The following is a 46,128-nucleotide window of genomic DNA, read 5'->3' as shown; positions in this document are numbered from 1 at the left end:
CCCCCCCCCCCCCCCCCCCCCCCCCCCCCCCCCCCCCCCCCCCCCCCCCCCCCCCCCCCCCCCCCCCCCCCCCCCCCCCCCCCCCCCCCCCCCCCCCCCCCCCCCCCCCCCCCCCCCCCGGTCGGATCGCACCAGCGATCCGAAACCACATGCTCCGGGCAGTTCAGGCGCGCTTGTCCAGAACCTCGACACCCAGCACCGAAAGAACCTTGGCCTCGATATGCTCGGCATTCATCGCAGCCACGTCATACATGTCTCGCGGATTGGCCTGATCGATAAAGACATCCGGCAGAACCATCGATCGGAACTTCAGCCCGTCGTCGAACACGGCTTCATCGGCCAACAGTTGCGCCACATGGCTGCCAAAGCCGCCGACAGCCCCTTCTTCAATGGTAATCAAGGCTTCGTGGTCCGCCGCCAACGACAAGATCATCTCCCTGTCCAGAGGTTTGGCAAAGCGCGCATCCGCGACCGTTGGTGTGATCCCACGCGCGTTCAGCGCCTCGCAGGCTCTGAGAACTTCGCCCAGTCTGGTCCCAAACGACAGGATCGCCACACGGCTCCCTTGCTGAATCATCCGGCCCTTGCCGATTTCAAGCACCTCTCCGCGCTCGGGCATTTCGACGCCTTCGCCCTCACCGCGCGGATATCGAAAGGCAATCGGCCCCGCGTCATGCGCAGCAGCGGTGGCAACCATATGCTTCAACTCTGCTTCATCCGCAGCGGCCATGACCACAAAGCCAGGCAGATTGGCCAGATAAGCCACATCGAAGCTGCCGGCGTGGGTTGCACCATCCGCTCCAACCAATCCCGCCCGATCAATCGCAAAGCGCACGGGCAAGCGTTGAATGGCCACGTCATGCACGACCTGATCATACCCGCGCTGCAAGAAGGTCGAATACATCGCGCAGAAAGGCCGCATTCCGCCCGCCGCAAGCCCCGCAGAAAAGGTCACACCATGTTGCTCGGCAATGCCGACATCAAAGCAGCGACTGGGGTAGCGTTCAGCAAACAGATCCAGCCCGGTTCCATCCGGCATAGCCGCCGTTACCGCACAAACCCGCGGATCAACGGCCGCTTCTTCCAGCAGGGCCTCGGCAAAAACCTTGGTATAGCTGGGCGCATTGGACGGCGCTTTTTTGACTTCGCCGGTTACCATGTCGAACTTGCCACGCGCATGACCACGGTCGGCTGAATGCTCAGCCGGAGCATAACCTTTGCCCTTTTTGGTGATGACATGGATCAGGATCGGGCCGGTGGCGCGCGCTTTTACGGTGCGCAGCACAGGCAGCAACTGGTCCAGATCATGCCCATCAATGGGCCCGAGATAGCTGAACCCCAACTCTTCGAAGAGCGTGCCGCCTACGGCCATACCTTTGAGCATTTCCTTGGCGCGCTTGGCCCCCTCACGAAACGGCTCAGGCAACAGACTAACCGCACCTTTGGCCGCAGCCTTGAGATCCTGAAACGGAGCCTCGGCATAAAGCCGGGACAGGTAGGATGACATCGCACCCGTCGGTGGCGCGATCGACATTTCATTGTCGTTCAGAATAACGATCAGCCGTTTCTTCAGATGGCCCGCGTTGTTCAAGGCCTCATAGGCCATGCCCGCGCTGATTGATCCATCACCGATCACCGCAATGGCATCGCCATGGCCCGTGTCGCAGGCTCCGCCCAGATCACGCGCAACGGCAAATCCCAGAGCTGCGGAAATTGACGTGGAACTATGCGCCGCGCCGAACGGATCGTAGGGCGACTCCGAGCGTTTGGTAAAACCGCTCAAACCGTCTTTTTGGCGCAAGGTTCCCATGCGGTCACGCCGGCCGGTCAGTATCTTGTGCGGATAACACTGGTGGGAAACATCCCAGATGATCTTGTCCCGGGGCGCGTCAAAAACGGCATGAAGCGCCACGGTCAGTTCCACGACACCCAGACCTGCGCCCAGATGGCCACCGGTCTTGGATACCGCTGCAACCGTATCCGCGCGCAATTCATGCGCCAGCCGCTCCAGATCGCTATCCGACAGCGCCTTGAGATCAGCCGGGCTGGAAATCCTGTCCAGCAGGGGTGTTTCGAGATGAGTGTCTTCGGGGCTCATGGACATGGCCGCCTCCGGTGTTCAGTTGCGGCGCGAAATAACGAACTGCGCCGCCTGCCGCAAGGTTTCGGCGCTGTCACCGTATACAGATATGCTGTCACAGGCCTCTGTCACGAGGGAAACTGCGCGGCTTTTTGCCCCGTCCAAGCCGAGCAGAGACACGAATGTGGCCTTGCCGCGTCCCGCATCCTTGCCCACGGCTTTGCCCATGGCCTCGGCGTCGCCTTCCACATCCAGCACATCATCCGCAATTTGAAAGGCCAGCCCAAGGCATTCGCCATAGCGCGCCAGAGCTGTCTGATCGGCGCCGGCCATGACTGCCCCGGCCCGTGCGGACCATTCAATCAACGCTCCGGTCTTGCCCCGCTGCAGATCAATAATCTGCTCAAGCGTCAGCGGCTCTTCGGCGCTCTCTGCGGCAATGTCCTTGGCCTGCCCGCCGACCATGCCGAATAGCCCCGCCGCCCGTGCCAAACTTGTCGACAGGGCCAGCTTGCGGCCATCCGGCAATCCGCCCTGTCCAAGCAGGTCAAAAGCCATCGCCTGAAGCGCATCTCCGACCAGCAAGGCAGTGCCTTCATCCCAAGCTTTGTGGACAGTGGGTTTGCCCCGGCGCAGATCATCATCATCCATACAGGGCATATCATCATGCACCAGGCTGTAGGCGTGGATGCATTCCACAGCCGCTGCGCCCGGTGCCGCATCTTCGACCGCTACGCCGTGAATGCGCGCGCCTTCCAAGGCCAAAAAGGCCCGCAGTGCCTTGCCGCCCATGGCCGCATAAAGCATCGCATTGGCCACGGGCCCACCGTCCGCGGGAACCGCACTGCGCAGGATCGCGTCTACTTCGCCGCTGGCACTACGCAGCGCAGCCTTCAGTTCAGCCTGCATCGAGGGGCTTTGTCCCGGCTGCATTGCCGTCAGCATCCAGCGTGATCGCTGCCACTTTTTCCTCGGCTTCCTTCAGCTTGGTCTCGCAACGCGCCTTCAGGGCCGCACCGCGATCATAAAGCGTAATGCTCTCTTCCAGCGCGACATCGCCGCGCTCCAATTGGCCCACGACACGTTCCAGCTCGGCCATGGCCTGCTCAAAACTCATTTCTTCGATCGGGGTGTCGCTCATTGAGCAGCCTCCATAAGTTCTTCCACATGGGCACGCGCCGAAGCGCTGAGTGCAGCCAGATCATACCCGCCTTCCAAAGTCGAGACGACCCGTCCCTCTGCGGCGCAGGCTTTTGCGATGGCACAGAGTTCTGCGGTCAGCCAGCGAAAATCCTCGGTCGTCCAGTTCAGTTGCGCCAATGGGTCATCCTGATGGGCGTCAAAACCAGCGGAGATGATCAGCAACTCGGGGTCAAACTCTCGCAAGCGCGGGAACACACGGCTCTCATAGACCGCGCGCATCTCGGTGCCCGTGCTGGCTGGTGGCAGAGGCAGGTTCAGGATGTTGCCATGCGCACCGCGTTCGGTTGGCTCCCCGGTTCCGGGCCACAGCGGCATCTGTTGCGAGGTGATCACCAGCGCGCGCGCTTCATCCCACAGCAGATCCTGGGTGCCATTGCCGTGATGCACGTCGAAATCGACGACCGCCACGCGAGACAAACCATGCACCTCCAAAGCGGTCTTGGCCGCAAGCGCTGCATTCCCAAACAGACAGAACCCCATGGGCGTGGTCTTTTCGGCATGGTGTCCCGGCGGGCGGATTGCGGCAAAGGCATTCCCAACCGTTCCTGACATGACCATCTCAACCGCCTGCAAAACGGCCCCCGCAGCCAGGTATCCGGCGCGCAATGAGCCGGGGCTCATCCATGTGTCTCCGTCAATCTGGTGATACCCTTCCGAAGGCGCCGCAGCCTTCAGTGCATCCATATGCGACGCCGGGTGAACCAGCCCCAACGCGTCGTCGGTTGCCTCACGTGCCGTGACACGCTCCAGATCCAGTCCCGCAAGTGCATGCAGAACATGCTCCAACCGGGCGACCTGTTCGGGATGGCCCTGCGGCGTGACGTGGTTCAGGCAATCGGCGTGGGTGATCAAAGCCGTGGCCATGGGCCCCCCTTCTTTTTTCTTCTCTGTTCAAATACTCAAAACGGCACAACCGGAAGCAACCGCGCAAGAATGCAGTAAAAGCCTAGTCAGGCGCCAGCATATACCCCGCGCCCCGTACCGTTTGCAGGTAGCGCGGTTGTTTGGGGTCCGCTTCCAGCTTGCGCCGCAAACGGGTGATCTGGACGTCTACGGCGCGTTCCTGTGCCTGCCCCTTGTCGCGCCCCAGCTCTTCCACCAGTGTCGCCCGGCTCAGCGCTTCGCCGGGCCGCGCGGAAAAGATCCGCATCAATTGGCTTTCCGTGGCCGTCAAACGCACCAGATCCTCGCCACACCACATCTCCCCGCGTTCGATGTCATAGCGGAAATCGCCCATTGTCAGCAATTTTGGCGCGGTTTCTTCGGGGCGCGCTTCGGGCATCCGGCGCAGGATCGCGTTGATGCGCAGCAACAATTCCTTGGGCTCAAACGGCTTGGCCAGATAGTCGTCGGCGCCAGCCTCCAATCCTGCGATGCGATCTTCTGTTTCGGATTTCGCAGTCAGCAAGAGGATCGGCGTCGCAGAGGTTTCGCGAATTCCGCGCGTCAGGCTTACCCCGTCTTCGCCCGGCATCATCACATCCAGAACGATCAGGTCAAAATCCAAACCAGCCAGAATTCGTCGGGCATGCGCAGCATCCCGCGCGGCGCTGACCAGAAAACCGTTTCGGATCAGGAATTTCTGCAAAAGGGTCCGGATGCGTTCGTCGTCATCAACGATCAGCAGGTGGGCGTCTGGTTCACTCATCCTCGTCCTTCCTGCAAATCACGGTATTGGCGGCGCATATCCGGATCCATCATCGCTTCGAGTACACGGCGGAAACCCAAAACCGCTTCGGGCCCGGCTTGTTTGTAGGCTGCCCTCATACGCGCGCGCTGCGCCTCGGACAACTCACGTTCCAGTGCTGCACCGTCCTCTGTCAGGAACAGATGCCGTTCGCGTTTGTCGACCCGGCCTACCCGGCTTTCGACCAGACCGTCTTCGATCAGGGTTCTGAGTACCCGGTTCAAAGACTGTTTGGTCACGCCCAGAATGGATAGCAGGTTGTTCACCGTTGTACCCGGGGCCGCATTGATAAAATGCAACGCCCTGTGATGGGCACGGCCGTAGTTCTTGTTGGCAAGAATTCGATCCGGATCAGCGGTGAATCCCCGGTATGCAAAAAACATGGCCTCGGCGCCGCGCCGCAGTTGTTCGTCGGTCAGATAGAGCAGCATATCGCCACCCGCCGGACCCCTCCCCTGCATCTCAGCCATCAGTTTCGGCCTTGTTTTGTTGCCTTTCCCTCATATTAAGTCAGCCTTGTTGACATTCCAAGCTCGAATTGGTACCGAATCTCAGTTTTCACGCAACTTTATGTCCGAACCGGACGTAATTAGCGCAACATTCGCAAATCGCACACGAGGAGCAAGGCGATGGCTGGAACTGGATACGACGACCGCGACGGCAAAATCTGGCTGGACGGCCAGATGGTGGATTGGCGCTCGGCCAACGTACATGTCCTGAGCCATGCTTTGCATTATGCCAGCTCTGTCTTTGAAGGCGAACGCGCGTACAACGGCAACATCTTTTTGTCGCGTCAACACAGTGAACGTTTGCATTTTTCGGCCGGTGAGCTGGATTTCCAGATCCCCTACACGGTGGACGAGCTGGAGATCGCCAAGGCAGCGGTGCTCAAGGAAAACGGCCTGACCGACGCCTATGTGCGGGCCGTTGCATGGCGCGGCGCCGGCGAAGATATGGGTGTCGCTTCGGCCCGCAATCCTGTCCGCGTTGCCATCGCGGCATGGGAATGGGGCAGCTACTATGGTGACGCCAAGTTCAAAGGTGCGAAAATCGATATCGCAAAATGGAAACGCCCATCGCCGGAAACCATTCCAGTTCATGCCAAGGCAGCGGGTCTCTACATGATCTGCACCACATCCAAGCACGCGGCAGAAGCCAAAGGTTGCTCGGACGCCCTGTTCATGGACTACCGCGGCTACGTTGCGGAATGCACCGGCGCGAACATCTTTTTCGTCAAGGACGGCGAAGTGCATACGCCCAAGGCTGATGTCTTTCTCAATGGACTGACCCGTCAGACCGTGATCGGCATGCTGCAGGAAAAGCAGATCAAGGTTCATGAACGTGTGATCATGCCGGAAGAGCTGGAAAGCTTTGAGCAATGCTGGCTGACCGGGACCGCCGCAGAGGTTACGCCAGTTGGTCAGATTGGCGACTACAACTTCGAAGTTGGCGCGCTGACCCGTTCGGTTTCAGACGACTATGAGGCACTGGTGCGCCGCTAGGCCCAAAGGCTCACAATCAAGGAGGGACAGATGTCCCCGCACTCTCAGGCCCGGCCAGCGAACAGCGGCTGGGCCATTTTCATCATGGTGGGTGCCGCGGCGCTGGTGGCCGTGACATCGCTGATCGCCAAAGCCCTAGGCGTCGGCGGCGGCGCCAGCGGTCTGCATCCATTGCAAGTCAGCATGGGCCGGTTCTGGTTTGCGCTTGCTGCGCTTGGCCTTTTCGTTGCTCTACGCCCGAGCCTGCGACCCGCCTTTGATGTCTCGCGCTGGCGACTTCATCTGGCGCGATCCATCTGCGGATGGATCGGCGTCACGGCCATGTTCGCGGCGGTCGCACAGATGCCCATGGCCGAGGCGACAGCCATCAGTTTTCTAAACCCTGTCGTGACAGTCGTTCTGGCCGCTTTGATGCTGTCTGAGCGACTGGGCGTGCGCAAGCTGGCAGCGATGGGCCTGGCTCTTGCCGGTGCCGCGCTAATCCTGCGCCCCGGCAGCGCTGCCTTTCAGATCGCCGGTGTCTACGCCCTCATCGCCGCACTTATTCTTGGGCTTGAAACCATCTTCATCAAACGCCTGACCAATGCTGAACCACCACTTCGGATCTTGCTTTTCAACAACGCCATCGGTGCGGTTCTCTCAGGCGTCGCAGCATTCTTTGTCTGGACCGCGCCCACTGCCGAACAATGGCTGCTTCTGATCTGTCTTGGGGGTGTCATGATCTGCGCTCAGGGCCTGTTTTTGCAAGCCATGAAACGCGGCGAGGCCAGCTATGTCATTCCGGCCTTCTACAGCGTTCTTGTGTTTGCCGCGCTCTACGACTGGGGGCTTTACGGGGTTATTCCCGACGCCTTTGCCTTCGCAGGTTCCGCGCTTATCATGACCGGGGTGATCCTGCTCAGTCGCGTCAAAGCCTAGAACAAAGAAAAAGGCCGGGCACATCGTGGCCCGGCCTTTTGCGTCGCATTCCGTATCTCTATCAGCCCGGCGACAAGCCGCGCAGGCGTTCCGACCGGCGGCGCAGCACTTCGACTGCGCTCAGCAACAGGATCGAGATTGCAACGAGGATCGTGGCCGCTGCCAGAATGGTCGGGCTGATCTGCTCACGCAGACCCGTGAACATCTGCCAAGGCAGCGTCTGCAATTCGGCCGAGCCGATAAAGAGCACAACAACCACCTCGTCGAAGGACGTGATGAAGGCGAACAGGCCACCTGAAATCACACCCGGCAGGATCAGTGGCATCTGCACGCGGAAGAAGGTGGTCACAGGGTTTGCCCCCATGTTCGCCGCCGCCCGTGTCAGAGACCGGTCAAAGCCGACCAGAGTCGCTGTAACGGTGATGATGACAAAGGGAATGCCCAGTACCGCATGGGCCAGAACCACACCCCAGTATGTGCCAACGATACCGATCTTTGAATAGAAGAAGTACATGCCCGTGGCCGAGATGATCAGTGGTACGATCATTGGAGAGATCAGGATCGCCATGATCGCCTGACGTCCGGGAACGTGGCTTTGCGACAGGCCAATGGCCGCCAAGGTCCCCAGTGAGACCGACAGGAAGGTCGCGACAGGCGCGATGCGCAGGCTGTTCCAGACTGCGTTTGTCCATTCAGTGTTTGTCAGGAAGTCGCGGTAATGCTTGAGGCTGTAGCCCGCAGGGTCAAACCGCAGCATTTCCGGCGTGAAGGTAAAGAAGTCCTGCGCGTTGAAGCTGAGCGGCATAACCACGAGGATCGGTGTGATCAAGAACACAAAGATCGCGCCACACAGAACCCGGAAGCTATAGTGCCACAATACCTGTCCCGGTGTCAGATAGGGTGCGACCGTCGCACGGTAGCGGCCTTCGCCGATCCAGTAGATGAACCAGCCGAACAGCCAGCCAAAGATTGCGCCCAGCACGATCCCAGGCGTTCCGCCCAGGAGATAGCCCGCCACAATCATCAGAACCACGATGCCCCAGCGCACGGGTTTTTCCAGAGCCGAAGGCAGCAATCCCTGCGCCACAAAGGCAAGCATTGCCAGTATAGCAAACCCGATCACGATGCCCAGCAAAGCCGAACCGTTCGCGGTGCCGACAAACAAACCCAGCGCCGCGCCTGCCAATCCGGCCATCGGGACGCTGAAGGACAGGGGCTTTTTCGAAATAGGTGTCAGTGCAGCCATGGTCTCAGCCCCCCAATTTCACGTTGTCGATGCCGACGATGCGGTCGTAGAGCCAGTAGAGCACCAGAACCACTACCAGCAGGATAGAGCCAAGCGCCGCCGCCAGACCCCAGTTGAGGCTCGACGAGATGTGATAGGCAATCCGGTTGGAAATGAATGTACCCGTGGTACCGCCCACGATTTCCGGCGTGATGTAGTAACCGATCGCCAAAATGAACACGAGGATACTGCCAGCGCCGATCCCCGGCACCGATTGTGGGAAATAAACCCGCCAAAAGGTCGTCCAGTTGGTCGCGCCAAGGCTCTTGGCGGCTCTGACATAGGACGGTGGGATCGTGCTCATGACCGAATACATCGGCAGGATCATAAAGGGCAGCAGAATATGGGTCATCGCGACGATCGTGCCAAACTGGTTGTTGATCATCACCAGACGATCCGCGTCATTCACCAGTCCGAGCCAGACCAGCACATCGTTGATCACCCCCTGTTGTTGCAACATCACCTTCCATGCCGAGGTCCTGACCAGCAGTGAGGTCCAGAACGGCAGAAGAACGAGGATCATCAACAGGTTTGCTGTGCGCATGGGCAGGTTCGACAGCAGGTAGGCCACCGGATAGGCCAACAGAATACAGCTGAAGGTGATAACCAGCGACATGAACAACGTCCGCTTGAAGAGCAGACCGTAGATGCGTTCGTCTTCGTCGCGCATCTCTGGCCCGGTCGGGCTCTTTTGCATATCGACCGCGTTCAGGAAGTAGCCCGAGGTATAGGGCGGGCTATAGGTCTTGATCGTGCGCCAAACCTCGACATCAGCCCAGTCCTCATCAAACTCGACAAAGGCATCCTGAATAGCAATGGTTTCGAAATCGGGCGTGTCGACCAGAGCATCGGCTTCGGCCAGCATCTCTGCGCCGGGCCCGGTATAACCGGATACATCACCGGCTTTCAGATCCTTGTAGAGTGCCCAGTGCACAAGCGTCCAAGGCTCTTCCTTATGAAGGCTCTTTTCTTCTTCGGTCAGCTGGAAACGTGCGAACCAGTCATAGGCCGCGGCGGTTTCTGGCAGGACTTCAGCGATACCTGCCCGCGCCTCGAACTGTGGCAGGGGATCTCCCTTTTTCCAGTTCGACATTGCATCGTTAAAGGCATCCGAGCCCATCATGCTGGCCCAGGGTTCGCCCTTGTCCCAGCTTTTGTCGAGATCCTTGAACTGGTCCTGATAGACTTCACCGATATCATCCAATCCGCGGCCAGACTTGCGGAACAGCGACGAAATCCCGGTTTGTTCATAGTTCAGACGCGTGCCCAAACGTGTGTGCAATTTGCGCTCGGCGGCGTAGAAGATATCCTTGTAAGCCGCTTCCCAAGCGACTTGGTCCGGCAAGTTCCCGGTTTCCTCATCCCATTCGCGCAGCTCGACCACTGTCCGTGGGAGCGTTTCAGATACGATCTGGTTTTCAACGGACCGGAACAGCATGTCCAGGATCGGGGCAATAAAGGTCACCACGACAAATATCAGCAATGGCGCGATCAGCAGCAGGGCGCGCATCTTCTGCGTCCGCAGCGCGCGGCGCAGGGATTTCTTCAGCGGTGTGCCGTCGGCGGCAAGAACCTTGCCAGCCTCGTTTTGTGCGTCAGCGGTAGCGTCGCTCATGGCTCAGGTGCCCTCGACAAGGATAATGGTGGAAGTGGCCGTACGATGCCGGATCGCGGCAACTTCTTGGTATTCGGGATCGTGGTAGGCGCGCTTTGCAGCTTCGTAGTCCGGAAACTCGATGACCACGTGGCGGTTTTCGGCCTGACCTTCGACAGTTTCGGATGCTCCGCCGCGTACAACGAATGTGCCGCCCAGCCGTTCAAGGATCGGCGTGTCTCGCTCGATATATTCCTTGTAGGCTTCGGGATCGTTCACGGTGATGTGGCCGATGATGTAACCCTTCGGCATGTGGCGTGCCCCCCGCGTTTGGTGGGGCAAGGCGGCGTTGCCGCCCTGCCCTTTGTCATGATGGGACGGCGGTTACCCCGCCGTTCCGATCTTATTGAGCCAACCAGGCCTGGAACTTCGCGTCGATGTCGTCGCGGTAGTCAGCCCAGAACTCGTAGTTGTACAGGAACGTGTTCTTTGCGTTCTCAGGATCGGTTGGCATGTGTGGTGCCATTTCGATACCCAGATCGGCGTGCTGACCAACCAGCGGAGCGGACGACAGGCGTGCCGGACCGTAGGAGATGTACTTGGACTGATCCGCCAGACGCTGTGTGTCTGTTGCGAACTTTACGAAGTCCTTCGCACGGGCCAGACGGTCGTCGCTCAGACCGGCAGGAATGATCCAGCCGTCGAGATCGAACACCTGCGCGTCCCACATCATGCCAACAGGCTGCTTCTGCTCTTCGATGACCGAGAACAGACGACCGTTGTAGGTCGAGCCCATGAAGATTTCGCCGTCAGCCAGCAGCTGTGGCGTGTCGGCGCCAGCGGACCACCAGATCACGCTGTCCTTGATGGTGCCCAGCTTTGCGAGCGCCTGATCCTGACCTTCTTCGGTCTCAAGAACGTCGTACACATCTTCCTTGGCAACACCGTCACAGAGCAGAGCCCATTCCATGTTGTTGATCGGACGCTTTTCCAGCGCGCGCTTGCCTGGGTACTTTTCCAGGTCGAAGACGTCACAGATCTGGCTTGGTGCTTCCATACCGGCAGGCACCATGTCTGTGCGGTAGCCGAAGGTTGTGGAGTACACGATCTGTGGGATGAAGCAGTCGGAGACCAGCAGGTCACCGAAGTCATCTTCTGCCGATGTACCATCGGGTGCAGCAGCGAGATCTTCGTCCGGATCGATTTCCAGCGCGAGGCCTTCGTCGCACAGGCGGATGGCGTCAGCGGCCACAACGTCGACCAGATCCCAGGTCACGTTACCTGCTTCGTTCATCGCGCGCAGCTTTGCCACCGCTTCTGCCGAGCTTTCGTCCCAAGTGGCCGAAACGCCTTCGTTCATGGCGATATAGGGCTCAACATAGGCCTTCTGCTGCGACGACTGGTATGCGCCGCCCCAGGAAACCAGCGTCATGCTGTCGGACATGCCGTGGCCTGCGGCGAATGCGCCGGCTGCCGCGACGGTCAGGGCCGAAGTGGCCATGAGGGTCTTGGTGAGTTTCATACTATACTCCCTAGTTTGCCCGTTTGGTTGAAAGGGGGTGGGTCACGGGCAGACTTCCGCCCCCTCGAATGGACCGCGCGCCCCTCATCCCGAAAGACACGCGGTGTCCGATGAATTACTAGCTCGCGTCCAGTGCGCGACAATCCTCAGGCAACCAACCGATCTCGATCTGGGTGCCGGGTTCGAGCCGAACCTGGTCGGGCGCATTTCGCGTCTTGATGACAAACTCGTCGTTTCCGGCCACACGAAGACGTGTGCGGAAGATGTCACCCATGTAGATGAACTCCAGCACCTCGGCTTTGACCGTATGGGCGTCCGGGCTCAGACGTTCCTTGTTGAATTCAACGCGCTCAGGGCGGATCGAAACGCGGGTGCGCTCACCTTCCTTGGTAACGTTGATCGGAACGGCGTCGATAACCTGACCGTCATCCAGCTTCACTTCGCAGGTTTCACCCTTGATCGACGTGATGACACCTTCAAGCGTGTTATTTTCGCCGATGAACTGAGCAACAAAACTGTTTTGCGGCTTTTCATACAGGATATCTGGTGGATCGAGCTGCTGAATGCGCCCGTCATCAAAGACCGCAACACGGTCTGACATGGTCAGCGCTTCGGTCTGATCGTGGGTCACGTAAACCACGGTAATCCCCAGCCGGTGCGCCAGATCCGTAATCTCGAACTGCATCTTTTCACGCAGCTGTTTGTCCAAAGCGCCCAGCGGTTCATCCATGAGAACAAGCTCGGGTTCAAACACCAACGCACGCGCCAAGGCGATCCGCTGTTGCTGACCACCGGACAACTGCGCGGGACGGCGGCCGCCAAAGGCACCCATTTCGACCATGTCCAACGCTCGCTTAACCTTCGCTTCGCGATCCGATTTGCCCATCTTGCGCACCTCAAGCGGGAAGCTGAGGTTCTCGGCAATCGTCATGTGCGGGAACAGGGCGTAGTTTTGGAAAACCATGCCAATGCCGCGCTTGTGCGGCGGGATGTTGTTGATGCTCACGCCATCAAGCTTGATTTCGCCGTGTGTCGCCGTCTCAAAGCCGGCCAGCATCATCAGGCAAGTGGTCTTGCCGGAACCCGACGGTCCAAGCATCGTGAGGAATTCGCCCTTCGGCATCGTCAGATTGAGATCTTTGACCACGAGCGTCTCGCCGTCATAGCTCTTCTGAACACGTTCAAATGCGACGAATGCGTCGCCATTCACTTGGTCGGCCAAGAGTGGCTCCCTGTTGTGTTTCGCGCGGATTGGCTCCGCTGTCTTCTCACGGAACTAAAGCCTGTCATGCAGTAGGTTGCAACCAACTTGGACACGCCAAGGCAAACCAACGGACAATTCAAGCCATTTGGCCAAAAATTAACGCTAACGACGGGACGATTGCCTGCAGATCGGGCCGATACAGACAAAATGCCGCCCGATATCATAGGCGTGCAAGCCGGCTGGATCGTGAACCGAGGAGAATCGATTATCCAAAAGAGCGGGATGGTTCAGGCTGGATCCGCTTCGATCATATCGACCCGGATCGCATGTCTGCCACCATCAAACGGAGCATCGAGAAAGGCGTCCACGATATCGAGCGCCAGTCCCTCGGCAATCACACGGGCCCCCATGGACAGCATATTTGCATTGTTATGCTGCCGGATCATCCGTGCCGAAAACGTATCCGAACAGACGCCACAGCGAATCCCCGGCACTTTGTTGGCCGCCATCATGATACCCTGACCGGTCCCACAAATGATGATCCCGAATGCACAATCGCCCGAGGCCACCCGTTCGGCAGCTGCGCGTCCATGCAGCGGATAATGTGTGCTTTCTGTTGTTACCGGCCCAATGTCTTCCACATCATACCCTTTGGCGGCGATGTGTTTCGCAACAGCCTGACGCAAATCGATGGCAGAGTGATCACTGGAAAGAACGATGCGTTTGTTCGCGCTCATTGGGACAGGTCCTTGTGTGACAGGCCGGGCAGATCGGGTGTCTTTGCTTTGAGTTGGTCTTTAAACGTGGGTTCCTCTGACGTCCAGCCGCGCATTTTGGCCGGGGCGGCGTCGTTTTTGGAAAGACCGCGGGCAGATTAGCGGGCAGACTGGCCGCATCACGACAAAGGAGCCGCCCAATGCCTGACCATCGTTTCCCAAAGGACCTGCCCTTTTCCAGCGCCGAGTACAGCCGCCGCCTCAGCCTGACACGGGCCGCGATGGACCGCGCCGGGCTGGACGCCTTACTGGTGACGGACCCGTCGAACATGGCATGGCTAACCGGATATGATGGCTGGTCCTTTTACGTGCATCAGGGCGTACTGGTCTTCCATGATGCTGACCCGGTCTGGTGGGGACGCAATCAAGATAGCAACGGCGCATTGCGCACAGTCTGGATGGCTGACGAGCGGGTGCACGGCTACGATGACACCTTTGTTCAGAACCCAACCAAACACCCGATGCAGGATTTGGCGGCCCGTCTCGACGATCTCGGGCACAAAACGTCACGTCTTGGCGTCGAGATGGACAACTACTATTTTTCCGCGGCTGCCTTTGTTGCACTGACCAAGGCGCTGTCCGGCGCTGAAATCGCAGATGCGACCGCCTTGGTGAACTGGGAACGCGGGATCAAATCAGCCGAAGAGATCGGCTTTATGCGGCGGGCTGCAAAAATCTCGGAGAAAATCATTGATGGCCTGCTGGAACGTGTCGAACCCGGCGTGCCCAAGAACCAGGTGGTCGCCGAGGCCCAGCGCGATGCCATCATGGGCGTGGGCGACGATTGGGGCGACTATGCCGCCATCGTACCGCTGCTGCCTTCCGGCTCGGACGCGGCCGCTCCGCATCTGACATGGGATGGCCGCCCCTTCCAAAAAGGCGAAGCGACTTTTTTCGAGATATCCGGCTGTTATAGACGCTATCACGCGCCTTTGTGCCGAACCATCTATCTTGGCACCCCAACTGACACGTTTCGCCGCGCCGAGGCGGCTTTGACCGAAGGACTGGAGGCTGGGCTGGATGCCGCCCGCGCCGGCAATCGCGCCTGCGACATTGCCAATGCGCTGGCTGTTCCGTTGGAAAAGGCAGGGATCGAACGCGGTGCACGGTGCGGCTATCCGATTGGCCTGAGCTATCCACCCGACTGGGGCGAACGCACGGTCAGCCTGCGCACCGAAGATGAAACGGTCCTGCAACCGGGCATGACGTTTCACTTTATGCCCGGTCTTTGGATGGACGACTGGGGCATGGAAATCACCGAGTCGATCCTGATCACCGAGAATGGGGCCGCGGAGCCGTTTTGCGATCGCCCCCGCAAACTTTTCGTCAAACCATAGTGGGCGGCACGATCAGGCGTGTTTCAAAGCGGATGAGGCGGCAAATGCGACGCAGATGATCCGGACGAAAGGCAACGCAGCCTTCGGTCGGGTATCCTGCGCGGCGCCAACGATGCAGAAAAATCGCTGATCCGTGGCCCCGGCGGGCATGGGGCCAGTTCCAGTCAGTCAGCAGCACGATGTCATAAAGAGGGTCCGCCCGGCGCAGGCTTTCGTGACTGTGCGGGTACGGCGCGCGCACCATCTGATTGTAGTCTTCGTGCTGCGCATCGTCCGACCATAAATCACCCGGCCGGATAGGAACGGCCCAATCCGCCGGTTTCGCGAGACGGTCGGGACGATACAGCATTCCAACGATGCGGTGCGCACCCACCGGTGTTGCGCCATCACCTTCCCGCTTTGCGGCCAGAACACCGCCTTTGCCGATTGTACAAGGCCACAACCGGCCGCAAAATCGCAACCCTTGCCGGGTCAGAACCATGTCCGTCGCCTGCATATCACTCTCCATCGTCGTATGCGGCCCGCTATCTCCCGGATCGCCGGGCTACAGAAGATGCCCTGACTTCTCGGCTTTGACCGCAAGGTAGCGTTCGTTCTGCGGCGTATGACCAACCTTCAACGGAACACGTTCTGTCACCTGAATGCCGCAACGCTCCATCATGGCGATCTTGGCGGGGTTGTTCGTCAGCAATCGAACAGCGTTAAAGCCGAGCCGTTCGAGGATCTGCGCCCCCAGTCGGAAATCGCGCTCGTCGTCCTCAAAACCGAGCCGGTGGTTGGCCTCAACCGTATCAAAGCCCTGATCCTGCAACGCATAGGCCCGCATCTTGTTCGCCAGACCGATGCCGCGGCCTTCTTGGTTGAGATAGAGCAACACCCCTGCCCCTTCTTGCCCCATCTGTCCCAGCGCGGCGTTGAGCTGTGGACCGCAGTCACACTTCAGGCTGCCCAAAAGATCACCCGTGAAACAGGCCGAATGCAATCGCGACAGAACCGGCGCTTCCCGATCCGGTCGGCCGATTTCGATGGCATAGTGTTCTTCGCTGCCGTCTTCTGGCCGAAAGATATGCAGGCGTGCGGCTTCTGATGCCCGCAAGGGGACCTTTGCAGAAACCACATGATCCAGCACACTCAGCGCTTCCAGAGCGTGAGCCGATTCAACCGCATCCAGCCGCGTCAATCCATGGGTTGCGGCAAATCCAACACCGACTTCCACACACAGCCCCGCAGGCAGCAAACGGGCAGACTTGATCAGTGTGAGACCCAAACGTTGCAACGAGGCGTCGCCGCCTCTGAGGCTGACAAGCGGGCCTTTCATGGGACGGGCCAGATCGTCAGCGGGGTCGGCCAGATCCTGAACCCACCCCCAATCCGCGTCGTCGGGCAGCACGAGGCGGGCCAGATCACCGTCATAGGCGCGCGCCTTGAGCGTCTCGGCCCGTCGCGCCGTCAGCGCCAGATGCGCCCGTCCCAAATCGCGCATCGCGCCCAGCCGATCCGCCGACAGCGTTTCAGCCGCCGCCAAAAGAAGGGCCCCGTCTGCATTTTCCAACACGACAGGCAGGCCCATTCGCAGGTCACTGCGGGCCCGCGCAAGCCGTTCATTCAAGTCGGGAGACAGGGACATCATCGCTCCTATAGCGCTCCGCCTGTTACAAGTGCGGGCAATTTTTGTAACAAAACCCCGTTTCTGGCCACTACCGGACACGAGGGCGTGAGTCTCTTGCAGCATATCTTGCCGGGCTGCCAAGATGTCCACATCTGTCCTGAAACGCAAGGAGGACGCCACCATGGCACAGCTGAAAAATATTCTGCTCGTCGATGACGATGACGATTTGCGCGAGGCGCTGGCCGAGCAACTGATCATGACCGAGGATTTCGAGGTTTTCGAAGCAGAAAATGGCGCGGGTGCCATGGCTCGCATCAAGGAACAGATTTACGATCTGATTATTCTCGACGTTGGTTTGCCGGACACGGATGGACGTGAACTGTGCCGGCTGATGCGCAAACAGGGTGTCAAATCCCCGGTTGTCATGCTGACCGGTCACGACAGCGACGCCGATACAATCCTCGGTTTGGACGCAGGCGCGAACGACTATGTGTCCAAGCCCTTTAAATTCCCGGTTCTTCTTGCCCGTATCCGCGCACAGCTGCGCCAACACGAACAAAGCGAAGACGCGGTTTTCTCAGTTGGCCCATACACCTTCAAACCGGCGGTCAAACTGCTGGTCACCGAAGATGACCGCAAAATCCGCCTGACCGAGAAAGAAACCAACATCCTCAAATTCCTGTACCGGTCTTCTGAAGGCGTTGTTCCACGCGACGTACTGCTGCACGAAGTCTGGGGCTACAACGCCGGCGTGACGACACATACGTTGGAGACTCACATCTACCGTCTGCGTCAAAAGATCGAACCCGATCCGGGCAATGCCCGCCTGCTTGTTACCGAATCCGGTGGGTATCGCCTGGTTTCATGATTTCCGACCCGACCCCGCGCGGTATATCGCGGGACCTCCCTGTTGGACTGCCCGGGCCTTGTGCCCGGGTTTTTTTGTGCATTTCGTGCTATTCTTTGCCCTTCATTGATCCGGAGGTCGCGATGGAAAAGGTTTTGGGGTTTGGCGGTTTCTTCTTTCGCGCCAAAAATCCGGCTGCGCTGGCGGCATGGTATGAAACCCATCTTGGGATCAATCCAGCGCCGCGAGACATGGAAATGCAGCCTTGGGTCACGAACGAAGGTGTCGCCGTCTTTGCGCCCTTCCCCGCTGACAGTGACTACTTTGAACAATCCAAGACGTTCATGCTCAATTTTCGCGTGGCCGATCTGGACAGGATGGTCACGCAATTGAAAGACGCCGGAATTGATGTCGAGGTCATGCAAACCATCGAGGGACTGGGCCGCTTTGCCCGAATTCATGACCCCGAAGGCACCCCGATCGAGCTTTGGGAGCCCTTTGGCGGCTAAAGCGTTTTGTCTTGCGGTGTTTCGCGCAAATTCTACCGCGAAACGACCCAGCCTTATCGCCGATCCATGGGTGCGGTTTTCCAGACCTGCGCCAGGTCAGCGTATTTGATACAAATCAAAGAAGCACAGCACGTGTATGTTTACACAGCTACTCAACAGTTCCCGTCGCATGTGCGGGTCATCACATGCACCTCCCTGTTGGACTTGGCCCGGGCGCATCCGCCCGGGTCTTTTTTTTCGTCAGCCATATTATTCGGCGTCAGCGTCCAGCAGACCGGACTTGAACAGCAAGCCAGCTGCAACACCGCCGATGATTGGCGCCAGAATGAACAGCCACAGCTGGGACAAGGCATGCGCGCCAGCAAACAAGGCCGGTCCGATGGACCGTGCAGGGTTCACCGAAACACCGGTGACGTTGATGCCCACAAGGTGGATCACCACCAGTGTCAGACCAATCGCAAGACCGGCCATCGCTGTCGGTGCGCCTGCGCCGGTGGCGCCAAGGATCACAACAACGAACAGGAATGTTGCAACAACTTCAAAGATGAAGGCGGCCGCCATTGTGTATTCACCAAGGTAGCCAGCACCCCAGCCGTTTTGGCCCAAACCCATGCTGGCGACATCATAACCGGCCTTGCCTGAAGCAATGACCAGCAGAACAACTGCCGCAGCGATCGCGCCCAAAACCTGCGCCACCATGTAAGGGATCGCCTCACCCGCGCTCATACGGCCCGAGGCAACAACACCGAGGGTAACTGCCGGGTTGATGTGACAGCCGGAAACGCCACCGATGCCATAGGCCATACCGATCAATGCAAGACCAAACGCGAAACTGATACCCGTCAAACCGATGTCAGCCCCTGCGATCACAGCAGAGCCGCACCCAAACAAAACCAACGTGAAAGTTCCGATAAACTCAGCCAAGGGTTTCTTCATGGCTATTCTCCCTTTTCGCTCAGGCACCCCATGAGCGTTACTCGTTACACGCCACCGCCTGCGCGGCGGTGCCCCCGGCACGAAATCCGGATGCGCCTACCTAACCGGGCACGTGCCGGTACGAAAAAGGGAAAAAGTTCAGGGATTTCCCGCGCCGGGCGACGCCAACGCATTAAGGTAGAGCCGAACCGCGTCCTGAACGTGCCGAAACCGATCGCCACCCAGATGCTTGCCGCCGTACCAACGGGTGACCACGATGATATGGTTTTGCAGCTCTTCGCGTTCCAGCATGCGCAAAATCACCATGCCCGCGCCCGACTCTCCATCGTCGTTCTTGATTGGCACTCCGTTCACGACACAGGCATAGGTATTATGCGTCGCACGCGCGAACTTCTTTTTGCGCTTCAGTTCTTTGACAAAGGCTTTGATCTCGGCCTCAGACGTACAGGGACCACCCGACACGGCATAGCGGGATCCCCTGTCTGATATAATGTTGTCCAACACGAGCATGGTTTCGGGCTATCTTGGGCACCGCTCTCAATCAAGAGCTTCCTCTTCTCTCACCGCTGGGGCCGACGGCGCCGAGCCAAATATTGCAGCCATCTAAGCCGCAATCAGCGGCGCCGCGAATTAACTTCACGCACGCCGGCAGCGCTGAGCTATTGACGAAAAAGTAAGGGCCCCGGCATCCCCGCCGAGGCCCAGCATTCGCATCCCGTGAGTGTTTCGAAGGGCCGAAGTTGCGTATCTGCCTTCTGACAGAAACACGTTAAGCGCGAACGGGTAAAAAATCGGTTCACTTCCCAGTACGTTTTTCCATACCCGGTGCCGAAGTCGCCCGGCGGGCCACAAACAGAAAATCGGCGCGCCGTTTCCAGCGCGCCGATCCATAATTTCAAAAGAAAAGACCGGTTGGCCTTAGTCCTCTTTTTCTTCTTTCTTCTCAGGCGCGACTTCTTCGCCGCTTTCCTGATCGACCATCTTCATGGCCAGACGCACCTTGCCGCGATCATCAAAGCCTAGCAGCTTGACGAACACTTCCTGACCTTCTTTGAGAACGTCCGAAGGATGGTTCAGGCGGCGGTTTTCGATCTGGGACACGTGAACCAGACCATCGCGCTTGCCAAAGAAGTTCACGAAGGCACCAAAATCGACGATCTTCACGACTTTGCCTTTGTAGATCATGCCCTCTTCCGGCTCGGCCACGATCGAGTGGATCATGTCATAAGCTTTCTGGATGGCCTCGCCATTCGGCGATGCGATCTTGATGATGCCATCGTCGTTGATATCGACCTTGGCACCGGAGACTTCTACGATCTCACGGATGACCTTACCGCCCGAGCCGATCACTTCACGGATCTTGTCGGTTGGGATCTGCATGGTTTCGATGCGTGGTGCGTGAACCGAGAACTCGGAGGTTTCGGACAGCGCCTTGTTCATCTCACCCAGAATGTGCAGACGGCCAGCCTTGGCCTGAGCCAGAGCAGTCTTCATGATTTCAGGCGTGATGCCTGCAACCTTGATGTCCATCTGCAGCGATGTGATGCCGTTTTCCGTACCGGCCACTTTGAAGTCCATGTCGCCGAGGTGATCTTCGTCACCAAGGATGTCGGACAGAACCGCGTAGTCACCATCATCTTCCAGCACGAGGCCCATGGCCACACCAGCAACCGGCGCCTTGAGCGGCACACCTGCGTCCATCATGGACAGCGAACCACCACAGACCGACGCCATCGAGGACGAGCCGTTGGATTCAGTAATCTCGGACACCAGACGCAGCGTGTACGGGAAGTCGGTTGCCGATGGCAGAACCGCCTGCAACGCACGCCACGCCAGCTTGCCGTGACCGATTTCACGGCGGCCCGGGCCACCGACACGGCCCACTTCACCAACCGAATAGGGTGGGAAGTTGTAGTGCAGCATGAAGTTGGACTTGAAGTTGCCATGCAGCGCGTCGATGAACTGCTCATCGTCGCCTGTGCCCAGCGTGGTCACGACCAGCGCCTGCGTTTCACCACGGGTGAACAGTGCCGAACCATGGGTCCGTGGCAGCATGCCGGTTTCGCCCACGATGTCGCGGATTTCGTCAAGCGCACGACCGTCGATGCGGCGCTTGTTCTTGACCACGTCCGAACGCAGGATCACCGACTCGAGCTTTTTCAGGGCCGAGCCAAGGTTCGCATCGGCCAATTGCTCTTCGCTCAGAGCGGCCTTGATGTCTTCCTTTGCAGCAGCAACAGCGGCGGTGCGCTCTTGCTTGTCGGACACGGCGTAAGCCGCTTTCATCTGCGCTTCGCCTGCCGCTTTGACAGCCTCGTAGAGGTCAGAATAGTCCGGCGCCTGGAAATCAAACGGCTCTTTTGCGGTCTCTTCGGCCAGATCGATGATCAGGTCGATGACCGGCTGGATCTGCTCATGTGCAAACATGACAGCGCCCAGCATTTCTTCTTCGGTCAGCTCGTAGGCTTCGGATTCCACCATCATGACGGCATCCTTGGTGCCCGCCACAACCAGATCGAGCCGCTGCTCGGGGTTGTCGCGCAGCTGGTGCATGTCGTCGACCGTTGGATTCAGAACGTATTCACCGTCTTCAAAACCAACGCGTGCACCCGCGATCGGGCCACGGAACGGTGCGCCAGAGATGGTAAGAGCCGCCGACGCGGCGATCATCGCCACGATGTCTGGGTCATTGACCAGATCGTGCGACAGCACGGTGCACATGACCAGAACTTCGTTCTTGAAGCCGGGCACGAACAGCGGGCGGATCGGACGGTCGATCAGACGCGCGGTCAGTGTTTCTTTTTCGGTGGGGCGTGCTTCACGCTTGAAAAAACCGCCCGGCACTTTGCCCGCGGCATAATACTTTTCCTGATAGTGCACTGTGAGAGGGAAGAAATCCTGTCCCTCTTTTTGCTGCTTGGCAAAGGTCACGTTTGCCATAACGCTGGTTTCGCCCAGCGTGGCAATCACGGTGCCGTCTGCCTGACGGGCAACCTTGCCCGTTTCCAGTGTGAGCGTTTCTTCGCCCCACTGCATTGTCTTCTTCGTCTCTTTGAACATACGTCTATCCTATGTGGGGCACTCCCAGGCGTATCCCGGGTCCCCGATTGATTGGCGGCCCCATTGCCGCCGGCCTTTTCATCCTGTCATGCGCCAAGGCCAAAGCGTCACGTCTCAGATGCGCGCGGCATATATGTTTTTGCGTGATTTGGAAAGTGCGCAGATTTGTGGGGGCAATTCGTCTCGGTGCACCAAGGTGGCTGATACCCGGCCCCTGTTCAACCGAGGTGACGCAAGGCGCGTGTACACCCTTCATTTCTGGGGCCAGCATTGCCCGTTCACATCGCTTCGGGGCCGCCTCCACCGATGCTTTCGGGCGCAATTTTTCACGGCGCTGGCGGTCAATCTGGCAGTGCCTCCAGGGGGCGGCCGATCTGGCGGGCTTGCACCCCGTGCTTCGTCGGCCTACCTGTTGCCCATCTCAATAGGAGCTGACCGCGCATGTCTGAAACCCCTCAGGAATTGACACAAGCCCTGCTGGACGCCGCCCGTAAGGCAGGCGCAGACAGCGCTGACGCGATCGCGATCACCGGAACTGCCCTGTCGATCGATGTGCGGGACGGCACCTTGGAGCAAGCCGAACGCGCCGAGGGCAGCGATATTGGTCTGCGGGTCTTCATGGGCCAACGCAGCGCGATCGTCTCTGCCTCGGATACCCGCCGCGAAACGATGCTGGCCATGGCAGAGCGGGCCGTGGCCATGGCGCTTGAAGCGCCTGAGGATCCGAATGCGGGTCTGGCCGACCCGGCCCAAATCACCAACCAGACCGATAGCCGTTTTCTCGAACTGGCAGACCCGGCGTCCGAACCGGCCCCGGCCGCACTCGAAGAGGATGCCCGCCGCGCCGAGGCCGCTGCCCTCTCCGTGCAAGGCGTGACCCAGGTTCAGTCCGCATCCGCAAGCTACAGCGCCCGCGACGTTCATCTGGCCGCCTCCAACGGGTTTTCCGGCGGCTACCAACGCACATCGCGCAGCGCGTCCTGCGTGGCCATTGCCGGCAGCGGTTTGGGCATGGAGCGCGATTACGATGGCGACAGCCGCACTTACCAATCTGATTTGCGCGCTCCCGAAGAGATCGGACAAAGCGCCGCCGAACGCGCCATTGCACGGCTGGACCCCAAACGCCCCAAGACTGGCGCATATCCGGTGCTGTTTGATGAACGGATTTCGGGATCGCTGATCGGGCACCTGATGGCAGCCGCTTCAGGCTCTGCGATTGCCCGCGGCGCTTCATGGCTGCTGGACGCCATGGACACGCAGGTTTTGCCCGGCACAATGTCATTGGTCGAAGACCCCCATCGCCCCCGCGCCGCAGGCTCACGCCTGTTTGACGCCGAAGGGCTGGCAACCGCAACCCGCACCATCGTCAAGGATGGTGTATTGCAAAGCTGGACGCTTGATCTGGCAAATGCGCGCAAACTTGGCCTTCCAAGCACGGCCAATGCGGCACGGTCTGTTTCCGGAGGTGTCGGCCCGACGGTCTGGAACCTGGAACTGACCCAAGGCGACAAAAGCCGCGATGCACTGATCGCGGAAATGGGCACCGGGCTGCTGGTGACCTCCATGATCGGCGCAACGATCAATCCCAACACCGGAGACTACTCGCGCGGCGCCGCCGGCATGTGGATCGAGAACGGCGAGATCGCCTATCCTGTGTCCGGCGTCACTATTGCAGGCAATTTGCGCGAAATGCTCACATCCATGACACCGGCCAACGATGCGCGGCGCTACCTGTCGCGGGTGATCCCGTCACTGCTGGTTGAAGGACTGACCCTTGCAGGGGAGTGATCTAGAACTGCTGATTGACGCCGCTCAGGCGGCAGGATGCGTGGCCACCGGCTTTGTCGGTGGCGCGCTTGATGTGCAATACAAGAATGGCGATCAAAGCCCGGTGACAGCCGCCGATTTCGCGGTAAATGCCCTGCTCGAAGACAAACTCCGCAACGCGCGCCCGGACTACGGCTGGCTGTCCGAAGAAAGCCCTGACGGGACTGACCGTCTGGGAGCAGAGCGGGTCTTTATCATCGATCCGATCGACGGCACCCGGTCGTTCATCGAAGGCAGCAACACCTGGGCCCATTCCATCGCGATTGCCCGGAACGGCGCAATCGAAGCGGCCGTGGTTTTTCTGCCGATGCGCGACAAGCTGTATTCGGCCAGCCTCGGCAGCGGCGCCCGCCTGAATGGTCGCAGTATCAATGTCGGCAATCAAACCACGCTGGAAAGCGGCTCGATGCTGGCGGTCAAACGCGCGTTTGAGCCTGATCTCTGGCCCGGCGGCGTGCCCGCCATGCAGCGCAGTCACCGCCCGTCTCTGGCCTATCGACTCAGTCTGGTCGCCGAGGGCCGCTATGATGCCATGTTCACTCCGCGTGCCGCCTGGGAATGGGACATCGCCGCCGGCGCTCTGATCCTAGCCGAAGCAGGCGCCCAAGTTACGGATCGGCGCGGCGGTCCGCTGCGTTTCAACAACGCCCACCCGCAAACCGATGGTGTACTGACGGCAAATCCGAACCTGCACGCCAGTCTGCTGGATAGGTTGCTCTGACCAACCCGCATTAGACCGCGCCCAGTGTTTCTTTGTGCCTGAAATATCCCGGGGGGTCTGGGGGGCTGGCCCCCCAAGCCACAACAGCCAGATGCGCTCAGCTGGCCAGCATCCGCAGCCCTTGCGTGACATCCGAGCGAACGGCCAGTCTCAATCCCGGCTCATCTCCGGCTTTCAGTGCGGCAATAATCAAACGGTGGTATTGCGGCGCCTCGGTGCGCCTCAAACGACCGTAAAGCGCACGCATCGTCGGCCCGAGCTGTAGCCAGACCGTTTCGCACATGGCAAGCATTGCCGGTGCCTGCGCCCGCAAATACAGCGTGCGATGAAATTCGAGATTGGTGCGAATATAGCCAACGGCATCACGGTTCGACACAACGTCCGCGATTGTGCCGTTTATGCTCTGAAGCCGGTCGATCAAGGCGATATGCGCCCGAGGCAATGCACGGCTGGCCAGCTCGACCTCGATCAAGGCGCGCAGGGCCGCCAATTCCTCGATGCGTTCGTTGGTCAACTCCGGTGTGGAGACCCGGCCAGAGGCTGACATGGACAGCGCACCTTCCGCAACGAGCCGCTGAACCGCTTCACGCGCCGGGGTCATTGAAACATCGAATTCCCGTGCAAGGCCCCGCAGGGTCAGAGCTTTGCCCGGCGCAATCTCGCCATAGAGAATACGGCTGCGCAAACCGCGATATACGCGATCATGTGCCGAAGGCGTGACTTCGGGGTTCTTGCTTTCAGATATTCGGGGCAAGGGCGGCTGCATGCCCCTTTGTGATCACAAAAACCAGCACAGTCAATCGCCCCAAGTTTTCTACGCAACGTGGCCCCTGCGCACGCAACCGATCCAGCGAAAGGATCAGAACTTGTAACGATGGAGCCCTGCCCCGTTGGTCCGCAGCCAGTTACGGGCAGGCCGCCAATCGCCATACAGGCGTTCAACTACGGCCCAAAAGGCATCCGAGTGGTTCATCTGCTCAAGATGAGCCACCTCATGAGCGGCCACATAGTCCAATATCTCGGGCGGCGTCATGATCAGGCGCCAGCTGTACATCAACCCGCCGTCAGACGTGCAGGACCCCCAGCGCGATCGGGTATCGCGCAGGGTCAGCCGTGCATAGGGTTTTCCCAGGGCCTGCGCGTAGCGATCCGAAGCAACGGCCAAACGGTCGCGTGCCTGCGCCTTCAACCAGGCCTGCAACCGGCGACTGGCCGTATCTTCGCCCCCCCCCACATGCAACGTCTCATCCGATCGCGCTATGCCCCGGCCCGTCCCCTTCTGGATGGTGTGCAGAGCCCCGCGAAATGGCAGCGATGCGCCAATGCCGACGATCACATCATCAACACGCGCCGCGACATGTTTGCGAAGCCAGTCTTCTTTAGACTGCAGGAAAGCAAGCCCTTCGTCTTCGGGGACACCGCGTGGCAGGGTCAGTGTAACCCGCCCGTCCAGTTGTGACATTCGCAGCGACAACCGGCGTGCCCGCGCCGAGCGCCGGACAGTCACGGTAATCGAAGGGTTGCCCGCAAGCTCGATCTGCCCCATATGCCCCCGTATCAGTTGCCTGCCGGGCTTTGCCCCGGACCTCAGCGTCAAAGCCTTTGACATGCTTGGGCCGTTATGGCAGGTGCCACGGATTGTCCGCAAGACCGCGTAACACTACGATTCACAAGGGGATCACCATGCCCAAGGAAGAATGGGGCACAAAGCGCCTATGCCCGACCACAGGAAAGCGATTCTACGACCTGAACCGCGACCCGATTGTCAGCCCCTACACCGGTGAGGTCGTGAACCTCGAAACCGGCAAGCGCAGCAGCATTGCCGCCGACGCCGCCGACAAGGCTTCGGCCAAGGCCAAGGAAGATGATGCGGAAGAAGTGCTGCTCGACGATGATGATGTCGATGTAGATCTTGGCGATGATGATGTGCTCGAGGACGAAGACGATGATAACGTCTCGCTCGACGAAATCGCAGACGTCGCAAGCGAAGACGACGACAGCTGATCGCATCCGGCACGCCGGAAAAGAAAACCAGCCACGGGCGGATTTTTCCGCTTGATCCCGCCCGCGGCATTGCGTAATCACCCGCGAACACGGCGTTTCCACGCCACCTGAATGGGGCCTTAGCTCAGCTGGGAGAGCGCTTGCATGGCATGCAAGAGGTCAGGGGTTCGATCCCCCTAGGCTCCACCATTCCTCTCAAAAATCTGCGGTTTGTCCCTTTTGCCCCGGCACAAATTTTGTCTGTGGCTTTCGAAGATTGCTGTTCAAATGTCTTGGTAGACTGACCCGCCGCGCAATCGCGTCAAAATAGGCTGGTCCCACGTGCAAAAACTGGGCAGCATGGCGTGTGAAACGTCCCGCAGGAGCCAACATGCCGAACCTGACAAAGACCGCGTCCCAGATGGTTGCCGAAGCCCGCGCACGGATCGACGAAGTCGAAACCTCGGATCTCATCGCCATGCTGGATGACCCGGATACAGTGGTGGTCGACATTCGCGACATCCGCGAACGCCAGCGCACGGGTTTTATCCCCGGCTCGGTCCACGCCCCGCGCGGGATGATCGAATTCTGGGTCGATCCGGACAGCCCTTATTTCAAAGAGGTCTTTGGGCAGGACGACAAACGCTATGTGTTTCACTGTGCATCCGGATGGCGCTCTGCGCTGACCGTCGCCACGCTGCAAGACATGGGGTTTGCCGCCGCGCATCTTCGTGAAGGGTTCAGCACCTGGGAACAACAAGGCGGCCCGGTCGAGCGCGATAGCTAGACCGCGCTGAACACCGCAATGGCCGGTCCATGAACGCCAATGTCCAGCGGTCCGAAATCAGAATCCACGCAAAGCGAAAAATACCCTGCTGTTGGCAGATAAAGAACGCTGTAGGCACCATTGGACCGGGTCACGGACCAGCAGGTCTGCGTTATCCCGCCACTGAAATTCACCGTGATTGGACGAGGCCGCCGGACCCGCATTCTTGAAAAGTCAGCCAAAGTCGCCGCCCGTGTCGCCGTATCGGGCAGAAATTGGCGCATTTCAGCCTCAACCAAAGCCTCGACATGGGCCGCCATCTGCTCTGGCGCGGGGATATGCGGTGCGTCCTGCATAGGCAAAACATGTGGCACGCAGCGTCATTAAAGCAAGCTCTTGCCTGAACCACATTGATTTGGCCACAACGGATCGGTGCAGGCGGTCAAATGCGGTATACTAACCGAAATAGGCCGAAAGGTGGTCTTGACTTGCTGCAGCGCCGAATTAGTGCGCGCAATTTTTGAACAAAACGCCGCAACCAATAGTATTTTTGTTGCGCTGCAACTGCAAAATAGCTATCCCGACCGGGACAGATAGAGAGGACCCATATCATGGCCCATGACGGACAAGACCTGAGCCTTGGCAGCGTGATCCTGCCCGACCTTCTTTCCCTGACCGGCGCGGCGGTAGCCCCAGTCGAGGAAGTCTTTGAAATTGCGCGAACTCGTGTCCGCGACATGGTCAGCGTAGATGGCCGGGTGTCCGGCGCTGCGATCGAAGCGAACCAAACTGCGGCCCACGGGCTGGCATGGTTCGCCACCTATCTCGAATCGCTGCGCCAGATGCAGGGCTGGGCCGAACGCATGCAGGCCGACGGCACCTTTGGCGAAGTCGAGCAACTGCTGCACCAGATCGCCTTTGGCGAATACCTCTGGCAGATCTACGGCGGCATCCAGATGAACCAGGGCGAAATGGTTCGTCTGCAGGATCTGGGCCTGTCACAGGACGATATGCGCGGTTTGATGTCTGACGCGGTCATGACTCTGACCCAAGGCGCCAACACGCAGGCGGCGCGCACGCGGCTGGTCGAACTGATGGAAGAACGCTCGGCTGAAATCACCGTGGGTCGGTGTGGCTTGGACGATGAACTGGAAATGATCCGGGAACAGTTCCGCCGCTACGCGGTCGACAAGGTGCTGCCACATGCCCACGAATGGCACCTCAAGGATGAGCTGATCCCGATGGAGGTGATCGAAGAGCTGGCCGAAATGGGTGTCTTTGGTCTGACCATCCCAGAAGAGTTCGGTGGGTTTGGCCTGTCCAAGAATTCCATGTGCGTCGTTTCCGAAGAACTGTCGCGCGCCTACATCGGCGTTGGCTCGCTCGGCACCCGGTCCGAGATTGCCGCAGAACTGATCATTGCTGGCGGCACGCCAGAGCAAAAGGAAAAGTGGCTGCCCGGCCTTGCCTCGGGTGAGATCCTGCCAACCGCCGTGTTTACCGAGCCGAACACCGGCTCTGACCTGGGCAGCCTGCGTACCAAGGCCGTCAAGGATGAGAACGGCGACTGGATCGTCAACGGCAACAAGACATGGATCACCCATGCGGCGCGAACCCATGTGATGACCGTTCTGGCCCGCACCGTGCCGGACACCGACAACTACAAGGGTTTGTCGATGTTCCTCGCTGAAAAGACGCCGGGCACCGACGAACAGCCTTGGCAGGATCCCGGCATCTCTGGTGGCGAGATTGAAGTGCTCGGTTATCGCGGCATGAAGGAATACACCGTTAACTTTGATGATTTCAAAGTGAAGGGTGAAAACCTGCTGGGCGGCGAAGAAGGCAAAGGTTTCAAGCAACTGATGGAAACCTTTGAATCCGCCCGCATTCAAACCGCGGCGCGCGCCATCGGCGTTGCCCAGTCGGCACTGGATGTCGGAATGCAATACGCACAGGACCGCAAACAATTCGGCAAATCGCTGATCGCCTTCCCGCGTGTGTCTGGCAAGCTGGCCATGATGGCCGTGGAAATCATGATCGCGCGACAGCTGACCTACTTCAGCGCCCGCGAAAAAGACGAAGGCCGCCGCTGCGATCTTGAGGCCGGCATGGCCAAACTGCTCGGCGCCCGCGTGGCCTGGGCTGCAGCGGATAACGCCCTGCAGATCCACGGTGGCAACGGCTTTGCCTTGGAATACAGCGTCAGCCGCATTCTGTGCGACGCACGCATTCTGAATATCTTTGAAGGTGCCGCTGAAATCCAAGCACAGGTCATCGCACGACGCCTGCTGGGCTGACAGCCCGCGCAAGCACACAAAATCTTTCAGACAGGCCGGTGACTTACAACGTCGCCGGCCTGTTTCTATTTGAGCAAGCCGCGGGTCGATAACCTGATCTACCTCAAAGACCCTCGCGCCAAAACTTGTGATGAATGCGCAAACATATCGCAAGGAAACGACATGAGCTGGAAAGACAGACTGGATGACACAAAAGGCCAACTGAAAAGCCTGAACAAGATCATCCCCGACACCACCGCCGCCTTTGGCGCCCTTGGCAAAACCGTCAAGCAAGATGGCGCGCTCAGCTTCAAGGAAAAGGAATATGTGGCGCTTGGGATCGCCGTGGCAACGCGCTGCGAGCCGTGCATCCTGTTCCACACCGAAGCACTGATCCGCCTTGGGGCCACCCGTGAAGAGGTGGCCGAGGTGCTTGCGACCTGTATTCAGATGGGTGGCGGTCCCGGGCTGATGTATGCTGCCAAGGCGCTGGATGTGTATGACGATCTTAGCGACTGACCCAAACAATCAGTCAGCCTGACGATCAAAGAAAAAGGGCGGGTCCTATGGCCCGCCCTTCGCTGTTCTTGGGATAGTGCCGATTACTTCACAGTGATCCGGCCATCGGTGTACGGCGTGTAAGGCGCGTTGGCTGCGATGTATTCAGCCGTCACGTCTGCCAGATCGGGGCCGTAGTCATAGGCGTTTTCAGCGTCACGGAACATCTTGTAACCGTCGCCGCCGTTGCGGACGTAGTTGTTACTGACAACGCCATAGACCTTGTCCATCTCAATCGGCGCGCCACCAACCATAACGCCCGAGATACGGCTGCCTGCCTCGGCAGCAGGATCAACGGTGTAGGACATACCCGCCACCTGCGGGAAGCGGCCTGCGCCCTCTTCCATCTGGCTGACGCCATTTTCCAGCGCGGCCACGATCGTGGCGCCAGTCACCTGGAAAGTGGAAAGCGTGTTCTGGAACGGCAGAACCGTCAGCACTTCGCCCATGGTCACTTCGCCCGCATCGATGGATGCCCGCAGACCGCCGCCGTTCTGGATGGCAATCTCGACGCCCTGATCCTTCACACGGTCCAGCATGGCGTCTGCAACAAGGTTGCCCATTGCGCATTCCATCGCGCGGCAAACCGAACGGTCGCCCTCAATCGCTGCACCCGCCTCAGCGACAACGCGCGTTTTCATCTCTTCGATCGGACCGGCCAGCTCTGCGACCCGTGCAACGATGCCTTCGTCTTCTGCAACCGAAGCGTCCAGCAGGATGGTGTCGCCAGAGGCTTCTGTGACGTTGCCCGCATCGTCAAATGTCAGCGTCAGATGACCCACATATTTCGAATAAGCGTAGGCCTGAACCACCGGCACACCGTCGACCATTGTCGGATAGGCCATGGCGCCTTCTTCGGTGTTCGAAAACTTGGTGTGCGAATGCCCACCCACCACAGCGTCGAGGCCGTCAACCGCGGCCGCAATGGCCATATCTTTGCCCACACCCACGTGGTTCAGCGCGATGATCTTGGTCACGCCCTGTTCGGTCAAAACCGCAACATCCTGTTGCAGACTTTCGATTTCGTCGGAAAAGATCACGGCTTCGGACGGGCTGGATGTTTCCACGGTGTCCACGGCAAGCGCCGAAACGATACCAATCTTTTCGCCGCCGACCTCAAGTACGAGGTGGTCATCGATCTTGCCCGCCAGAACATTGGATCCCGAAACATTGATGTTGCCGGAAATCACCGGGAACGACACACCGTCTGCCAGTTTGGCCAGACCTTCGTCACCATCGTCAAATTCGTGGTTGCCCACGGCCATGGCGTCAAAGCCGATTTGTTGCATGAACTCGATTTCGGCATCACCCTTGTAGGTCGTATACATCAATGAGCCCTGATACTGGTCACCGGCATCCAGAACGAGAACGTTCTGTCCGGCCAGTTCGGCGCGCAGTTCGGCAATTTTGGTCGCAACACGAGCAACCCCACCAAAGCATTTGCCCTCGGCATTGTCTTCGGCTTTGCAGGTCGAGTCATATTTATTGATGGGTTCGATCCGGCTGTGCAGATCGTTTACGTGAATAATGTGCAACGTGTAATCAGCGCTGGCGGCACCGGCCGTCAGGGCTAGGGCAGCAGCTCCGGAAAGAAGGCGAGCAGACATCGGGAATCCTCTCTGTCATGTGATTTATGTGCCGATGGTGACTCGGCCCAGCGTCCGAGTCAAAGGCTACGCTGGGGCAAATACACTGTCGCGCGTAACAGAGCGATGACAGCCCGAAACACAGGCAACATGGCCAGAGCCCTTGGTCAGAATGCGCCGCGTTCCTAAATCGTGTGCATGAGACGCGTTTTGTCCTTGTCTTTGCTGGCGTTAATCGGCCTTGCCGCGCTTGCGGCGGCAGTTTTACCCGGACCGCAACACGCCCTCTGGCCCCGTTGGGCCGGTCTGCACAATGTCGCGCCGGGCATCTGGACAGATGATCAGACGCGGCAGGCTGATCTGCACCGAATTGTAGAGACCGCTGCGCAACGCGCAGAAGCGTTTCACGGCGCGTTCCGGCACCCGCGCATCATATTTTGCCACCATCAGGCCTGCGCGGATCGGTTTGGTCTCTATCCGGCTGGGTTGGCCTATGGTCGCCATCTCGTTCTGCTGGGGCCGGAAGGTGTGAACGCGGACGTGCTGGGGCATGAATTCAGCCACATTGCGCTCCATCAGAACTATGCGATTTCCGATCTTTGGAACCCCCGCTTTCCGCATTGGTTTGATGAAGGACTGGCCGTGCATTTATCGCCAGATTCCCGTTATCGCACGCCCGGCACATTGGCAGACGCACAATGGGTGCTGAAGGCCAAAACACTGTATGACTGGAAGTCACTGGTGACGCAGGAAAACTGGCGCGAGGCCTATGGCTCTGCCGGTTTTCTGGCCTCGCATATTGAAACGACATACGGGCAGGACGCCTTGCAGGCCTTGGTGTCTGATGTGCGGGCCGGGGCCGACTTTGACCAAGCAATGGCGCGCCAGAACATCTCGGTCGCGCCTTAGATGTCTTGACCCTCGTGCGGGGGCGTTGCAAACCACGCGGCATGGAAATCTACAAAATTCTGCGGGCCGACGAATGGGCCGAATTGCGCGCCAAAGGGGAAACCACGGGCGCACCGATTGATGTGGCTGACGGCTATATCCATTTTTCGACCGCTGATCAGGCGCGCGAAACAGCGGCCAAGCATTTTGCAGGGGCCGAGGGCCTGATGCTTGCCGCGTTGGAAACCGACCGGATGGGTGACGGCCTGAAATGGGAAGAAAGCCGTGGCGGTCAGTTGTTCCCGCACTTGTATGGTCCGCTGCGTCTGGCTGACGTGACTTGGGCCCAGCCCCTGCCTTTGGGGCCGGACGGCGAGCATAGCTTTCCTGAAAACATCGCATGACCGAAGCCTTCGTCGATCCAACCCGCGTGCAGTTTGACCTGTTCAAGGGCCTGGACCGTAATGAGCCTTGCGAAATGCTAAACCTTGTCCGCCTGCGTGACCGTGCCGCCTATCCAGCAGAGCACGCCCTTGCCAATGCGGGACTGACGGGCGAGCAGGCCTATGCAAACTACGGCACGCACAGCGGCCCGGTTCTGCGGCGGGTTGGCGGCTCGATCCTGTGGCGGGGCAACTGGCGATGCGGGCTGATTGGCCCTGCGGACGAAGCCTGGGACCATGTATTTATCGCCCGCTATCCTTCGGCGCATGCCTTCATGGCGATGGTCAAGGATCCTGACTATGCAATTGCCGTGGTGCACCGTCAGGCCGCGGTTGAAACATCGCGCCTGATCCGCTGCGCGCCCACCGATGCAGGAGATGTCTTCGGATGAAGCTCATTGAACGCGCAGGTCTTGCCCTGCTGCAAAAAACTGATCCCGAACAAGCCCACGGCCTTGCTCTGCGCGCACTGCGGCTGGGACTGTCCCCCAGCGCAGGCACAATGACATCCGATCGGTTGCGCTGTCAGATCGCTGGACTGGAGCTGCCCAACCCTGTGGGTCTGGCCGCCGGTTTCGACAAAAACGCCGAGGCACTGGATGGATTGTCCAGATCGGGTTTCGGCTTTGTCGAGGTGGGGGCAGCAACACCCTATCCGCAGCCGGGCAACCCAAAGCCGCGTTTGTTCCGGCTCACCGAAGACAAGGCCGCCATCAATCGCTTTGGCTTTAACAATGAGGGCATGGTTGCCATTGGCGACCGGCTGGCCAAACGGCCGGCAAACATGATCCTTGGACTGAACCTCGGGGCAAACAAGACATCAGATGACCGCGCCCGCGACTTTGCGCAAGTGTTGGCACATTGCGGCGCGCATCTGGATTTTGCCACGGTCAATGTCAGTTCACCCAACACCGAAAAACTGCGTGACTTGCAGGGCAAAGACGCACTATCGGCCTTGCTGGCTGGGGTCATGGACGCGAACAGCGGCCTTGCGAAACCGATCCCGGTTTTTCTGAAAATCGCCCCGGATCTGGACGCCGCTGGCCTGGCGGACGTGGCAGAGGTCGCACTCAGCTCAGGCGTGGCCGGCGTGATCGCGACCAACACAACCCTGTCCCGCGATGGCCTGCACAGCAAACACAAAGGGCAGGCAGGCGGGCTTTCGGGCCAGCCATTGTTTGAACGCTCAACCCGCGTTCTGGCGCACTTGTCCGATCTGACCAATGGCGACCTGCCCCTGATCGGGGTCGGCGGCGTGGGTTCAGCCGAACAGGCCTATCAGAAAATTCGCGCAGGCGCGTCGGTCGTTCAGCTTTATACCGCGCTTGTTTACGGGGGCATCTCCTTGGTGAAAGAGATCACCGGTGGACTGGACGCACTGCTGGCTCGCGATGGGTTTCAGTCGGTTGCAGATGCTGTCGGCAGTGGACGAAAGGACTGGCTATGATCCTGTGGCACAACCCACGATGCACCAAATCCCGGCAGGCTTTAGCTCTGCTCGAAGAGCAAGGGGTGGAATTTTCAGTTCGGCGCTATCTGGACGATGCTCCGGACCAAGAGGAGCTGCGCGCCCTGCATGCCAAGCTGGGAGGGCCCGTTATCGCGATGATGCGCCCGAAAGAGGCCGTGTTCAAAGAGATGGGACTGACCCGCGACATGCCCGACGACGCACTGTTCGCTGCCATGGCCAAAGCGCCCAAATTGATCGAACGGCCGGTGCTGATTGCCGGTGACAAGGCCGCAATCGGGCGTCCACCGGAACGCATTCTGGACATCATGGCCTGAACCGATTTGCCCCGGGTCGTATCGGTACCCTTTTTGAGGCTAATCCAAAAATCAGAACTCTGGCCGCCCCTGATCGCCGGGGCTTTGCTTGACGCCGCACCGCCATAAGGTAGGCTCCGGCTCAAACGGCTTCTATTAAAGGAATATGCCATGCAACGGCTTCATCTGGTCTTTGGCGGCGAGCTGGAAGACCCCACCAAAACTGTCTTTCGCGACGTGGACGACATCCACGTTGTCGGCATCTTCCCGGACTATGAATCGGCCTTCAACGCATGGAAGGCCGAAGCCCAGCGCACGGTCGACAACGCCCATATGCGGTATTTCATCGCCCATCTGCATCGCCTGCGCGACGAAGAGGCCGCCGCGTCCTCGACCGAGGAACTGGGCTAATATCATGAGCCGCCGCGCGCTGAGCCTGTCAGCCTACCTGACCTTTGCGCGTGGCGCCCAAGCGCCGGCTGAACACCCTCCATTGCTGCCGGATCGTGGATCGGGGCCAGTGGTCATGGCCTATGGCGAAACGCCGTCGCAGGGTCATGCGCTTGCGGCGCTTTGCTCGCGGCTTTTGTACCAACGGCCAGAAATCCAGGTAATCCTTTTCGGCAGTGCCGCCGCCCATGCCGCAGACACTGCCATGACTGGCGCAGATCTGCCGCCCGAGCGGGCCAGCGCCTGCGAAGAATTCGCCGCCGCGCTGCGCCCGGACATCGTGCTGTGGGTCGGCCAGAAATCACTGCGCCCGGCGCTCCTGCACAGCCTGCGGGAACAGGGTGCGCAATTGGTTGCACTGGATGCGGAAAATGCACCTTGGTCCAGCCCTGCCCCACGTTGGTTGCCTGATCCGGCTCCGGCAACGCTTGCCTTGTTCCACAAAATTCACGCAACGACACCGCAGGCAGGCCGCGACCTGCGCCGCTTGGGTGTCGCGCCCAATCATTTGCGCATATCCGGGCCATTGCTGGACACAGGCGTGCCTTTGGGCTGCGACGAAGACAGCCGCGAGGAATTGGCCGGCCTTTTGGGCGGCCGCCCGGTGTGGCTGGCTGCACGCCTGCGCGCTGCCGAAGTGAACGACATTCTAAGAGCCCACAGACGCGCCGTACGCATGGCCCATCGATTGCTGCTGATCATCGTGCCGCATGACGAGGCAGAGGCACCAGCAATCGCCCGGGCTGTCGAAGCCGAGCAGATGCGCTGCGCGAACTGGGATGCAGGCGAAACGCTTGACGACAACACCATGGTTCTGATGGCAGAAGGGCCCGAAGAACTGGGGATGTGGTACCGTCTGGCGCCTTTGGCTTTTCTTGGTGGATCTCTTGTGGCCGGTCACGGCGGTCACGACCCTATGGAAGCCGCTGCTCTGGGCACTGCGATTTTGTACGGGCCAAACGTCGGCGGACATCTTGCGGGATACACCAGACTTGTCGAGGCAGGCGCCGCCCGAATTGTCCGTGACGCAGATTCTCTGGCCAGCGCGCTGACCAATCTGACAGCACCGGATCAGGCCGCGGCCATGGCCCATGCGGGGTGGGATGTGGCAACCGCCAGCGCAGCGCTGGTGGATCAGGTTGTGAACGAAATCTGCGAAGAGCTTGATCGGAAGGAGCGCGTCTGATGCGGCCACCTCGGTTCTGGTCAAATGCCCCTGATCAACCCGGCCTTCGGGCCCGACTTCTCAGCCCATTGGCGGCGCTGACAGCTGCCGCGACAGCCCGCCGTGCAAACCGCGCGGCGGCGCATCGCGCCTCGGTCCCGGTGATCTGCGTGGGCAATATCAACGCGGGTGGAACCGGAAAGACGCCAACCGTCATCGCATTGGTCCAACACCTGGCCGACCGCGGTATCACGGCGCATGTGGTCTCACGCGGGTATGGCGGGCGCCTGTCCGGCCCGGTGCGTGTTGATCCGGCAGTGCACAGTGCCGAAGACGTTGGCGACGAACCGCTGCTGATCGCGGCCTTTACGGCGGCGTGGGTCGCCAAGGACCGAGCCGCAGGCGCAAAAGCCGCAGAAGCCGCCGGAGCGCAGGCTATCATTCTGGACGACGGCTTTCAGAATCCGAGTGTTTTCAAGGATCTGTCTATCATTGTCGTGGATGCCGTCGCCGGGTTCGGAAACGGTCGCTGCATGCCATCAGGCCCTCTGCGCGAGCCGGTTTCAGCCGGGATGGCGCGCGGCGATCTGGTACTTTCCATCGGATCACAAGGCGCGCAAACCCGGTTCTCTGAGACGTGGAAGGACCAGATTTCGCTACCGCATTTGACCGGGTCGCTGGAGCCTTTGCAAACCGGAATGGACTGGGATGGTCTGCCAGCACTTGCCTTCGCGGGCATAGGCCATCCGGAAAAGTTCTTTGCCACGCTCCGCGCGCTCGGGGCCAACATAAAGCGTGCAGAGGCGCTGGAGGATCACCAGCTCCTGACCGCAGCCCTGATGACCCGCTTGGAAAAGGAAGCGCAAATGATCGGCGCTCAGCTCGTCACCACTGAAAAGGATGCGGTGCGTCTGCCTGACGAGTTCCGCCAGAAAGTGCTGACTCTGCCAGTTCGGCTGACCCTGCACCAAAAGGCGAAGCTGGATGAAATGTTGGACCCGATCCTGCCAAGCAAGACCGGGTCCTAGAAAACGACGATTCGTCGGTTTGCCGACGGTTGACGATCAGCGGTTTCCGACACCGCCCGCCAACAGGCGAATGATGGTTTCTTCATCCAGATAACCGGTCGCCCGGATACCCCGTGCCTGCTGATACTTTTGGATTGCACGGCGCGTGTTCTGGTCGAAATTGCCATCTACCACGCCGGGCTTGAGACCCAGCTGGGTCAGGCGGGCCTCAACCAAACGCTTGGCAACCGGGTTAAGGTTCAAAGCACGCTCGGCCTGACTTGCACGCGATGCATTCTGTTCCTGCTCAGCCGCACGCTCCAATTCGCGAATGCGTGCTTTGGCCTCGGCCTGAAACGCCCCGCCCGGACGCTTTTCCAGATAGCTGCGGTAGGCACTGATGGTGTCGGCCTCGCGTGCTGCACGCCAATCGTTGCGATCAGCACGGGCCGCGCGTTCGGCGCGGCGGGCTTCGATCTGCTCCAACAAGCTACGGGCTTCTTGCGCATAAATTCCCTCGGGGTAGCGCTCCAGATACTCGCGCAGAGCGGCCTCTTCAGGATCGGCCTGAACCTGCCGCCACAAGGCACGGTCCTGACGTTCCTGTTCTTCGCGGCGCAGGCGTGCTTCTTCTTCCAGCTCGGCCGCACGCGCCGTTGCCGCGCGATCCAGCCGGTTGATTTGAGGCGCGGTCAGATATCCCGTCGCCCGGACCGATATCGCGCGCTGCCAATTCTGGATGGCACCCCGTGTGCCCCGGCCAAAGATCCCGTCAATTCCACGTGTGTTGTAGCCCAGAATCGTGAGATCGCGTTGAATGTCGCGCCGGGCATCTCGAGACAGCTCCAGACGTTCTTCGGTGCGGCGGTCCTGATAGAATGGCTCGTCATCGATCGCCTTGATCCGTTGGCGTGCAGCAGCCGCGTGCTGTCCTTGCGGATGTCCCTGCAGATAAGTCTGATACCCAACGAGGGTGTCGGCCTGCTGGGCCAGCCGCCACGCGGCATTGTCCGCCGCTTCGGCTGCCCGGGCCGCAGCCGCCAAGTCGTCTGCATCGGGCTGTTGTTCTCCGGCGTCAGCATCCACCTGCCCCGTTGCAGCGGCGTCATCGCGCGCGGGGACAATGGTGATATCCTTTGGTGCATATCCAAGTAGATCGATTTCGTAGCGCCGCACCGTGCTGCTGAGGGGGCGTCCCCGTGACAGCATATCCGTCGCGGCAAACCGCATCACATCTGCCCCCGGACCGCGCACCACGGTCACACCCTGAGGGATATCCAGATCGCCCAACCCGGCCTCAAGAAAAGCGCCGTAGTCGGCGTCTTGCGCCTCTTCACCCAAAACCAGAAAGGCCCGGCCCGGATATGCCGCCAGAACGGTCATGACAGAATCCAGCGACAGCGAGCTTGTCAGAATACGCCCCGGGTTCTCCGGAATATCCTGTTCAACCGGCAACAGATACGCATCAGAAGCGCCATGCACAAAGGCCCCTCTGAGAACGACCACGAGGCTTTCGGTATCCGCGTCGATCCCTTCAACGAACTTGAGGAAAGAAACCCGCATGTCTCGGGAATTGCCGTCCCGTGCGACCTCGGTCTCAAAGCCGCGGTTATCCAGCCTCTCCAAGGTGCGCTCAATCTGGAAGGCACCGGTCAGCAGCTGAAGCCCTTCGTAGCCTGAATTCCCGATAACCAGTGCATCGCCCTCGGCCAAAGCTGCAGTCGCACCGCCCAAGCCCAGCGCAAGACTGACCCCGGCCAGTCCGCGTATGGCGCCAGCGCGCCCGGATTTCGCATAAAACATCCTGTTCCTCCCAAGTCCGTCAGCAAACAACGGCAAACGCCCGCCAACAGGCAGGACACAGCCAACTGTCACATCACCAGCCTAGCCAAGAGCGACGCTGGCCCATAGGGAGAAAATCAGTCGTAGTTGCGCAGATCTTCAATAACCAGCCCGTCGCGCGGCAATCCGCCGACCGGCAGCACCTCAACCGTGCCACGCAGTTTCAACACTTCCGCCACAGAGGCCTCGAAGGCCGACAGATCGCCGCCTTCGGCTTCGAGCCGGACAGTCATCACATCCATCTCGCCTTCACGACTGGCCACGACGCGGGCGCGGGTAATCTCGGGGTGGCGCTCTACCAACTGCGCGACCTGCTCCGGACGCACGAACATACCCTTGATCTTGGTTGTCTGATCGGCGCGCCCCATCCATCCTTTGATCCGGCCGTTGGTGCGACCGCATGGACTGATACCCGGCAGCATGGCCGACAGATCACCCGTCGCAAAGCGCACCAGTGGGTAATCAGGATTCAGCGTGGTGACGACAACTTCGCCAACCTCGCCTTCTTCAACCGGATCGCCGGTTCCGGGCGTGACGATCTCGACAATGCCATGTTCGTCAATGATCATCCCTTCCATGGCCGGGCTTTCGTATGCCACGTTTCCAAGGTCGGCTGTAGCATAGCACTGAAGGCAGGTTATGCCGCGATCTGCATACCAGTCGCGCAGCGACGGGAACAACGCACCACCGCCGACGGCCGCACGCGTGATCCCGAGCTTCAATCCCATTTCATCCGCCTTCTCGAGGATAACCTTGAGATAATCCGGCGTGCCAGCGTAGGCCGTGATGCCAATGTCGTGGGCCGCCTGCGCCTGCAGTTCGGTCTGCCCCGTCCCTGCAGGCAAGACCGCCGCCCCGACCGCGCGGGCGCCGGATTCGAAAATCGTGCCAGCCGGGGTCAGGTGATAACCGAAACAGTTTTGCACAATGTCGCCGGCTCCGATCCCCACTGCATGCAAAAACCGGCCCATGCGCCACCAGTCATGGCTCGCGCCACCGGGCTCGTAGATTGGGCCGGGGCTTTGAAAAACATGTGACAGGTTGGAAACCGGCAAACCACCAAATGGTGGTTGCGCTTTCTGACGTCCAACGAGGTCGGCCTTGCGCAGGACGGGCAGGCCCGCGAGGCCCGACAAGTCACCCACAGCATCCATGCCATGCTTTGCAAGCTGCGTGTTGAGCGCGACAAGCTGCGCGGCTTCGCGCGCATCCTGCGAACGCGTTTCAAGATCGTCAAAATAGGATGTCATGGCGGCCTCCAAGTTATGCGGGCGAATGGATAAGGTCCCAAGGTCGGCCTTGAGGGGCCTGCCCCTCAAACTCCCCGGGATATTTTCAGCACAAAGAAGACAGCAGGGCTGCCCCGGGTTATGCCAACCAACGCTTGCGGCGCCGGTAGCTGCGCACATCGCGGAAAGACTTCCGGCCTTCTTCCGACATTCCGAGGTAGAATTCCTTGACGTCCGGGTTTTCGCGCAATTCGGCTGCTGGGCCTTCCATCACGACGCGCCCGTTTTCCAGAATGTAGCCCTGATGCGCATAGCGCAGCGCAACATTTGTATTCTGTTCAGCCAGCAAGAAGCTGACCCCTTCGTTTTCATTAATGGTCTTCACGATCTCAAAGATCTGCTCCACCAGCTGCGGCGCGAGCCCCATGCTCGGCTCGTCCAGCAGGATCATTTCGGGGCGCGACATCAGAGCCCGGCCCACGGCCGTCATCTGCTGCTCGCCACCGGATGTGTATCCGGCCTGCGAGCGGCGCCGTTCCTTGAGGCGTGGAAAATAGGTATAAACCATATCCAGATCGGCCTCGATGGCGCCTTTGCCGTCTTTGCGCGTGTAGGCACCGGTCATCAAATTCTCTTCGACGGTCAGATGCTCAAAGCAATGGCGTCCTTCCATCACCTGGATCACCCCGCGCTTGACCAGCGCCGCCGGGTCGAGATCCTGCACCCGTTCGCCCTTGTAGAGGATCGAGCCCTTGGTGACCTCACCGCGTTCGGAATGCAGCAGGTTGGAAATCGCCTTCAACGTCGTCGTCTTGCCCGCGCCATTGCCGCCTAGCAGCGCGGTCACACCGCCCTGCGCCACCTTGAGTGACACGCCTTTCAGCACAAGGATCACGTGGTTGTAGATGACCTCGATGTTGTTGACTTCAAGCAGTGCCTGATCGGTCTTGGCAGCATCCAGCATGGGCAGTGTCCCTGTTGTGCAGACTGGCCGGTTTCTCGCGGCATCCGCTGCTTCTTCTTTTTCCAAATACGCAAATCCTCCGGCGACGACAGCGCGTCGCCGGAGAACAGTTCACTTAGCCTTCGCAGGCATCGTTGGTTGGCCAAGGTGCGTTCGCCTCGGCGTATTCCGCGGCCTTGGTGTTGATCAGCTCGGCATAACCCGAGGTGTCAGGCTTGAGGTGATCGGAGACCTTTACGAACTGTGCGCCGTCCCATTCCAGCATCCAGCCACCCGAGTGACCGGTGTGGTTCGAGCAGGATGTTGCAAATGGCGGCACCATGCCTTCGAGGCCCAATTCCTTGATGCGCTCTTCAGTCATGTTGATGTTCTCAAGACCCCAGCGCAGTTGCTCGGCGCTGATCTCGGCTGTGTCGTACTCTGCCTGCGCCGCTGTGATGCCTTCTGCGAGGATGGCAGAGATCACGATGCCACGGCTGTAGAAGACGCCCTGCATTTCGGTCTCATTCGACTTGGACAGGCCCGCGTCGACCACGTGCTTCTTGATGTCGGCCATGACAGGCGCATCCGCGTTCGGGAAGGACCAGCTGATCGACTTATAGCCTTTGCCGGCATCGCCAACGATAGCGAGGTCAGCATCGTGGCCGGACCACCAGACACCAATCATGTTCTCCATCGGGAACTTGGTTTTGACGGCTTCGGTGATTGCGCCCGCATTCATGGCGCCCCAGCCCCACATGACCACGTAGTCAGGACGTTCGCGACGAATCTGCAGCCACTGAGCCGACTGGTTCTGCATTTCCTTCAGGCCAACCGGAATCGGCACCAGCTCAAAGCCCATCGCGCCGGATTTCGCTTCGAGCAGAGGAAGCGGCTCTTTGCCGTAAGGGTGGTCGAGATGCAGGAAGGCAATCTTCTTGCCTTTCAGGTCACCCTGACCGGACAGGTACTGAATGATCATGTCCGCGGCATCCCAGTAACCGGACGGCGTGTTGAACGCCCACTGGAAGACCTTGCCGTCAGCCATCGGGCTAAAGCCGTAGCCGGGTGCAAGGATCGGGATCATGTCCACGTTTGTCTTGGGCAAAACCTGCAGGGTGATGCCGGTCGACCACGGCTGGGTCACGATGGCCTTGCCCTTGGTCTTCTCGTAGCACTCAACACCTTTTTCGGTGGAATAGCCGGTTTCGCATTCTTCGGCGTTTACGGGAATGCCGCCAACACCACCGTCGCGCGCGTTCAGCATCGTCAGATAGTCTGCCTGACCGTTCATCAGTGGGATACCGGTCGCGGCAAAGGGGCCGGTGCGGTAGGCGAGGTTCGGGGCATAAAGCTCCTGCGCCATTGCGGCGCCTGCCGTCACACCCGCGATCAGCGCGGCGGCGGCCATTTTGGTGAAGTGTTTCATATGTATCCTCCCTTGGATCTCTTCACTGTTTGTTGGTTGTTATTGGTCTTGTTGTTGGGCCCCAGCCTAGTGCGGGAAGGGCCAGATGATAAGCTTTTCTCGGATCAGGCGCCAAAGCTGGTTCAACCCGTGCGGCTCCACGATCAGGAAAAACACGATCAGCGAACCAACGATCATGATGTTCAGGTGCTCGACCATCGCAGAGCTGATCGACAGCCCAAGAGCCCCCGGCAGCAGGTTCAGAACAACCGGCAGGCCGACAATCAGGATCGCCCCCAGATAGTTACCGAGCACTGATCCCAATCCACCGATAATCGCGATGAAGAGCACCTGAAACGACAGCGGAATGTCGAACAGGTTCGGCTCGGCTGCGCCCTTCCACATGAAGACATACAGCGCGCCTGCCACACCGACGATATAGCTGGAGATGGCAAAGGCGGTCAGTTTGGACTTCATCAGGTTGATGCCAATCAATTCCGCCGCGATATCCATGTCACGCGTCGCCTTCCACGTCCGGCCCAGCGTGCCGCGTGTCAGGTTGATGCAAAGCATGGTCATAAGCGCAACGATGCCCAACACCACATAGTACTGAACCATGCTGTCGGCCTGCGGCCCGGTCACGTAAACGCCAAAAATATCGAGGTTAGGCACCTGGATCGCACCGGATGCGTTGTAGTTGTAAAGCCAGGCCCATTTCTCAAAGAGCCAGACCAGAAAGAACTGCGCCGCAAGCGTGGCAATCGCAAGGTAGAAGCCCTTGATCCGCAGACTGGGGATGCCAAACATCACGCCGACACCGGCGCTGAAAAAGCCTGAAAGCAGGATCGCTACGATCGGGTTCATCCAAGGCATCAAGGTAACCATCTTGTAGCAGGCATAGGCTCCGACCCCCATGAAGGCCCCGGTTCCCAGACTCAGCTGGCCGGCAAAACCCGTCAGAATGTTCAAACCCAGCGCCGCCAGCGCATAGATCATCACCGGAATGAGCATTGTCTGAAACGCAAATTCACTGGCTGTCAGAGGAAAGATCACCAAGGCAAACAACATGATGATGCCCAGCAAAAAGGCATCCTGCTTGACTGGGAACAGCGCCTGATCGGCCTCGTATGAGGTCTTGAACTGACCTGCGGTTCTGTAAAGCACTAGCGCGCCTCCCTTTTGGTATTCTCTGTTTCGCCCACCCGGCAAACGGCCGGTGTCACGGACTGTCTATGGCTACAAAACGGTGACATCATTTGAACCGTTCCTTGCTGTCGCTGCGTTTGCCCGGCAAACCCATTGTCCAGAACTGCGTCATGGCCCGAAGTCCGGTTGCAGTCATATCAGCCGAAGTCTGCATCATGGTGTTCATGACCCGCATCTGGGCCGTCAGAATGCCACGCGCGATCTCGTCCACATCAGTATCCTCGCCCAAACCATTGGCCCCGCGGGCCAGATCGGCCGTCTCGGGGCGGCTGTTTGGTGTCGGCCTGCTGGCTGTACCGGTTTTTCTCTTGGTGTTCATGTCAGCCCCCCAGCCCCTCGTCCAATTCAAAGCGTGCGCGGCTTGCCGAAGGCTTGGCATATCCAATCTGCTCGGTATGCCTCACGATCCAGAACCACGCCCACATCCCGAGCCCGGCTCCGACTGCTGCCAATGCAACTGCGGTCACCATCCGGCCCGCTTCACCGGCATCCGACGTCAAAGCAAGATAACCAAAGGCCCAAAAGCCAGACCATGCGACGACATTCAGAATTGCGATCATTTTTGCCATTTGCGGTGTTCCCCTCAGCAGTCAAGACTGCCACTCGTTCATCGAATGCAGCGCGCTCCGCGCTGCTCTAGACCCTTTCGATGATGCGTTCTCCAAACAGACCCTGCGGACGGAAAAGCAGCACCACCAGCGCCAGGACAAAGGCAAACCATGTCTCGGTATTGCCGCCCAGCAATGGTTGGCCCCAATAGATTTCGAACAGCTTTTCAAGAATGCCGATCATCAAACCGCCAACGATTGCGCCCGTGATCGATTCAAGCCCGCCCAACATCAGAACCGGCAACGCTTTGTAGGCAATGACCTCAAGGGCAAAGCTGACACCCGCCCGCGCGCCCCAGGCAATGCCCGTGACCAACGCGATGATGCCGGCAATGAACCAGACAAGAACCCAGATTGTCTGCAGGCTGATACCCACAGACAGGGCCGCCTGGTGATCATCCCCCAGCGCCCGGATCGCACGGCCCATGCGCGTGTAATTCAGGAACGCCAGCAATGCGCCAACCAACAGTGTCGCAACGATCACAACGGTGATGTCCAGATGTTGCAGGATCAACAGCCCGCCAAAGGGCTCCAACACCGTATCACCAGTGGGAATGCCCAGTTCGGCCGTGATCATCTGTTTGTTTTCACCGCCAAAGATCGTCTCGCCAAAGCCAATCAGAAACAGCGTGATCCCGATTGTGGCCATGAACAGAATGATATCAGGCTGCCCCACCAGAGGTCGAAGCACGACCCGTTCGATCGTGACGGCAAGCACGAACATCACCCCAAGCGTCAGCGCGACACTGATCCAGGCGGGAACCCCATAGGCATGCAGCCCCACCAGCGTCAGCGCCGCGAACACCACCATGATGCCCTGCGCAAAATTGAAAATCCGCGACGAGCGGAAGATCAACACGAACCCCAAGGCAATCAGGGCATAGAGGATGCCCGAGACAAGTCCCTCCCACAGCACCTGCATCAGGAAATCCGGCGCGGCGACCATGTCCACGAACGGGTTGATAAAGATATCGCTCAGCATGGCGCCCCCTTTGCAACGGCGTCCACGCGCCCTGCACCGTCAATGATTGTCTTGTGAATACTGTGCTCCATCAGTGCGATACCCCCAGATACGCGTCGATCACATCCTGATTTCCGCGCACCTCATCTGGCGTGCCGTCACCGATCTTCTTGCCATAGTCCATGACGACCACGCGATCGCTCAGGTCCATGACGACACCCATGTCGTGCTCGATCAAGGCGATCGTTGTGCCGAATTCGTCGTTCACATCGAGGATAAAGCGGCTCATGTCCTCTTTCTCTTCAACGTTCATCCCCGCCATGGGCTCATCCAGCAGCAGGATCGACGGCTCGGCGGCCAGCGCCCGCGCCAGTTCGACCCGCTTCTTGAGACCATATGGCAGACGGCCGACCGGCGTTTTCCGGATA

General features: G+C 59.5%; 49 protein-coding genes and 1 tRNA gene (1 of these 50 cut by a window edge). 20 read left to right on the top strand and 30 right to left on the bottom strand.

The features are described from left to right. Window positions 1–163: 163 nt before the first annotated feature. From dxs to PFY00_RS14035, 6 genes are all read right to left on the bottom strand, one after another. The gene (gene dxs / locus PFY00_RS14060; protein WP_271433205.1) at window positions 164–2,104 is read right to left on the bottom strand and encodes a 1-deoxy-D-xylulose-5-phosphate synthase; all 1,941 of its coding nucleotides are present in this window, start codon (window positions 2,102–2,104) and stop codon (window positions 164–166) included. Window positions 2,105–2,119: 15 nt separating this feature from the next. Then, window positions 2,120–2,989 (bottom strand): polyprenyl synthetase family protein, encoded by an 870-nt coding sequence (locus tag PFY00_RS14055; protein ID WP_271433204.1) that lies wholly within the window; start codon window positions 2,987–2,989, stop codon window positions 2,120–2,122. Continuing rightward, the gene (locus PFY00_RS14050) at window positions 2,979–3,221 is read right to left on the bottom strand and encodes an exodeoxyribonuclease VII small subunit (RefSeq protein WP_271433203.1); all 243 of its coding nucleotides are present in this window, start codon (window positions 3,219–3,221) and stop codon (window positions 2,979–2,981) included. The genes PFY00_RS14055 and PFY00_RS14050 overlap by 11 nt, the downstream gene beginning before the upstream one ends. Next, a complete protein-coding gene (locus PFY00_RS14045) occupies window positions 3,218–4,147 on the bottom strand; it encodes a histone deacetylase family protein (protein WP_271433202.1) in 930 nt (309 codons plus the stop codon). Before PFY00_RS14045 ends, PFY00_RS14050 begins: the two co-directional genes overlap by 4 nt. 82 nt (window positions 4,148–4,229) lie before the next feature. Beyond that, complete coding sequence (locus PFY00_RS14040) at window positions 4,230–4,931, bottom strand: response regulator (protein WP_271433201.1); 702 nt, start codon at window positions 4,929–4,931, stop codon at window positions 4,230–4,232. Beyond that, window positions 4,928–5,440: a MarR family winged helix-turn-helix transcriptional regulator gene (locus PFY00_RS14035; protein WP_271433200.1), complete on the bottom strand. Its 513-nt coding sequence runs from the start codon at window positions 5,438–5,440 to the stop codon at window positions 4,928–4,930. The genes PFY00_RS14040 and PFY00_RS14035 overlap by 4 nt, the downstream gene beginning before the upstream one ends. A gap of 159 nt (window positions 5,441–5,599) precedes the next feature. Between PFY00_RS14035 and PFY00_RS14030 the strand changes: the two genes are divergently transcribed. Together PFY00_RS14030 and PFY00_RS14025 are read left to right on the top strand one after the other, a co-directional pair. Then, window positions 5,600–6,472 (top strand): branched-chain amino acid aminotransferase, encoded by an 873-nt coding sequence (locus tag PFY00_RS14030; RefSeq protein ID WP_271433199.1) that lies wholly within the window; start codon window positions 5,600–5,602, stop codon window positions 6,470–6,472. A 30-nt stretch (window positions 6,473–6,502) separates the two neighbouring features. Then, window positions 6,503–7,390 (top strand): DMT family transporter, encoded by an 888-nt coding sequence (locus PFY00_RS14025; protein WP_271433198.1) that lies wholly within the window; start codon window positions 6,503–6,505, stop codon window positions 7,388–7,390. Window positions 7,391–7,451: 61 nt separating this feature from the next. Here PFY00_RS14025 and PFY00_RS14020 read toward each other — a convergent pair whose 3' ends face one another. The 6 genes from PFY00_RS14020 to rpiB all read right to left on the bottom strand — a co-directional run bounded on the left by PFY00_RS14020 (window position 7,452) and on the right by rpiB (window position 13,732). Continuing rightward, complete coding sequence (locus tag PFY00_RS14020; RefSeq protein WP_271433197.1) at window positions 7,452–8,636, bottom strand: ABC transporter permease; 1,185 nt, start codon at window positions 8,634–8,636, stop codon at window positions 7,452–7,454. Window positions 8,637–8,640: 4 nt separating this feature from the next. Beyond that, the gene (locus PFY00_RS14015) at window positions 8,641–10,290 is read right to left on the bottom strand and encodes an ABC transporter permease (RefSeq protein ID WP_271433196.1); all 1,650 of its coding nucleotides are present in this window, start codon (window positions 10,288–10,290) and stop codon (window positions 8,641–8,643) included. Between the two features lie 3 nt (window positions 10,291–10,293). Continuing rightward, window positions 10,294–10,581: a DUF1330 domain-containing protein gene (locus tag PFY00_RS14010; protein WP_271433195.1), complete on the bottom strand. Its 288-nt coding sequence runs from the start codon at window positions 10,579–10,581 to the stop codon at window positions 10,294–10,296. A gap of 91 nt (window positions 10,582–10,672) precedes the next feature. Continuing rightward, complete coding sequence (locus PFY00_RS14005) at window positions 10,673–11,791, bottom strand: extracellular solute-binding protein (protein ID WP_271433194.1); 1,119 nt, start codon at window positions 11,789–11,791, stop codon at window positions 10,673–10,675. 118 nt (window positions 11,792–11,909) lie between these two features. After that, window positions 11,910–13,013 carry an ABC transporter ATP-binding protein gene (locus PFY00_RS14000; RefSeq protein ID WP_271433193.1) on the bottom strand — a complete coding sequence of 368 codons (1,104 nt, stop codon included), beginning with the start codon at window positions 13,011–13,013 and terminating at the stop codon, window positions 11,910–11,912. 269 nt (window positions 13,014–13,282) lie between these two features. Further along, complete coding sequence (gene rpiB / locus PFY00_RS13995) at window positions 13,283–13,732, bottom strand: ribose 5-phosphate isomerase B (RefSeq protein ID WP_271433192.1); 450 nt, start codon at window positions 13,730–13,732, stop codon at window positions 13,283–13,285. A 179-nt stretch (window positions 13,733–13,911) separates the two neighbouring features. Here rpiB and PFY00_RS13990 point away from each other — a divergent pair, with 179 nt between their 5' ends. After that, on the top strand, window positions 13,912–15,108 hold the full coding sequence (locus PFY00_RS13990; protein ID WP_271433191.1) for a M24 family metallopeptidase: 1,197 nt from the start codon (window positions 13,912–13,914) through the stop codon (window positions 15,106–15,108). Here PFY00_RS13990 and PFY00_RS13985 read toward each other — a convergent pair. Beyond that, window positions 15,098–15,604 (bottom strand): L,D-transpeptidase family protein, encoded by a 507-nt coding sequence (locus PFY00_RS13985; RefSeq protein WP_271433190.1) that lies wholly within the window; start codon window positions 15,602–15,604, stop codon window positions 15,098–15,100. The two genes, PFY00_RS13990 and PFY00_RS13985, sit on opposite strands and share 11 nt — an antisense overlap. A 48-nt stretch (window positions 15,605–15,652) precedes the next feature. Further along, complete coding sequence (gene ribA, locus PFY00_RS13980; protein ID WP_271433189.1) at window positions 15,653–16,735, bottom strand: GTP cyclohydrolase II; 1,083 nt, start codon at window positions 16,733–16,735, stop codon at window positions 15,653–15,655. A gap of 163 nt (window positions 16,736–16,898) precedes the next feature. Between ribA and PFY00_RS13975 the strand changes: the two genes are divergently transcribed. Beyond that, a complete protein-coding gene (locus PFY00_RS13975; RefSeq protein ID WP_271433188.1) occupies window positions 16,899–17,585 on the top strand; it encodes a response regulator transcription factor in 687 nt (228 codons plus the stop codon). A gap of 122 nt (window positions 17,586–17,707) precedes the next feature. Then, the gene (locus PFY00_RS13970) at window positions 17,708–18,073 is read left to right on the top strand and encodes a VOC family protein (RefSeq protein ID WP_271433187.1); all 366 of its coding nucleotides are present in this window, start codon (window positions 17,708–17,710) and stop codon (window positions 18,071–18,073) included. A gap of 249 nt (window positions 18,074–18,322) precedes the next feature. On the opposite strand, the gene aqpZ is transcribed toward PFY00_RS13970, so the two are convergent. The 3 genes from aqpZ to pnp form a co-directional block, all read right to left on the bottom strand. Beyond that, window positions 18,323–19,009 (bottom strand): aquaporin Z, encoded by a 687-nt coding sequence (aqpZ, locus tag PFY00_RS13965; RefSeq protein WP_271433186.1) that lies wholly within the window; start codon window positions 19,007–19,009, stop codon window positions 18,323–18,325. 138 nt (window positions 19,010–19,147) lie between these two features. Further along, window positions 19,148–19,519 (bottom strand): YigZ family protein, encoded by a 372-nt coding sequence (locus PFY00_RS13960; RefSeq protein ID WP_271433185.1) that lies wholly within the window; start codon window positions 19,517–19,519, stop codon window positions 19,148–19,150. 408 nt (window positions 19,520–19,927) lie between these two features. After that, window positions 19,928–22,069, bottom strand: coding sequence for a polyribonucleotide nucleotidyltransferase (pnp, locus tag PFY00_RS13955; RefSeq protein WP_271433184.1), 2,142 nt, complete (start codon window positions 22,067–22,069; stop codon window positions 19,928–19,930). Window positions 22,070–22,510: 441 nt separating this feature from the next. On the opposite strand from pnp, the gene PFY00_RS13950 reads away from it, so the two are divergent. Together PFY00_RS13950 and PFY00_RS13945 are read left to right on the top strand one after the other, a co-directional pair. Then, the gene (locus PFY00_RS13950; RefSeq protein WP_271433183.1) at window positions 22,511–23,857 is read left to right on the top strand and encodes a TldD/PmbA family protein; all 1,347 of its coding nucleotides are present in this window, start codon (window positions 22,511–22,513) and stop codon (window positions 23,855–23,857) included. After that, entirely contained in the window at window positions 23,844–24,617 is a 774-nt protein-coding gene (locus PFY00_RS13945) for a 3'(2'),5'-bisphosphate nucleotidase CysQ (protein WP_271433182.1), read from the top strand. The genes PFY00_RS13950 and PFY00_RS13945 overlap by 14 nt, the downstream gene beginning before the upstream one ends. Window positions 24,618–24,714: 97 nt before the next feature. Here PFY00_RS13945 and PFY00_RS13940 read toward each other — a convergent pair whose 3' ends face one another. Together PFY00_RS13940 and PFY00_RS13935 are read right to left on the bottom strand one after the other, a co-directional pair. Then, complete coding sequence (locus tag PFY00_RS13940; protein WP_271433181.1) at window positions 24,715–25,383, bottom strand: GntR family transcriptional regulator; 669 nt, start codon at window positions 25,381–25,383, stop codon at window positions 24,715–24,717. Between the two features lie 93 nt (window positions 25,384–25,476). After that, window positions 25,477–26,163 (bottom strand): M48 family metallopeptidase, encoded by a 687-nt coding sequence (locus tag PFY00_RS13935; RefSeq protein ID WP_271433213.1) that lies wholly within the window; start codon window positions 26,161–26,163, stop codon window positions 25,477–25,479. A gap of 137 nt (window positions 26,164–26,300) precedes the next feature. Between PFY00_RS13935 and PFY00_RS13930 the strand changes: the two genes are divergently transcribed. The 3 genes from PFY00_RS13930 to PFY00_RS13920 all read left to right on the top strand — a co-directional run bounded on the left by PFY00_RS13930 (window position 26,301) and on the right by PFY00_RS13920 (window position 27,387). After that, window positions 26,301–26,621 (top strand): TIGR02300 family protein, encoded by a 321-nt coding sequence (locus PFY00_RS13930; protein WP_271433180.1) that lies wholly within the window; start codon window positions 26,301–26,303, stop codon window positions 26,619–26,621. 113 nt (window positions 26,622–26,734) lie between these two features. After that, window positions 26,735–26,810, top strand: a tRNA-Ala gene (locus tag PFY00_RS13925). A 181-nt stretch (window positions 26,811–26,991) separates the two neighbouring features. Then, window positions 26,992–27,387 carry a rhodanese-like domain-containing protein gene (locus tag PFY00_RS13920; protein ID WP_271433179.1) on the top strand — a complete coding sequence of 132 codons (396 nt, stop codon included), beginning with the start codon at window positions 26,992–26,994 and terminating at the stop codon, window positions 27,385–27,387. Here the strand turns inward: PFY00_RS13920 and PFY00_RS13915 are convergent. After that, window positions 27,384–27,722, bottom strand: a complete 339-nt coding sequence (locus PFY00_RS13915) for a hypothetical protein (RefSeq protein ID WP_271433178.1) — start codon at window positions 27,720–27,722, stop codon at window positions 27,384–27,386. The two genes, PFY00_RS13920 and PFY00_RS13915, sit on opposite strands and share 4 nt — an antisense overlap. A 255-nt stretch (window positions 27,723–27,977) precedes the next feature. On the opposite strand from PFY00_RS13915, the gene PFY00_RS13910 reads away from it, so the two are divergent. Continuing rightward, window positions 27,978–29,663, top strand: a complete 1,686-nt coding sequence (locus tag PFY00_RS13910) for an acyl-CoA dehydrogenase family protein (protein WP_271433177.1) — start codon at window positions 27,978–27,980, stop codon at window positions 29,661–29,663. A gap of 162 nt (window positions 29,664–29,825) precedes the next feature. Continuing rightward, window positions 29,826–30,161, top strand: coding sequence for a carboxymuconolactone decarboxylase family protein (locus PFY00_RS13905; protein WP_271433176.1), 336 nt, complete (start codon window positions 29,826–29,828; stop codon window positions 30,159–30,161). Between the two features lie 83 nt (window positions 30,162–30,244). On the opposite strand, the gene PFY00_RS13900 is transcribed toward PFY00_RS13905, so the two are convergent. After that, window positions 30,245–31,807, bottom strand: a complete 1,563-nt coding sequence (locus PFY00_RS13900; RefSeq protein WP_271433175.1) for a bifunctional metallophosphatase/5'-nucleotidase — start codon at window positions 31,805–31,807, stop codon at window positions 30,245–30,247. A gap of 177 nt (window positions 31,808–31,984) precedes the next feature. On the opposite strand from PFY00_RS13900, the gene PFY00_RS13895 reads away from it, so the two are divergent. The 8 genes from PFY00_RS13895 (at window position 31,985) to lpxK (ending at window position 37,524) form a co-directional block, all read left to right on the top strand. Next, the gene (locus PFY00_RS13895; RefSeq protein WP_271433174.1) at window positions 31,985–32,695 is read left to right on the top strand and encodes a hypothetical protein; all 711 of its coding nucleotides are present in this window, start codon (window positions 31,985–31,987) and stop codon (window positions 32,693–32,695) included. Window positions 32,696–32,736: 41 nt separating this feature from the next. Next, the gene (locus tag PFY00_RS13890) at window positions 32,737–33,078 is read left to right on the top strand and encodes a DUF952 domain-containing protein (protein WP_271433173.1); all 342 of its coding nucleotides are present in this window, start codon (window positions 32,737–32,739) and stop codon (window positions 33,076–33,078) included. Beyond that, a complete protein-coding gene (locus PFY00_RS13885; RefSeq protein ID WP_271433172.1) occupies window positions 33,075–33,509 on the top strand; it encodes a DUF1330 domain-containing protein in 435 nt (144 codons plus the stop codon). The genes PFY00_RS13890 and PFY00_RS13885 overlap by 4 nt, the downstream gene beginning before the upstream one ends. Beyond that, window positions 33,506–34,564, top strand: a complete 1,059-nt coding sequence (locus PFY00_RS13880; protein WP_271433171.1) for a quinone-dependent dihydroorotate dehydrogenase — start codon at window positions 33,506–33,508, stop codon at window positions 34,562–34,564. The genes PFY00_RS13885 and PFY00_RS13880 overlap by 4 nt, the downstream gene beginning before the upstream one ends. Then, a complete protein-coding gene (gene arsC, locus PFY00_RS13875) occupies window positions 34,561–34,902 on the top strand; it encodes an arsenate reductase (glutaredoxin) (protein WP_271433170.1) in 342 nt (113 codons plus the stop codon). Before PFY00_RS13880 ends, arsC begins: the two co-directional genes overlap by 4 nt. Before the next feature lie 150 nt (window positions 34,903–35,052). Continuing rightward, window positions 35,053–35,292 carry a DUF4170 domain-containing protein gene (locus PFY00_RS13870; RefSeq protein WP_271433169.1) on the top strand — a complete coding sequence of 80 codons (240 nt, stop codon included), beginning with the start codon at window positions 35,053–35,055 and terminating at the stop codon, window positions 35,290–35,292. A gap of 4 nt (window positions 35,293–35,296) precedes the next feature. Next, window positions 35,297–36,517 carry a 3-deoxy-D-manno-octulosonic acid transferase gene (locus tag PFY00_RS13865; protein ID WP_271433168.1) on the top strand — a complete coding sequence of 407 codons (1,221 nt, stop codon included), beginning with the start codon at window positions 35,297–35,299 and terminating at the stop codon, window positions 36,515–36,517. After that, the gene (gene lpxK / locus PFY00_RS13860; RefSeq protein ID WP_271433167.1) at window positions 36,517–37,524 is read left to right on the top strand and encodes a tetraacyldisaccharide 4'-kinase; all 1,008 of its coding nucleotides are present in this window, start codon (window positions 36,517–36,519) and stop codon (window positions 37,522–37,524) included. The genes PFY00_RS13865 and lpxK overlap by 1 nt, the downstream gene beginning before the upstream one ends. Before the next feature lie 36 nt (window positions 37,525–37,560). On the opposite strand, the gene PFY00_RS13855 is transcribed toward lpxK, so the two are convergent. The 9 genes from PFY00_RS13855 to PFY00_RS13815 form a co-directional block, all read right to left on the bottom strand. After that, entirely contained in the window at window positions 37,561–39,306 is a 1,746-nt protein-coding gene (locus PFY00_RS13855; protein ID WP_271433166.1) for a peptidoglycan-binding domain-containing protein, read from the bottom strand. A 116-nt stretch (window positions 39,307–39,422) separates the two neighbouring features. Further along, a complete protein-coding gene (locus PFY00_RS13850; RefSeq protein ID WP_271433165.1) occupies window positions 39,423–40,595 on the bottom strand; it encodes a phenylacetate--CoA ligase family protein in 1,173 nt (390 codons plus the stop codon). Window positions 40,596–40,713: 118 nt separating this feature from the next. Beyond that, window positions 40,714–41,538, bottom strand: a complete 825-nt coding sequence (locus tag PFY00_RS13845) for an ABC transporter ATP-binding protein (protein WP_271433164.1) — start codon at window positions 41,536–41,538, stop codon at window positions 40,714–40,716. Window positions 41,539–41,653: 115 nt separating this feature from the next. After that, window positions 41,654–42,946, bottom strand: a complete 1,293-nt coding sequence (locus PFY00_RS13840; RefSeq protein ID WP_271433163.1) for an ABC transporter substrate-binding protein — start codon at window positions 42,944–42,946, stop codon at window positions 41,654–41,656. Between the two features lie 66 nt (window positions 42,947–43,012). Further along, window positions 43,013–44,089: a branched-chain amino acid ABC transporter permease gene (locus PFY00_RS13835; RefSeq protein WP_271433162.1), complete on the bottom strand. Its 1,077-nt coding sequence runs from the start codon at window positions 44,087–44,089 to the stop codon at window positions 43,013–43,015. A gap of 88 nt (window positions 44,090–44,177) precedes the next feature. Continuing rightward, window positions 44,178–44,450 carry a hypothetical protein gene (locus PFY00_RS13830; RefSeq protein WP_271433161.1) on the bottom strand — a complete coding sequence of 91 codons (273 nt, stop codon included), beginning with the start codon at window positions 44,448–44,450 and terminating at the stop codon, window positions 44,178–44,180. A gap of 1 nt (window position 44,451) precedes the next feature. Then, the gene (locus PFY00_RS13825) at window positions 44,452–44,700 is read right to left on the bottom strand and encodes a hypothetical protein (protein WP_271433160.1); all 249 of its coding nucleotides are present in this window, start codon (window positions 44,698–44,700) and stop codon (window positions 44,452–44,454) included. Between the two features lie 67 nt (window positions 44,701–44,767). Then, a complete protein-coding gene (locus PFY00_RS13820; RefSeq protein WP_271433159.1) occupies window positions 44,768–45,721 on the bottom strand; it encodes a branched-chain amino acid ABC transporter permease in 954 nt (317 codons plus the stop codon). A 70-nt stretch (window positions 45,722–45,791) separates the two neighbouring features. After that, window positions 45,792–46,128, bottom strand: partial view of an ABC transporter ATP-binding protein gene (locus tag PFY00_RS13815; protein ID WP_271433158.1) — the end only. The gene runs 479 nt beyond the window's last position; only the last 337 of its 816 coding nucleotides appear in the window; the start codon falls outside the window, past its right edge; the stop codon is at window positions 45,792–45,794.

The organism is Thalassococcus lentus, assembly GCF_028023555.1.
GTDB lineage: Bacteria > Pseudomonadota > Alphaproteobacteria > Rhodobacterales > Rhodobacteraceae > Thalassococcus_A > Thalassococcus_A lentus.
Note: the sequence above shows the minus strand (reverse complement) of the source record. Positions and strands in the feature narration are given on the sequence as shown.

What these genes read in the sequence shown, in the direction of transcription:
- PFY00_RS14020 (WP_271433197.1), bottom strand. Translation starts at nt 8,636, where the DNA reads ATGGCTGCACTGACACCTATTTCGAAAAAGCCCCTGTCCTTCAGCGTC.
- PFY00_RS13830 (WP_271433161.1), bottom strand. Translation starts at nt 44,450, where the DNA reads ATGAACACCAAGAGAAAAACCGGTACAGCCAGCAGGCCGACACCAAAC.
- rpiB (WP_271433192.1), bottom strand. Translation starts at nt 13,732, where the DNA reads ATGAGCGCGAACAAACGCATCGTTCTTTCCAGTGATCACTCTGCCATC.
- arsC (WP_271433170.1), top strand. Translation starts at nt 34,561, where the DNA reads ATGATCCTGTGGCACAACCCACGATGCACCAAATCCCGGCAGGCTTTA.
- PFY00_RS13825 (WP_271433160.1), bottom strand. Translation starts at nt 44,700, where the DNA reads ATGGCAAAAATGATCGCAATTCTGAATGTCGTCGCATGGTCTGGCTTT.
- PFY00_RS14055 (WP_271433204.1), bottom strand. Translation starts at nt 2,989, where the DNA reads ATGCAGGCTGAACTGAAGGCTGCGCTGCGTAGTGCCAGCGGCGAAGTA.
- PFY00_RS14050 (WP_271433203.1), bottom strand. Translation starts at nt 3,221, where the DNA reads ATGAGCGACACCCCGATCGAAGAAATGAGTTTTGAGCAGGCCATGGCC.
- PFY00_RS13840 (WP_271433163.1), bottom strand. Translation starts at nt 42,946, where the DNA reads ATGAAACACTTCACCAAAATGGCCGCCGCCGCGCTGATCGCGGGTGTG.
- dxs (WP_271433205.1), bottom strand. Translation starts at nt 2,104, where the DNA reads ATGTCCATGAGCCCCGAAGACACTCATCTCGAAACACCCCTGCTGGAC.
- PFY00_RS13930 (WP_271433180.1), top strand. Translation starts at nt 26,301, where the DNA reads ATGCCCAAGGAAGAATGGGGCACAAAGCGCCTATGCCCGACCACAGGA.
- PFY00_RS13990 (WP_271433191.1), top strand. Translation starts at nt 13,912, where the DNA reads ATGCCTGACCATCGTTTCCCAAAGGACCTGCCCTTTTCCAGCGCCGAG.
- PFY00_RS13900 (WP_271433175.1), bottom strand. Translation starts at nt 31,807, where the DNA reads ATGTCTGCTCGCCTTCTTTCCGGAGCTGCTGCCCTAGCCCTGACGGCC.
- PFY00_RS14005 (WP_271433194.1), bottom strand. Translation starts at nt 11,791, where the DNA reads ATGAAACTCACCAAGACCCTCATGGCCACTTCGGCCCTGACCGTCGCG.
- PFY00_RS14025 (WP_271433198.1), top strand. Translation starts at nt 6,503, where the DNA reads ATGTCCCCGCACTCTCAGGCCCGGCCAGCGAACAGCGGCTGGGCCATT.
- PFY00_RS13905 (WP_271433176.1), top strand. Translation starts at nt 29,826, where the DNA reads ATGAGCTGGAAAGACAGACTGGATGACACAAAAGGCCAACTGAAAAGC.
- PFY00_RS13985 (WP_271433190.1), bottom strand. Translation starts at nt 15,604, where the DNA reads ATGCAGGCGACGGACATGGTTCTGACCCGGCAAGGGTTGCGATTTTGC.
- PFY00_RS13855 (WP_271433166.1), bottom strand. Translation starts at nt 39,306, where the DNA reads ATGTTTTATGCGAAATCCGGGCGCGCTGGCGCCATACGCGGACTGGCC.
- PFY00_RS13865 (WP_271433168.1), top strand. Translation starts at nt 35,297, where the DNA reads ATGAGCCGCCGCGCGCTGAGCCTGTCAGCCTACCTGACCTTTGCGCGT.
- PFY00_RS13960 (WP_271433185.1), bottom strand. Translation starts at nt 19,519, where the DNA reads ATGCTCGTGTTGGACAACATTATATCAGACAGGGGATCCCGCTATGCC.
- PFY00_RS13870 (WP_271433169.1), top strand. Translation starts at nt 35,053, where the DNA reads ATGCAACGGCTTCATCTGGTCTTTGGCGGCGAGCTGGAAGACCCCACC.
- PFY00_RS14030 (WP_271433199.1), top strand. Translation starts at nt 5,600, where the DNA reads ATGGCTGGAACTGGATACGACGACCGCGACGGCAAAATCTGGCTGGAC.
- PFY00_RS13935 (WP_271433213.1), bottom strand. Translation starts at nt 26,163, where the DNA reads ATGGGGCAGATCGAGCTTGCGGGCAACCCTTCGATTACCGTGACTGTC.
- PFY00_RS13880 (WP_271433171.1), top strand. Translation starts at nt 33,506, where the DNA reads ATGAAGCTCATTGAACGCGCAGGTCTTGCCCTGCTGCAAAAAACTGAT.
- PFY00_RS13845 (WP_271433164.1), bottom strand. Translation starts at nt 41,538, where the DNA reads ATGCTGGATGCTGCCAAGACCGATCAGGCACTGCTTGAAGTCAACAAC.
- pnp (WP_271433184.1), bottom strand. Translation starts at nt 22,069, where the DNA reads ATGTTCAAAGAGACGAAGAAGACAATGCAGTGGGGCGAAGAAACGCTC.
- PFY00_RS13950 (WP_271433183.1), top strand. Translation starts at nt 22,511, where the DNA reads ATGTCTGAAACCCCTCAGGAATTGACACAAGCCCTGCTGGACGCCGCC.
- PFY00_RS13940 (WP_271433181.1), bottom strand. Translation starts at nt 25,383, where the DNA reads ATGCAGCCGCCCTTGCCCCGAATATCTGAAAGCAAGAACCCCGAAGTC.
- aqpZ (WP_271433186.1), bottom strand. Translation starts at nt 19,009, where the DNA reads ATGAAGAAACCCTTGGCTGAGTTTATCGGAACTTTCACGTTGGTTTTG.
- PFY00_RS13915 (WP_271433178.1), bottom strand. Translation starts at nt 27,722, where the DNA reads ATGCAGGACGCACCGCATATCCCCGCGCCAGAGCAGATGGCGGCCCAT.
- PFY00_RS13910 (WP_271433177.1), top strand. Translation starts at nt 27,978, where the DNA reads ATGGCCCATGACGGACAAGACCTGAGCCTTGGCAGCGTGATCCTGCCC.
- PFY00_RS13920 (WP_271433179.1), top strand. Translation starts at nt 26,992, where the DNA reads ATGCCGAACCTGACAAAGACCGCGTCCCAGATGGTTGCCGAAGCCCGC.
- PFY00_RS14040 (WP_271433201.1), bottom strand. Translation starts at nt 4,931, where the DNA reads ATGAGTGAACCAGACGCCCACCTGCTGATCGTTGATGACGACGAACGC.
- PFY00_RS13890 (WP_271433173.1), top strand. Translation starts at nt 32,737, where the DNA reads ATGGAAATCTACAAAATTCTGCGGGCCGACGAATGGGCCGAATTGCGC.
- PFY00_RS14035 (WP_271433200.1), bottom strand. Translation starts at nt 5,440, where the DNA reads ATGGCTGAGATGCAGGGGAGGGGTCCGGCGGGTGGCGATATGCTGCTC.
- PFY00_RS13970 (WP_271433187.1), top strand. Translation starts at nt 17,708, where the DNA reads ATGGAAAAGGTTTTGGGGTTTGGCGGTTTCTTCTTTCGCGCCAAAAAT.
- PFY00_RS14045 (WP_271433202.1), bottom strand. Translation starts at nt 4,147, where the DNA reads ATGGCCACGGCTTTGATCACCCACGCCGATTGCCTGAACCACGTCACG.
- ribA (WP_271433189.1), bottom strand. Translation starts at nt 16,735, where the DNA reads ATGTCCCTGTCTCCCGACTTGAATGAACGGCTTGCGCGGGCCCGCAGT.
- PFY00_RS14010 (WP_271433195.1), bottom strand. Translation starts at nt 10,581, where the DNA reads ATGCCGAAGGGTTACATCATCGGCCACATCACCGTGAACGATCCCGAA.
- PFY00_RS13885 (WP_271433172.1), top strand. Translation starts at nt 33,075, where the DNA reads ATGACCGAAGCCTTCGTCGATCCAACCCGCGTGCAGTTTGACCTGTTC.
- PFY00_RS13895 (WP_271433174.1), top strand. Translation starts at nt 31,985, where the DNA reads ATGAGACGCGTTTTGTCCTTGTCTTTGCTGGCGTTAATCGGCCTTGCC.
- lpxK (WP_271433167.1), top strand. Translation starts at nt 36,517, where the DNA reads ATGCGGCCACCTCGGTTCTGGTCAAATGCCCCTGATCAACCCGGCCTT.
- PFY00_RS13975 (WP_271433188.1), top strand. Translation starts at nt 16,899, where the DNA reads ATGGCACAGCTGAAAAATATTCTGCTCGTCGATGACGATGACGATTTG.
- PFY00_RS13850 (WP_271433165.1), bottom strand. Translation starts at nt 40,595, where the DNA reads ATGACATCCTATTTTGACGATCTTGAAACGCGTTCGCAGGATGCGCGC.
- PFY00_RS13820 (WP_271433159.1), bottom strand. Translation starts at nt 45,721, where the DNA reads ATGCTGAGCGATATCTTTATCAACCCGTTCGTGGACATGGTCGCCGCG.
- PFY00_RS14015 (WP_271433196.1), bottom strand. Translation starts at nt 10,290, where the DNA reads ATGAGCGACGCTACCGCTGACGCACAAAACGAGGCTGGCAAGGTTCTT.